This window comes from Actinoplanes sp. NPDC051861, assembly GCF_040681145.1.
Lineage (GTDB): Bacteria > Actinomycetota > Actinomycetes > Mycobacteriales > Micromonosporaceae > Actinoplanes.
Genome location: NZ_JBFAYE010000008.1, coordinates 1 through 57,671, shown reverse-complemented (window position 1 = coordinate 57,671; position 57,671 = coordinate 1). Strand labels below are relative to the sequence as shown.

Genomic DNA, 57,671 nt, shown 5'->3' with positions numbered 1-57,671 from the left:
TCCTTCAGTCCGTCCCCACGGTGCCGATACTCGCGGCATCACGGATGAACTGCCGGAAAGGACTCCATGTCATGACCAGTGCCTCGGAGCGTGGCGTGCCAGTCCGCGCCGATCTATGGCGGCCGGACGACGAAGTGCTCAACAGCGTCATCGCCAAATGCCTGGCGGAGGCGCAGACCAAGGCGGGCGGCGAGGGCGGCAGCCCGGTCCTGATCGCCGGCGGCCTGATCCTGTCCGCCCTGGGGCTGACCGTCGCGCTCGGCACCGGCAAACCGCTGCTGGCCTTCGCGGTCGTAGCCGCACTCGCCGTCGTCGGCATCGCGTACGTAGCGATGAAGTCGGCACCCGTCACCGTCGACCGCACCCAGGTGCTCACCCTCACCGGCGGCCCGGGCTTCCTGCCCGCCGGCTACCTGGTCTACCCACCGGCCTGGCAGGCCGGCATGGAGGAGTACGTCTCCACGGTCTCGGACAGGCACCTCCGGATCGCGGTCCGCCTGTGCCGGGAGTACCCGGGCTCGGTCTGCGACCTGCTGCGGATGGTCCGGCGCACGGAGAGGTACGTCGACGCCCACGCCCACGGCAAGGCGGTGACGGAGAACGAGGTCGTCCGGGCGGCCACCCGCATCATCAAGGAACAGATGGCGCAGTCCCCGACCCGCGTCCTGACAAAGGCGAAATAATACGGTACGGCGGCTCCGCTTCTCAACGGAGCCGCCGTTCCAAGTAGATTTCCGTCAGTTTCCCGAATCGACTACCAACTCATAGTCGGGCACTTTCTCCTCACCTCGGATAATCCTCAAACCGCCATCAGGAACCAAAGCGTTCAGTGGCATGAGCCCTTGTAAGCAGGATGAACACCAGAAAACGGCGGTTCCACGATCGCTACCGTCTGCATCAACGAGGAAGATGAGACTCAGAGCTGCCACGCCGCACGACGGGCAGGCAGTGTTCGCGACACCGGCGGGGTGACGCCACACCTCCTCGTACAAGGACAGCCACGCCTCGTAGGCACTAGACCCAGTGCTCACTTGAGGTTCCTTCCAACCGTATCCCACCAGGTGTTTTCATACGCTATCGCAGTGCTCTCCCACACATTACCTTCGTCGTATGTCTTCGGATATCCCATGCCCGCCCGCAACTGATCGACGTGATAACGCTCATGAGCCAACGTCCTGGCCAACTGTTCCTCGTCGCGGAACGCAGCCCGAGTGAGAGTCACCTTCTGATCAGGCGCGGTCGAGCCGGCATACCCGTCCCGACCCTTGTCGATCTTGATCTTCACGTCTGATATGTCGATTCCGTATTTCTCCGCTATCTGACATACACATTCCATCGTCATGGGTAGCCGACTGCCCTTTGCGCCAGCGGATGAGGTTCTCAGTAGAGAGTCATCCGCGCCACGGCGGCCGAGATACTGGACGCGTGCCAGAACGTCGTCAGCCCATTTGATGTCATCTACCCAGCGCAGGATCGCCCCGGCCGCCCGGGCGATTACCGGGATGGTCTCCAGCGCTTTCCAGGCTCTGCCCAGGGGCAGGGCGCCGGCTAGCGACATCGCGCAGGCCTTGAGGTTGCCGCGGGTGACGCAGTCGAGGATGTCGGTGATGCCGAAGAACTCCATGAGGATCTTGCCGCCGGCGGCGACGATGACGTCGATGACGTTCTTCTTCTTGATTTCCTGGGCTCGCTGGACCTCTTCGTCGGAGAGGCCGTTTTCGGCGGTGGTGTTCTGGCCTCCGTTGTTGCCGCCGCTGTCGTCGTCGGGGTCCTCGGTCAGCTCGAACTTGCCGTCGTCGCCGATGGTCCACTGTTCGTCGTTCTCGTCGAGCAGTTCGCCCTCGTCTGTGCCGGTGTTGCCGATCATCGGCCGGGCGCCCGTCGGGTCGCTGTAGGTGATCGGGCTGTTGTTGGCGTAGCCGTACGCGTTCCACTGGCGCGGATCGGCGAGGTCCTGCAACGGGTCGACCGAGATGAAGCGGCCGAGCACCGGGTCGTACTCGCGGGCGCCCAGATGCACCAGTCCGGTCGGGCTGTTGTCGCCGCCCACGAAGCCCTTGTTGTTCGGCCACTGCGCCGGCGTCCCGCGCGTTCCCCCGTACGGTGTCTGCCGCCGGATCGTGACCGCCTGGCTGTAGGCGTTGACCGCGATCTGCTGCGTGCCCTGGTGGTCGCTGAACAGCCAGGTCAGCGCTTGGGTGCCGGTGGTGCGGGAGGCGACCGCCCGGCCGCCGAAGCTGTAGTAGCGGGTGGCGGCGAAGGTGGCTGTGCTCCCGCTGACGTTGCGCCGGATCTCCATGCCCGGCAGGTAGAGGGTCTGGCCGCCCGCGTCCCGCCGGACGATCCGGTTGCCGTCGGCGTCGTAGACGTTCTCCTCGACCAGCGTGCCACCCCTGGTCACCCTGGCCAGGTGGCCCTCGGCGTCCCAGGTCAGCGATTGGTCGTCGCCGGGCCGGGTGGTCATGTTGCCGATGGCGTCGTAGCCGTAGGAGACCGTCGTGCCGGTGGTCTGGCCGGGCAGTGTGGTCGTCATCGCCGCGACGGAGTGCGGCCGCACCGAGCCGGCGCCGGATGGCGGCACCGCGTACGCGCGGACCGTGTCGCCGGCCGCCGCGTGCGAGACCTCCTTCGTACGGTTGCCGATCTTGTCGTAGGTCCAGTCGATCCAGTACGGCGCGGGGCCGCCCAGGCCGGCGAGGCTCGGTGTGGCGGTTGAACAGTCGACCGCACCCGACGGCGTCCAGGCGGTGGTCAGCTGACCCAGTTCGTCCTGGCGGAAGCACTGCCGGTCGGCCGCGCCCACGGCGGGCGTGTCGGCGACACCGATGATGTTGCCGGCGTCGTCGTAGTCGTATCTGCGTTGTGACACCGTTCCGGCCGCGGTTTCCGGCTTGACCTGCACGGTGTCGACCCGGCGGGTGTACGTGTCATACGAGATCGCCTGCTGCGCGTACACCCCGCCGGTGAACATCATCGTGGTGACGGTGGGTTCGCCGTACGAGCTGTACTCCTGCTTGGAGACGTACGAGTCGACTCCCGACCAGGCCGTCCTCAGGCGCACCGGCAGTGCCGTCGTGTCGTCGTAGACCGTGGTCACCTGCTCGCTGGCGAGGTTGCCGCCCGCCGGATAGGTCACCGAGGTAGCCGCCCCGTTGGTCTCCGCGTAGCCGTACCCATACGTGTAGGTGCCCGCCAGGCCCGTCTCGTTCGCGGGGATCACGTAGTGAGCGCCGGTCGGCTGGTACCGGCTGGTGAAGCCGAGCGCCCGCCACCGGTAGGCGTTGCCCGCGGCGTCGTACCGTGCCGTCTCGGTGAGCTGGCCACGGACCAGGCCGCCGGTCGTCCACAGCTTGTCGTAGATCCACTCGGCGCGTTTCGCCGAGCCCTCCAGGACCGCGGTCTTGCGGCCGAGGCTGTCGTAGGTGAACTGCAGCGTCTTGCCGAGGGCGTCGGTGGTCGACGTCTGCTCGTTGAACTCGTTGTACGCGCTGGTGGTCCGCCCGCGGTCCGGGTCGACGGCCTCGGTCCGGCGCCCCTTGACGTCGTACGCGTACGTCCACTCGTTCCCGGCCGTGTCGGCGACCTTGGTCAGCTGCCCCTTGCCGTTGTACGTGTACTTCGTGTTCGAGGCCGAACCTTGCCGGAGTTCGACCGTCCGGCCCTGCGCGTCCACGATCGTCGTCGTCGTGGTGCCGCCGTCCGGGGGTACGACCGTGGTCCGGTCACCCTCGTAGGCCGTCGTCGTACGCCACCGCTCGGCGATGTTGGTCTCGCCGTACCCGGAGAGGAAGATGCTGTTCGTGACCCGGTTCGCCTGGTCGTAGACGTTCCGGTTCTGCGTCGGCACCGACCACTCCGGCTCCCACCAGAGGTTGCCGGAGGGCGCGCCCGGTTCGGCGTGCGCGCCGTACGTCATCTCGATCCGGCCGTGGGTGTCGTACAGCGTGTCGGTGACGACGCGTTCGCCGGCGAGGACCTGGCTCTGGTTCTGCCGTGGCCTCAGGAAGCCGTCGTAGATGGCGATCGAGACGTCGTATCCGCCGACGGCGTTGAGGGTCTCGGTCCGCACGTACGGATAGGTCTTGCGCTCCGCCGACCAGAAGTAGCTGAACTGCGACGACGGCTTGTCGGAGTGGGCCGACCGGGACCAGCCCGTGTTCCACACCTTGCTGACCCGGCCGAGCGGGTCGTAGACGACCTCGGTGACCCGCCCGTTGGGGTCGGTCGTCTTCGTCGGCAGCCCCCAGTACGGGTTCTTCTCGGTGGTCGTGGCCCAGGAGAGGCTGTTGTTGCTGACCTCCTTGGTGACCAGGCCGCCGGCCGGGCTGAGGTCCAGGTCGGTGTAGTTGTTCTTGATGTCGGTGGTGCGGTCGGGACGGCCGAACGCGTCGAAGGTCGCCGTGCCCGTCTTCTGCCACACCGTGCCGCCGGCGGCTGTCCACGACTGCAGCCCTTCGACGCGGGTGGGCAGTCCGCGGGTCGGCGGTCTGTCGAGCGCCGTCGCGTCGTCGTAGAAGGTCCGGGCGTCCGAGACGATGTGATCGGCACTCGACGGGGTGGCGCCACAGGTCTGTGCCCGGGTGGTGACCTGGCTGGGGAGGATGGTCAGGTTGGTGGTGAGGTTGCGGTTGTAGGTGTGGGAGACGCAGGTCTCGTCACCGGTCTTCGCGATGTCCCCGTTGTCCTGGATCCACTTGACGGTTCCGTAGAGGCCGTCGCGTTCCGTGACGCTGCTGGTGGTCCGCCACCCACGGCTGCCGTGGTCGCCGAGCGCGGTGGCCGAGTACGTCACCCGCGTGTTGACGAACCGCGCCTCCGCGACGTCACCGTTGACGGTCCGGGACGCGAGCGGGTCCGACCGCCACGGCACGTTCACTGTCTTCTGGACCGGCCTGCTGGTGCTGCCGTTGTAGACGACCTGCTCGCGGACCATCCCGGCGAACTGGTCCTCGTCGTAGACGGTCTCGTCGCCGAGCGAGGCCGGCACGGTCACCGGCTGGGTCTGGCCGCGGTCGCCGTGCATGCCGCGCAGGTACCTGGTCTCGGTGAGCGTCTTGCTGCTGTCGCCGACCTCGGTGACCACCGTGCCGTACCCGCGGAACTGGTTCCACGTCTTGTACTTCGGTTTGCTGAGGCCGTCGTCGTCGGCGTAGTGCCACGCCGGCGAGCCCACGTACAGGTAGTAGGTGTTCCTGGTCGGCGCCTGGTGGCCGTCGGCCAGCTGCACGTCGGTCTCGGTGACCTGGGTGACCACGTACTTGTGCCACCACTCGGTGAGGTCGCCGCCGGAGGTGGACAGCGGGTCGGGGCCGCGCACCGGGTAGCAGAGCCGGGTGTTGTTCTGCGGTGACGCCGGGAGGCTGGACGACGTGCAGTCCCGGTCGGAGTACGTCACCTTGATGAGGGCGCCGGTCTCGGTCTGCACCGCGGAGAGCCGCTGCCAGTTGCTGGTGGTGTTCGACTGGGTGAGAACCCGGTTCCGCATCGGGATCGGCGTGAACGTCACCGGCGGCATCTGCGCCGTGCCGCCGACGTGACCGGTACGCGTGATCGAGTCCAGCCACAGTCCGGCGTTCTCGCCGTCGCCCGGGGAAGGGAAGCTGTGCCGCAGGGTCCACGAGTCGACGTCCTGCCACCCGGCCGGTGACTTCGTGGTGTCCCACACCCGGGTGGTCACCCCGCTCAGCCGCTTGGTGCTCCAGAACGTCGGCGAGTAGTTGGTGCCGCAGTTCGCGGCGGACGCCGTGCACTCCTGGTCCCACGGGGTGTCCGGCCAGTTGGCGCCGTGCGTGCCGCAGTCGGTGGTGCACCGGTCGGCGGGGGTGAACGACACCTGCGCCAGCGGGGTCACCGACCGGTCGACCGCGCCCGAGGCGGTCAGCCGGTCCCAGGTGCCGTAATCCGCGCGCAGCAGATGGCCGCCGCGCACGTAGCCGGCCTTCTTGTCCGAGGTCACCTCGGCCGCGTAGAAGTTGGTCTCCTTCGCGTACCAGTACGACAGCGTGTTGCCGTGCACGTCGACGACGTAGTCGAGGTTCCACCGCCACACCTGGTCGCAGGCGGACTTGCCGAAGGTGTCGCCGTGACACGGCTCGCCCGAGTGGTTGCCGTACACCGGCACGGTCCACGCCGAGTTGGTGTCCGAGCTCTGTCCCGGCAGCCTGTTGAGGCCGAAGTAGTACCGGGTCCCGTCGGTGGTGGTCACCACCCAGTGCTCGCCGCCGGCGGTCTTCTTCTCGATCTTCGAGCCGTCCTCGGCGCGGGCGTGCCAGCCCTTGGACTCCTGGAAGATCAGCTCACCGCCGCCGCCGTTGAGCGACATCGTGGCGTTGTCCGAGCGCCAGCACAGGTCACCGGTCTGCTCCGGGTTGTTCGGGCTGCCGGCCTTGTCGTCGGCGCATGGCACGTACCGCCGTTCGATGTAGCCGGGCGAGAACTCGAAGCCCTCACCGATCCAGGACGGCTGGTTGTTGGTGGCCGACGAGCGCCCGTCGACGCTCGCCGACGAATAGCTCAGCTCGACCTTGGGCTGCGGCCCGGCGATACCGGGCGGCACCCGCATCGGGTACGACCAGTTGAACGAGCCGGACGAACCGCCGTGGCTCCAGGTCGAGGAGGGTGCCAGCGAGGTGGCCGTGAAGTCACCCGACGGACCGGACGCACCCGCCGCCAGCGCCACCAGACCGGCCGTGGCGACGCTCGTCTCGGCCGTCATCACCCCGGCGGCGGGGTCGTTGCGCGCCGGCAGCGGTGTCGCGGCACAGGCGTCGGCCTCGGGAGTGGTCAGGGCGCACTCGGGGAGGTTCCACATGCGCAGCCGGGAGGACCAGTCCGCGCCGTACGCGTACCGGAATCCGGAGTAGTCGATCGCGACCCGGGCCTTCCCACTGGAGCCCTCCGCCTCGGGGACCCGCGCGACGACGCCGTCGCGCCAGACCTCGGGGAGCCGGCGGCGGTCGAGCACCTCGACCGCCGCGGTGCCCCCGCCGGGGAGGGTCACCCGGGCTGTCCCGGATTTCGGCCACACCGGTTCCGGCAGGTCGGACGGTTTCGGCGCGGGCAGGACGGTGCCGCGCCCCCTGACCTCGCCGCCGTGCGAGTCGAGCTTCTCCGACTGGGCCTTCAGTGGCGTCGAGGGGTTCCGGGGCCCGGCCTGCGCCGGCGGTGTGGTGAGGAGTGTGACGGCCAGCGTGGCCGCACCGGCGGCGGCCAGGAGCCGCCGGCCGAATCCTGATTCGAAGTACATTTCACCCTTTCCGAGCTGGATCAGAGCTGAATCAGAGCGGCGACTGCTCGCTGGTGATCTCGTTGACCTGGCCGCTGGTCAGATGCCCCTGGTAGACCGCGACGTCGTCGATCCCGCCGACCCACTGGTCGTAGTACGCGCCGTTGCCGGCGTCCGCCGACCACCAGCCGCGGCCGACGCTCAGCGACCCCGGTGCGCTCCACAGCACGCCCGGCCCGGTCGCGGCGACCGCGCCGTTGACGTACAGGCGCATCTGGACGGTGCTGTGCGCGACGTAGACGAAGACCAGGTGGTACCACTCGTCCAGGTCGTCCGCGGTCAGCAGCGCCGGCGCGATCAGGTGGCTGTACACCTCGTTCTCGGTCCTGTCGGCGTTGACCGTCATCACCTGGAAGCGGGGCCCGGTGACGCCGTTCACGGTGGACTGCCGGATGCCGACGTAGAACGGCGAGACGAAGGTCCCCCGCTGGGCGAGAGCGGTCATGGTGCCCGCGAGCTGCCGTGGCTGCACCCACACCGAGACCGCGAAGGACTGTTCGGTACGCAGCAGCGGCCCGCTCACCCACTGCTGCGGCTCACCGGCGAGCGCCACGTTCCGTTCGCTCGTCCCGTACTCGATGGTGGTCTTTCCGTAGTTGGGGTCGGCCGGGTCCTCGGTGAAGTGCGTGGTGTCCACGGCCAGGCCCTGACTCCGGTTGCCGGGACCCGACGTGGTGCCCTCGGTCAGCGCGAACCTGCGATTCCACCCGGTGCCCAGGTCGAGGGCCTGGCAGCGTTCCGCATCGCCGGCCTGCGGGCAGGGCAGGATCGTCTCGAAGTCCCACCCGCCGACCTGCACGGGCGCGACGATGCCCGGCTCGTCGACGCCGCCGGAGTCCGGCTCCGACGCCATCTTGCCGCTGAAGTCGTTGAGCACGAGCACCCGGTCGAAGGCCTGCACGTCCGTGACGCTGCCGACCACGTAGTCGAGCCACTGGCTGCCGGTGTACTTGCGGCTGCCGATCCGGAACGGGCCGTTCGCCTTCCACGCCGTGGGCGCGGTGACCTCGGCCTTGAGCCCGGCGTCCACCCATAGGCTGATCCGCTTGGTGGTCTCGTCGTAGACGCCGGCCAGGTGGGTCCATCGGCCGGCCACGGCGAGGCCCGCGGCGCATGCGTACGTGTACGCCCCGGTCGCCGCCGTGTCCGTGTTACGCAGGCCGAAGCACCAGGACTTCTCCGCGACACCGTCCCCGGTCACGTCGTCCGCCCGGTACTGGAGCTGGAAGTTCGCCACGTTCGCGCCGTCCTGCGACACGAAGGTCTGCGCGCCGGTCAGCGAGTCGAGCCGGACCCAGGCCGCCACCGAGTAGCTCTTGGTCGTGTCCAGGAAGGCCGGGGTGGTGACGTTGTTGGCACCGGTGAACGTGAGGTTCTTCGCGTCGATCACCCGGCCCTTGTCGGCCCAGGCGGCGCCGGACACGGTCAGCGCGTTGTCACCGGCGAGCGCCGCCTGCCGGTCCATCAGCGCGCCCGCCTCGTCCTCCACGGGCGTGGTCTCCAGCAGCCACCGGGCAAGCGGCGGCGACGGCCGGGCGACCTCGAACTGGAGGGAGCCGTACCCGGCGTTGGCCGTGGCGTCGACCGCCTTGACGTACAGCACGGTGATGCCGAACTTGGGCGCGGTCAGGGTGACGGTGGCGTGCTTGCCGGTCTTGCCGCTGACCGTCGCCGCGGTCACCGTCGAGGTGTATCCCTCGGTCCAGCCGTACTGGAACTTGGTGACGTCGCTGTAGGTGGAGGAAAAGGTGAACGTACCGGGCTTGCCGGGGCCCACGGGCAGAGCCACCGGTGTGACGACCACGTCCGGTTTCGTGGTGTCGACAGTGAAGTAGCAATAGTCCGAGAGCGGGCTGTCGATGTCGTACGGGTCGGTCGCGAAGACCCGGAACGCGTACCTCGTGTTGGTGACCAGCCCGGTGACCCGGGCGGTCTGGCTGCGGGTGTTCGCGGTCGCCGAGGTCGCCGCCGGGCCGGTGATCTGGGTGAGAGCGCCGTTGGTGGCGACGCGGTACAGGCTCCAGGTCGCGCGGAGGTTCTGCGTGTTGCCGTCCTGGTCGCGCACGTCCGCCGAGAAGTACGGGTTGGTCACGCCGATCGAGATACCGGCGGCCGTGCACGCGACGCCGTTGACCTGCAGGCGCTCCGGTTTGGTCGGCTTGAAGTCGACGTCGGCGATCAGCTTCGCCTCGTTCGGGAGGAACTTCTTCCACCTTTTCCAGTCGCCCTCACCGGCGCCGTCCGCAGCGCCCGCGCGGAAGGCGAACGTCACCGACGCCATGCCCTTCTCGGCACGCTGCCCGATCAGGGCGGTCACCCCGCCGATGAAGTTCACCGTCGCGTCGGGCTGCGGTGAGTCGTCGCAACCGTCGCCCTCGTTAGCGTGCGACGAGACCGTGGTCAGGTGCTTGCCCACCGAGGTGCCCCAGGCGGTCCGCGGCGTGGTGATCGATCCGCCCACAAACATGCTGGTAGGCGTGCCGTCGCAGGACGCGCTGTGGGTCAGTTCCATCCGGACTCGCGCGTCGGCGACGTGTTTGTACCGGATCGCGGTCGTCGGGAACTCGATGAACGAGCGATAGACCTTGCCGCTGTTCGGATCGCTGCCGACCCGCGCCACCGAGGTGTCGGTGTTGTTCGAGTTGTTGTCGGTCGCGTACGCCCAGCGCGATTTCCCCGTGCTCCAGTCCGGGTCGATGTAGACCGGGAACTTCGCCTTCGGGCCGAGCAGCGACGGGTCGGGGCGCAGCCTCAGATCGCCTCCGGCGGTGACCTCCGTGCCGAGCTTCGCGATCTTGGCCGCGTCACCGGGGAGACGATGGCTGGACCGCACCTCGGACGCGGTCTCACCCGCCGGGACGCTGGAGTCCCACATCTGCGGCACGCTGGCCGTGGCCAGAAGCCGGCCGCCGGCGACGGCCTGCAGGGAGCCGTCCGGCAGGCGCTGCGTCACGGCGTCGCCGCCGAGGTCGAACCGGATCTCGCGGATCGCCGGGTTGGCGGCCGCCTCCGCGGTCTTGACGACCAGCACGTGCGTAAATCCGGTGCGGGTGGCCCGCATCACCAGGTCCACATCGGGCAGCACACCCGCGTAGGTGGCCGAGTCGCCGCTGACCTTCGGCTTCGGGAGCCTGCCCAGCGGCCACGACATGGTCAGCTTGCGGCCGGCGCGGACCAGCGTCATCAGCGGCCCGTCGCCGCCGGCCGAGAACCGTACGTCGGCCAGCGTCGCGGCCGGCCGCAGCACACCGTCCTTGCGCGCCAGGGTGGGATCGATGTCGACCCACTTGCCGGACCTGCGTACCCATTGGGGCACCGCCGACGCCTCGTAGGTCAGCCGCCCGGTCGGTTCCGCGAACGTCTGACTGAACTCGGTCCGCTCCGCCAGAGCCTCGACCCGCTTGCCGGACCTCAGCGCCGCCGCCATCGCCGCGTCGGCGGTCGCCTCCACACTCGGGACCGCCGGCGCGGCCGACACCGGGGAACCCGGCACCGCCGCACCCAACGCCATGGCCACCGTGACGGCCACGCCGCCACCAAGAACTGCTCGGAACAACCTCGCACGCCCCTCCCCGTCGTGCAGTCGGCACGATGAGGAGCGCACAGCCTCAGTGCGCCGCCTGCGCCCAGATCACGTATCGAGGAGTGTCATGACACTCACTCTCGATGCGCTCTCACGCGGCTATCGACGGGCTACTGACTGCTGTGGGCCGTACGAGATCTCAGCCGAGAGGTGCTGTCGACTCCCGGGTGACCAGCCGGCCGGCGATCGTCTCCACGCCCGATCCGGGGTTGCCCTCCATGGCCGCCGACAACCGCTGCGCGGCGATCCGCCCCAGCTGTTCCAGGTTCAGGTCGACCGTGGTCAGCGGGGGCCGGGCGTTCACCGCGAGGATGTTCCAGTTGTCGAAGCCGATCACCGCGACCTGGCCGGGCACGTCGATCCGCTCCTCGTGCAGCACGTCCAGCACGCCGCGGGCGATCTCGTCCGAGCCCGCGAAGATCGCGTCCACGTCCGGGGAGCGCTCCAGCAGCATCCGGGTGGCGCCTCGGCCCCACGCCTCCGACCACATCCCGAACCACACCTCGCCGCCGGCCAGCTCGAGGTTCTCCTCGGCGAGCCGGTCGAGGGCTCCGCGCGCCCGGTCGTGCGCCGCGCCGTAGCCCGGGTCGCCGGTGATGTGCGCGATCCTCCGCCGCCCGCAGCGGATCAGGTGGTCGACGGCGAGCCGGCCGCCGCCCACGTTGTCCGTCACGAGCGACAGGTCGGCCGGGTCGTCCGACGGCGCGTACGCGTAAACCACCGGCACCGGCAGATCGCGCCCGAGCGACGGCCGCGTGTCCGGCCGGGCGCCCACCACGATCAGCCCGTCCACCCGGCGGGTCAGCAGCGCCCGCAGGTGGTGTTTCTCCCGGATGCTGTCGCCGCGCGCGTCGCAGAGGAACACCGACGTCTGGTCGGAGCCGAACGCGTCCTCGGCGCCCATCAGGATCGGGATCGAGAACCGGCCCTCCAGGTCGGAGGTGAGCAGCCCGACCGTGCCGCTGCGCTGAGTGATCAGGCTCTGCGCGAACGTGTTCGGCGAGAACGAGAGCTGCTCGGCCGCCTTGACGACGCGCGCCCTGGTCTCGGCCCGCACCTGCGGCTGGCCGTTGAGCGCCTTGGACGCCGTCGCGACCGAGACGCCGGCGAGCCGGGCCACGTCGCGCAGGGTGACAGTACGGTTCGCCGCCACGCCGTTCGTTGCCTCCAAGAGCCCCCGCCTCCGATCTCGACGATTCTCAGCCGGGGCATCCCCGCCTGTCGAACCTCTTGACAAGAAAATCTCCACAGGATTACGTTCCTGAAAACGTTTTCGGCCACCGAAACCCTGGAGTGGCCAGCTCTCGAAATTCTATCTACCTGCCTAATTCCGTGGCTCAGCAGGCAGTAAGCCTAGTACACGCCGCGGCATGTCCGAAACACAAGCCCGAAACGAGGAGAGGCACAGTGAGAGGACGGATAACCCGCGGCATCCGCAGAGCGGTCGCCGCGACCGCGGCTCTCGGACTCGTCGCCGTGATGGCGGCCTGCGGGTCCGACGACGACAAGGCCACCGGCTCGTCCGGCACGGTCACCGCGGAGGGCACCGACGACGGCTCCGAGCTCACCCTGTGGACCCGGGCGCCGCTCGAGTTGCAGGCCAAGGCGCTGGTCGACGCGTACAACAAGTCGCACAAGAACCAGGTCAAGCTGACCATCGTCCCGAACGACGACTACGTGGCGAAGGTGGGCGCGGCGGCCGGCAGCGGCAACCTGCCCGACCTGTTCGCCGCGGACATCGTCTACGTGCCGAACTGGACCAAGGCCGGGCTGTTCAGCGACATGACCGAGCGGATCGGCCTGCTGCCGTACGCCGACAAGATCAACCAGGGGCACATCAAGGCCGGCACGTACGAGGACGCCAAGTACGTCCTGCCGTTCGTGCTCGACCTCTCGGTGATCTTCTACAACAAGGCTCTCTACAAGGAGGCCGGCCTCGATCCGGAGAAGGGCCCGACGACCCTCGACGAGTTCAAGGAGCAGGCCCTCGCCATCCAGAAGCTCGGCAAGAAGGACACCTACGGCACCTACTTCGGCGGCAACTGCGGCGGCTGCGGCGTCTTCACCTGGTTCCCGATGGTCTGGGCCAGCGGCGAGGAGGTCATGGACGCCGAGGGCACCAAGTCGCTGCTCGACGGCCCGGCCGCGCAGAAGGTCTACTCCACCTGGCGTGACCTGCAGGCCGCCGGCGCCATCGCCCCCGGCTCCAAGGACGAGACCGGTGCCACCTGGGTCGCCGCCTTCCAGGAGGGCAAGGTCGGCGTGATGCCGTACCCGGCGACGCTGCTGCCGACCGCCTCCAAGACCGTCGACGTCGGCGTCGTGCCGATCCCCGGCGCGACCGCGGGCGAGGGCTCCACCTTCATCGGCGGTGACGGCATCGGCATCTCGAAGGACTCCAAGAAGAACGACCAGGCCTGGAACTTCCTGGCCTGGCTGACCTCCGAGGCGGCCCAGGTCGACGTGCTCGCCGCCGGCAACAGCACGGTCGCGCGGACCGACCTGGCCGACAACCAGTACTCGGCCAAGGACCCGCGGGTCGTCACGGTGAACAAGGTCGCGGCGTCGCCGCAGAGCAAGACCCCATTCGCGATCAACTTCCAGCAGGCCTTCAACGCACCGGGCAGCCCCTGGGTCACCCTCTTCCGCAACCAGGTCTACGGGGAAGCCGGCTCGCTCGCGAACGACAACGCCGCCATAACCGGCGTTCTCGGCCAGTAGCGCCGATGCGGCGCCGGGGCCAGACCGGCCCCGGCGCCGGGGCCAGACCGGCTCCGGCGCCGCACGACTTGCGGAGGAACCACGCGACATGCCACCACCCACCACGACACTGACCGCACCACCGGAACCGGCGGCGCCCGCGGCCCCACCCGCGCGCAGGCCGGCCCGGCGCTCCCCGGCCCTCGCCGGATGGGCGTACGCCACACCCACCGCGCTCTTCGTACTCATCTTCTTCGTCGTCCCGATCTTCCTGGTCGGCCGGATGTCGATCTCCGACTGGGGCCTGTTCGCCGGCAACCGCGGCATCAACGCCCCGGAGAACTTCACCGACGCGCTCGACCAGCGGCTGTTCTGGCCGGCGGTCTGGTTCACCGTCCAGTACACGGTGATCACCACCGTCATCCTGCTCGCGCTCGCCCTCGGCATCGCGCTGCTGGTGCAGGAGTCGAACCGCTGGACCGGCTTCCTGCGCACCTCGGTCCTGGTGCCCAGCGCCCTCGGCCTGGCCAGCGCGTCCCTGCTGTTCTACGCGCTGTACTCACCGCAGAGCAGCCCGCTCGGCTTCCTCGGCATCTCGTTCCTGGGCACTCCGGCCAGCGCGCTCTGGTCCACGGTCGCGCTGATCGTCTGGCGCTTCGCCGGCTTCTACATGCTCCTGCTGCTGGTCGGGCTGCAGGGCATCTCGGGTGACGTCTACGAGGCGGCCCGCCTCGACGGCGCGAACCGCTGGCAGACGTTCCGTCACGTCACGCTGCCGCTGCTGCGCTCGTCGCTCGCGCTCTGCACGATCCTCTGCGTCACCGGGTCGATGCTGGCGTTCGACCAGTTCTACATCCTCACCAAGGGCGGCCCGGACAACAGCACGCTCACCATCGTGCAGCTGATCTACAACGCGGCGTTCGCCGGAGCGAACAACCTGGGCCTCGCCGCCGCCCTCTCGATCCTCGTGCTCGCCGCCCTGCTGGTGCTGAACCTCGCCCAGTTCCGCGGACTGCGCGGAAAGGAGAGCTGAGCCGATGCGGCGGATGCCCTATTACGTCTTCACCGGCTCGCTGGCCGTGCTCTTCCTCGCCCCGATGATCTGGGCCGCGGTCGCCTCGGTCAGCCCGCAGGCCGGCACCGCGCAGGTCGAGGGCTGGGGCCTGGCCAACTACCAGACCCTGGCGAACTACCAGGCCGGCATCGGGGTCTACCTGGTCAACTCGACGATCGTGTCGCTGCTGACGGTCGGTTTCACGCTGTTCGTCTCGGTGCTCGGCGGGTACGCCTTCGCGATGTTCCGCTTCCCCGGCCGCAACGCCCTGTTCCTGCTCACCCTCGCCATCCTGATGGTCCCGTACGCCACCCTGCTCATCCCGCTCTACGTGCTGCTCAACGAGCTGGGCCTGCAGAACTCCCTGGTCGGGCTCGCGCTCGTGCTGGCCATGTTCCAGCTGCCGTTCGCCACGTTCATGATGCGGATCTCGTTCGAGGCGATCCCGGCCGAGATGCGCGAGGCCGCCCTGATCGACGGCTGCGGCTCGGTACGCGCCCTGCGCCACATCCTGGTCCCGGCCGTGAAACCGGGACTCATCACGGTCGGCCTGTTCGCGTTCCTCGCCGCCTGGAACGACTTCATCACGCCGCTGGTGCTGATCAGCGACTCCGACAAGGCACCTCTCCCGCTCGCCGTCGCCAACATGCGCCAGCAGGTGATGGGCATCGTCGACTACGGCGCGACGGAGGCCGGCGTGGTGGTGCTGGCGCTCCCCTGCGTCCTGCTCTTCCTCGCTCTCCAGCGGTACTACGTCCGCGGATTCATGTCCGGCGCTCTCAAAGGGTGATCCACACGTGACGATCAACGAAGCACAGACCACGGTTCCCGCCATCGACTGGAAGCGGCGTGGCGGCACCCCGGCAGCGCCGAGCAACGGCCGGCTGCGGCCACTGGGCCTGCGCGAGGTGACCCTGCTGCCCGGATTCTGGCAGCGCCGCCAGGACGTCAACCGGTCCGCCTCGCTGGCACACATCGAGCGCTGGCTGGAACGGGCCGGCTGGCTGGGCAACTTCTCGCGTACACCGCAGGAGCGCCGGGGCCGCGAGTTCGCCGACAGCGAGGTCTACAAGCTCCTCGAGGCGATGGCCTGGGAGTTCGGCCGCACGCGTGACCCGCGCCTGGACGCCCGATACCGGTCGATCGTGCGGCGGGTCGCCGCCGCACAGCTGCCCGACGGCTACCTCAACACGAACTTCGGCCGTCCCGGCCAGCAGCCCCGGTACTCCGACCTGGAGTGGGGGCACGAGCTCTACTGCTACGGCCACCTGATCCAGGCCGCCGTCGCCCGGGCGCGCACGTTCGGCGCCGACGAGCTCGTCGAGGTGGCGATCCGCGCCGCCGACCACGTCTGCGAGGTCTTCGGGCCGGACGGCCTCAACGCGGTCTGCGGCCACCCGGAGATCGAACCCGCGCTGGTCGAGCTGTACCGGGTGACCGGCGAGACCCGCTATCTCGAGCAGGCGCGCCTGTTCGTCGAGCGCCGCGGTCACCAGACGCTGCCCGACATCGAGTTCGGTCGCGCGTACTTCCAGGACGACGTTCCGGTCCGTCAGGCCGAAGTGCTGCGCGGGCACGCCGTCCGGGCCACGTACCTGGCCGCCGGTGCCGTCGACGTCGCGGTCGAGACCGGCGACACCGAGCTGCTGGACGTGCTGTCCCGGCAATGGCGGGCCACCGTCGCGCGGCGCACGTACCTGACCGGCGGGATGGGCGCCCGCCACCAGGACGAGGCGTTCGGCGAGGACTTCGTGCTGCCGCCGGACCGCGCGTACTCCGAGACCTGCGCGGGCGTCGGCTCGGTCATGCTCGCCTGGCGGCTGCTGCTCGCCGAGGGCGACGTCCGCTACGCCGACCTGATCGAGCGCACGCTGTTCAACGTCATCGCCACCGCACCGTCCGACGACGGCACCCGGTTCTTCTACACCAACACGCTGCACCAGCGCGTCCTGGGCACCGAGCCGCCCGCCGACGCCCTCATGCCGCGGGCCGCGTCCACCCTGCGCGCGCCCTGGTTCGAGGTGTCCTGCTGCCCCACCAACCTGGCCCGCACCTTCGCCAGCCTCGCCGCCTACGTCGCCACCAGTGACGACGAGGGCGTGCAGGTCCACCAGTACGCGGCCGCCACGATCCGGACCGCGCTTCCCGACGGCCGCGACATCGGCCTGCGCATCGACACGGACTATCCGGCGTCCGGCCGGGTCACGATCCGGGTCACCGACGCGCCGGACACGCCGTGGACGCTCACCCTGCGCATTCCGCGATGGGCCGCGGGGGCGACTCTGGACGGCGTCGCGGTCGCGCCGGGCCACGTCCGCCTGCGGCGGAGATTTCAGACCGGGGAGGCCGTCGTGCTCGATCTGGCGGTCCGGCCCCGGCTCACTGCCGCCGACGCTCGCATTGATTCCGTACGCGGATGCGTCGCGATCGAGCGGGGACCGGTCGTGTTCTGCGTGGAGTCCGTGGACCTTCCGCCCTATGTGCCGGTCGAGGCGCTGCGCCTCAATCCGGGAGTCGCACCGGTCGACGGCGACGGCGGCGTGATCGTCGCCTGCCGGGTCACCTCACTGCCCGATGAGGACTGGCCGTACCCGCCGCCCCCGGGCCGCGGCAGCGACGTCGACTCGGTCAGCGTCACCCTGCGCCCGTACCACGACTGGGCCGGACGTGGCCCGTCCACCATGCGGGTGTGGTTGCCCTCGACCGTCCAATAAAAGTGGTTGGGCCCGGCGGTGCCGGGTATCCCCCAGTACGTAGCAATCTGACTCTGGAGGTGCCCGATGTCGTTCGATGACAAGGTGGACAACAAGGCCGAAGAGGTCGGCGGCAAGGTCAAGGAGGGCGTCGGCCGCGCGACGGACGACGAGCGCCTGGAGGCCGAGGGCCGGGCCGACCAGACCAGCTCCAAGCTCAAGCAGGCCGGCGAGAAGATCAAGGACGCGTTCAAGTCCTGACGCTCTCACGAGGCGGGCCGGGATCAGCTGATCCCGGCCCGTTCCCGTGTCAGCGCAGGCCGCTGAACAGGTCGTCCTCGGGGATCGGCGCCCCGGTGGTGTCCCTGACGCGCACGTAGCACTCCTGCCCCATCACCGCGTCGAAGGTCTTGCGGCCCAGGTTGATGAAGAAGGCGCCGTCGCCCTGGCTGGCGTGCGCGGAGAGCGCGTCGAACTTCTGGTCCAGCACGCCGGACACGTCCACCCAAGCGGTGATCTCCTCGTCCGGCCAGCCCATCGGCTGTTGCTCGTCGGGCTCCGGCCCGTCCAGGCCGAGGCCCATCTCGCGCATCCGGTCGCCGACCTTCTTCATCATCGAGCGGGGCAGCGCGCTCATGTACACCTTGGCCGGGCTGTCCACGAGTTCGAGGGCGGCCATCGTGACGCGGTGGACCTGGATGTGGTCCGGGTGGCCGTACCCGCCGTTCTCGTCGTAGGTGAGCACGACGTCGGGCTGATACTTACGGATCAGCGCGGCCAGCCTCTCGGCGGCCTCGGGCACCGGGGCGGACCAGAACGCCTCCGGCGCGGTGTTGCTGTCCCAGCCGAGCATCCCGGAGTCGTGGTAACCGAGTATCTCCAGGTGGGAGACCTTCAGCGCGGCACACGACGCCTCCAGCTCGCGCCGCCGGGTGGCCACCACCGCCTCCGGGTCGTGCCCCGGCTCACCGGGCTTGACACCGTTAGGTCCGTCACCGCAGCGCCCGTCGGTGCACGTCACGACGACCGTGGTGACGCCCTCGGCGGCATACCGCGCGAGCACACCACCGGTGCTGGTGACCTCGTCGTCCGGGTGCGCGTGAACGGCGAGCAGGGTCAGGGGTCGATCGCTCATGTGATCACCCTATGCCGCGAATCCTGTCGGACCCCGATCGCATAATGCCTCCATGTCGCACGCCGATCTCACCCTCGCCGCCTGGCGCACCCTCTCCGACGAGACCGCACACCAGGTCGCCGCGGCCATTGCCCGTGACACCGGGTCTGAGCTGGTCGACGGGTTCTTTGAGCGCGACGGCCGCCGCTTCGCGCTGGTGCCCGGCGGGGCCGCCCGGGTGGGCTACGACGCGGCGCGCTTCTCGCCCACCGAGCGGCAGGCCGCGCACTTCGCCGCGGAGGCCGCCGAGTGGGGCATCGAGGAGTCCCTCCACGACTTCGTTGACCAGGCCACCTCGCCGGCCCGCGCGGTCGTGCTGCCCGCCCTGCTGGTCGCCGTCCGCTCCGAGCCGGCCGGCAACCTGGTCCTCGACGACGACGGTGATGGCGACGACCACGCCTGGATGACGGCCGGGCTGGCAGGCCGTGGTCTGCGCCCGCCCACGCCCGATGAGTGGGAGTTCGCCTGCGGCGCGGGCGCCACCACACTGTTCCACTGGGGCGACGACTACCCCGACGGTGAGCCCTACGGCGACGTCCCCCTGCTCGCCCAGCCGAACCGTTTCGGCCTCCACATCGCCGACGACCCCTACCGCGCCGAGTTCACCACCGACCCACAGGTGCTCTGCGGCGGCGACGGCGGCTCGGCCGTGTGCGGCGGCTACGGCTCGTTCCTGAGCTGGCTGACCCTGGCCACCGCCTATCGCGACACCAGCCTCCCCGAGGTCGTCGCCGACGGCGGCCTGACCGACGAGACCCCGGTGCGGCCGGTCATCGCCATCCCGTGACGCCGGGACCTTGCACAGCCCTGAGACTTTTGCCGGAACCGATGGAAAGTATGGACACATTCATCGAAAGTCATTAACGTCTGGAACACCGCGAGACCCTCCCTCGGTCCCGCTTCCCCCGCCAGGTCGGTGAGTCGGCGCAGGTCCCCGCTCCTGGTAATCGCCAGAAAAGTGGACCTGCCATGCCCTTGAAACGCGTCCTCGCAACGCTGATCGTCGCTTCATCCGTGGTGCTGGCCGCGCCCCGGCCGGCCCTTGCCCACCCCGTCAATCCGGCCGACTTCCAGCAGGTCACGCTCGCCAAGGGGGTCGCCGAGGTGGGCGAGCCGATGGCCATCGCGGTGCTGCCTGACCGGTCGGTGCTGCACACCGCGCGCAACGGCACGCTGCGCCGCACCGATGCCGCGGGCACCACCACCGTGATCGGCACGCTGCCGGTCTACACCCACGACGAGGAGGGGCTGCAGGGCGTCGGGGTCGATCCGGGCTTCGCCACGAACCGGCAGATCTACCTCTATTACGCTCCACCCCTCTCCACGCCCGCCGGGGACGCGCCCGCGACCGGGACGGACTTCTCCGCGTGGAACGGTGTGAACCGCCTGTCGCGGTACACCCTCAACGCCGACTACACGCTCAACACCGGGAGCGCGGTCACCGTGCTCGACGTGCCGGCCTCCCGGGGGATCTGCTGCCACGTCGGCGGCGACATCGACTTCGACGCGGCCGGCAACCTGTACCTGTCGACCGGTGACGACAGCAACCCGTTCGACTCGGCCGGGTTCTCGCCGCTGGACGAGCGCACCAACCGCAACCCCGCCTACGACGCTCAGCGCAGCGCCGGCAACACCAACGACCTGCGCGGCAAGGTGCTGCGGATCAGGGTGAACGCGAACGGGTCGTACTCGATCCCGGCCGGCAACCTGTTCCCGCAGGGTACGGCGAACACCCGCCCGGAGATCTACGCGATGGGGTTCCGCAACCCGTTCCGGATGAGCGTCGACAAGGCCACCGGCGCCGTCTACCTCGGCGACTACGGGCCGGACTCGGGCTCCACCGATCCGAACCGCGGGCCGAGCGGCCAGGTCGAGTTCAACCGGATCACCAGCCCCGGCAACTACGGCTGGCCGTACTGCACGGGGACCAACACCACGACCGAGACCTACAACGAGTGGAACTTCGCCGCCGGCACGACCGGCGCCAAATACAACTGCGCGGGCGGCGCCACGAACAACTCGTTCCGCAACACCGGGCAGGGGACGCTGCCGCCGGCCCGGCCGGCCTGGATCCGGTACGCCGGTGACGCCGGCAGTCCCGCCGAGTTCGGGGGCGGTTCCGAGTCGCCGATGGCCGGCCCGGTCTACCGGTACGACGCCGCGAACCCGTCGGCCACCAAGTTCCCGCAGTCGCTCGACGGTCACTTCTTCGCCGGTGAGCTCGGGCGCGGCTGGATCAAGCCGATCCACGTCGGCACCGACGGCGCGGTCGGCGCGATCTCCGACTTCGTGTGGGGCGGCAAACAGGTGATGGACATGGCGTTCGGGCCGGACGGCTCGCTGTACGTGCTGGACTACGGCACCGGCTACTTCAACGGCGACGCCAACTCCGCGCTCTACCGCTACGACCACGTCGGTGGCGGCAACCGGGCACCGACCGCGGCCGCCGCGGCTGACAGGACGTCCGGGCAGGCGCCGCTGACCGTCGCGTTCTCCTCCGCCGGGTCGTCCGACCCCGAGGGCGGCGCGCTGACGTACTCGTGGAACTTCGGCGACGGGACCACCTCCACCGCGGCCAACCCCACCAAGACGTACGCGGCGAACGGCACGTACAACGTGACGCTCACGGTCACCGACCCGCAGGGCGCCACCGGTACGGCGAGCGTGCAGATCGGCGTCGGGAACACCGCGCCGTCGATCAGCATCGGGACGCCGGGCAACGGGCAGCTGTTCTCGTACGGCGACTCCGTCCCGTTCTCCTTCACACCCAGTGACCCCGAGGACGGCACGGTCAACTGCACGCGGGCGAAGATGACGTACGTGCTGGGCCACGACAGCCACGGCCACCAGATCACCTCGGTGAACGGCTGCACCGGCGTCATCACGATCCCGGTCGACGGCGAGCACGACGCGGCGGCCAACATCTTCGCGGTCTTCGACGCCGAGTACACCGACGCGGCCGGCCTCACCACCCACCAGCAGCACATCCTGCAGCCGAGGCACCGTCAGGCCGAGCACTTCAAGACGTCGTCCGGGATCAACACGTTCACGAAGACACCCGCCGGGGGCGGCCGGACGGTCGGCGACATCAACAACGGTGACTGGATCGCGTTCGACCCGTACCAATTGGGCAATGTCACGTCGTTCACCGCGCGGGTCTCGTCCGGCGGCGTGGGCGGGACGCTGCAGATCCGGGCCGGCTCACCGACCGGGACCGTGCTCGGCTCGGCCACCGTGCCGGTGACCGGCGGCTGGGAGACGTTCACGAACGTCAGCGGTACGGTGACCGGCGCACCGGCCGGCACGACAACGCTCTACCTCACGTTCGCCGGCGGCGCCGGCGCGCTCTACGACGTGGACGCCTTCACCCTCAACACCGCGGCGTCCGGCCCGGTCAAGGGCCTGGCCGGCAAGTGCCTCGACATCTCCGGAGCGGCGAGCGCCGACGGTACGAAGATCCAGCTCTGGACGTGCAACAACACCGCCGCCCAGCACTGGGCCCGGTCGGGTCAGACCTTCCGGGCTCTGGGTAAGTGTCTCGACGTGGCCGGAGGCGCCACCGCCAACGGCACGAAGGCACAGCTCTGGACGTGCAACGGCTCCGGTGCCCAGAACTGGGCACCGCAGTCCGACGGCACGATCCGCAACCCGCAGTCCGGCCGCTGTCTGGACGTCAGCCAGAACAGCTCCGCCGACGGTCAGCAGATCCACATCTGGGACTGCGTCGCCGGGGCCGCCAACCAGAAGTGGGTGCTGTCTTGAGAAGAGCACTACTGATCCTCGCCATGATCGCCGCGTCGCTGGGCCTGCCCTCGCCGGCACAGGCCGACACTCCCTACGACGTCCTCGTCTTCTCCCGCACGGCCGGATTCCGGCACGACTCGATCGCGGCCGGGACCCAGGCGATCCGGGACCTGGGCGCCGCGAACGGGTTCACCGTGACCGCCACCGAGGACCCGGCCGTGTTCAGCGCCGCGGGCCTGGCGCCGTACGAGGTCGTGGTCTTCCTGAACACCACGGGTGACGTGCTCGACGCCGCGCAGCAGACCGCGTTCGAGAACTTCATCCGCTCCGGCCGCGGGTACGCCGGGGTGCACGCCGCCGCCGACACCGAGTACAGCTGGCCATTCTACGGCGAGCTGGTCGGCGCGTGGTTCGCCTCGCACCCGGCGATCCAGGCCGCGAACGTCAAGGTCGAGGACCGGGCACACGCGGCCACCGCGCACCTGCCGCAGACCTGGAACCGCACCGACGAGTGGTACGACTACCGCACCAACGCCCGCTCCAGCGCGCACATCCTGGCCACGCTGGACGAGTCGTCGTACTCGGGCGGCACGATGGGCGCCGACCACCCGCACGCGTGGTGCAAGACGTACCAGGGTGGCCGCTCGTTCTACACCGGCGGCGGGCACACCCAGGCGTCGTACGCCGACGGTGCCTTCCGGGCGCACCTGCTCGGCGGCATCCGGTACGCGGCCGGGCAGGCCAAGGCGGACTGCCGGCCGGAGACCGGTTACACGGCGCTCTACAACGGCTCGACCACCGGTTGGTCGCAGGCCGGTCCCGGCGCGTTCACCAACTCCGGCGGCACCCTCACCTCGACCGGTGGGATGGGCCTGTTCTGGTACAGCGCGAAGCAGTTCACCAGTTACTCGCTGAAGCTGGACTGGCGGCTCGCCGGCGACGACAACACCGGCGTCTTCATCGGCTTCCCGCCGTCGACGGACCCGTGGTCGGCCGTGAACAACGGGTACGAGGTGCAGATCGACGCCACCGACGCCGCCGACCGCACGACCGGCGCCGTCTACACCTTCAAGTCCGCGGACCTGGCCGCCCGGGACGCCGCGCTGAACCCGCCGGGCGCGTGGAACACGTACGAGCTGCTCGTCGAGGGCGAACGGCTGCGGGTGTACCTGAACGGCGTACAGATCAACGATTTCACCAACACCGACCCGGTGCGCTCGCTCGCCGGCCACATCGGCATCCAGAACCACGGCGCCGACGACGAGGCCTCGTTCCGCAACATCCGGATCAAGGAGCTGGGCGGCCCGCCGCCGGCGACGTCCGGCCCGATCAGGGGCCTGGCGGGCAAGTGCCTGGACGTCTCGGGTTCCGCGACCGCCGACGGTACGAAGATCCAGCTCTGGACGTGCAACAACACCGCCGCGCAGAACTGGTCCCGGTCGGGTCAGACCTTCCGGGCCCTGGGCAAGTGCCTCGACGTGGCCGGCGGCGCCACCGCCAACGGCACGAAGACGCAGCTCTGGACGTGCAACGGCACCGGCGCGCAGAACTGGGCACCGCAGTCCGACGGCACGATCCGCAACCCGCAGTCCGGCCGCTGTCTGGACGTCAGCCAGAACAGCTCCGCCGACGGTCAGCAGATCCACATCTGGGACTGCATCGCCGGAGCGGCCAACCAGAGGTGGGTGCTGCCCGCCTAGCGATCACGACTCGGCGCCCGCCGGCGGGATCGTGATGGCGATCTTGCCGGCGGGTTCGCCGGTCTTGAGGTGGCCGAGGGCATCGGCGGTCCGCTCGAGCGGATACGTCCGGTCGACCACCGGGGTGAGCGCGCCGGAGTCGGCAAGATCGCTCAGAGTGCGCAGGTCGGCGGCGGGCTGGGTGGACATGAGGCCGGTCAGGCGCTGGCCCACGAACGGCGTGAGCAGCATCGCCCGGATCTGACGGTCGGCGCCCTGGAGCACCCGCCCACCGCCCGGCCCGCCGACGATCACGAGCGTGCCCCGTGGGGCGAGGGCCCGGCGCAGCCGGGTCAGGGAGCGGTTGCCGGCCGTGTCGAGGATGAGATCCCACCGGACGCCACCGGCGGTGAAGTCCTCGCGGGTGTGGTCGATGACGTGGTCGGCGCCGAGGGAACGGACCATCTCGGTCTTGGCGGTGCGGCACACACCGGTGACGTGAGCTCCATAAGCCTTGGCGACCTGGACGGCGAAGCTGCCCACGCCGCCGCCGGCACCGGTGATGAGCACCCGCTGCCCAGTGGTGAGCCGGCCGGCGTCGCGCAGACCCTGCAGTGCGGCGCACCCGGAGCCGGGCACCGTGGCGGCCTGGACGAAGCTGAGGGCGGCCGGCTTGGGCGCGAGTTTGTCCTGGCCGGCGCGGGCGAACTGAGCGAAGGCGCCGTCGCAGGTGCCGTAGACCTCGTCGCCGGGACCGAACCGGGTCACGTTGGCGCCGACGGCCTCGACGCGGCCGGCGACATCCATGCCCGGCACCGGATTCCTGGGGCGGCGCAGCCCGAAACCGGCGGCGCGCAGCAGGTAGGGCAGGCCGGTGACCACGTGCCACACGCCCTGGTCGACGCCGGCGGCCTCGACGCGGACGAGGACGTCGTCGGCGCCGAGCGCCGGAACAGCCATGTCCCTCAGCCGGAGCTGATCCGGTTCGCAGTAGGTGTCGCGGGCGATGGCGATCATCCGTGGAACCCCCTTCGGTAGGCGACGATCTTCACGGCTGCGGAGACGAAGGCCGCCAGCACGAACGCCAGATACAGCGTGTTGGCGATCCAGAAGTGGTCGGCCTCCCCCAGGGCCAGGCCGAACGGGACGATCGCGGCGAGGCTCATGACATAGAAGCCGACATGGTCGCCGAGCCGGCTGATCTCCCGGTCCCGCACGTCGCGGCGGTGCCCGCCGCGCGTGGAGAGACCCGCCAGCACGCTCAGGACGATGTTCGCCACGATGCCCGCACCGATCGCCGTCAGCAGGGGACCCACGTAGGCGACGCCGGCGACGCCGGCGCCCGCCGCCCGGCTCAGGACCGTCGCGACGTAGATCGCCGGAACAGCGGCCGCGACCAGGGCGTAGATCCACCAGCGCTTCTCTTCGGGGGTCATCGCCCTCTCCCAATGTATAAAAACTTTGACACCTCGAAGGTAAAGCGATGCCGACATGGTGTCAATAATTTTTGACCTGGCCCCGACCTGGCACCTTTCCGACAGGTGCGGGCCCGGTCGTCCGCTCTAGGATGCTCGTCGAGTCCGGCCCGGGGTGGGAACGAGTTGACCAGCGAGAACGACGGTGCGCCGCTGCGCGACGCGATGCGTGCCGCACTGGGCGGTCTCGTGCGTGGCGGCCGGCTGGTCAAGCAGTCCTCCGGGCCCTATCTGATCGGGCTGCTCTGCGCCACGAGCCTGGTCCCGGTGGCGGCGGCCGCGTGGAGCGTCACCGTCCCGGTCAACCTGGCGATCGCCGCGGGGCTCGGCTCGGTCGGCGCCAACGTGCTGACGAACGTCCTGTCCAAGGGGATCGAGCGCTTGCGGGCGGCGGGTCCCGAACAGCCCACGCCGGCGGCGATCGAGCGCGAGCTGCTCCTTCTGATCGAGGAGGCGCTCGGCGGCGACGAGGACCAGGCCGCCGCCCTGCGCGCCGAGATCGCCGGGCTCCTCCAGCGGATCGACGCGGTCGGCGCCCTGATCGAGGCGGGCGACGCGGATCTGCGGGACACCGTCGCGGAGAGCCTCGCGTCGCTGGCCGGCCAGTTCAGCGAGTTCCAGTTCGTCGTGACCGAGACGCAGGCGGCGCTGTGGCGCATCGAGGTCTCGCTGCGCCGCCAGGAGGAGCAGCAGCGGGCCGGGCTGGAACGGCTCGCCGACCAGCACCTGACGCTGCGGCTCGTGCTGGAGAAGGTCGCCGCGGTGGAGGCCCGCACGAGGACCGATCCGGACGACGCCGTGCCCGGGGCCGCCTGGCAGGGATGCCCCTACCGCGGGCTGGCGCCGTTCGAGGAACGTCACTCGGCCGTGTACTACGGGCGGGCGGAGGCGACCACCAGGCTCGTCCAGCAGCTGGCACTGCGCCTGACACACGGCCGGATGTTGGTGGTCGTCGGCGCCTCCGGCGCCGGCAAGTCGTCGCTGCTGCGAGCCGGACTGCTCCCCCGGCTGGCCGCTGACCTGATGGTCCCCGGCTCCTCGGCCTGGCCCCGCCGCGTGCTGACACCCACCGCCGGCCCGCTGGAGGAACTGGCCGCCCACCTGGCCGACCTCACCGGCACCGACGCGGCCTCGGTGCACGGCTCGCTGATCGCCGACCCCCGCAACGCCCGCCTGACCGCCCGCCAGGCCGCCCGGAGCGTGGGCCCGGACAGCCGGGTGGTGCTGGTCGTGGATCAGTTCGAGGAGTTGTTCACGCTGGTCTCCGGTGATCCGGCGGGACGGCGGCAGCAGCTCGCGTTCGTGGCGGCGCTGAACGCGATGGCCACCGCCGACCGGCCCGGCGACCAGCCGCCCGCTCTGGTCGTCGTCGCGGTGCGCGCCGACTTCCTCGATCGGGCGGCCGCCTTCCCGGAGGTGGGCCAGGCGCTGGCGGCCGGCTCGTTCGTGCTGGGGCCGATGACGGAATCCGAGCTGCGCCTGGCGATCACCGGCCCGGCCGCCGAGGCCGGGGTCCCGCTCGAGCCGGGGCTGGACGAGTCGATCCTGGGTGAGCTGCGCGACCGTACGCTGGTCACCGGGTTCGACGCCGGGGTGCTGCCCCTGCTGTCCCAGGCGATGCTCGCCGTGTGGGAGGCCCGCGACGGTGGCCCGCTGACGACACGCGTGTACTGGCGGATGGGCGGGGTGGGCCAGGCCGTGCAGACGAGCGCCGAGGCGGCCTACCAGGCGCTGCCGGACGCCGGCCGCCAGGTCGCGCGCTCGGTGTTCGTGCAGCTGACGGTCGTGACCGGCAGCGGGCAGCTCGCGTGCCGCCGCGCCTCCCGCTCGGACCTGGCCGCCGCGGCGGGAGTCACGCCGGGCGAGGTCGAGGCGGCGCTGGCACCGTTCGCCGACCGCCGGCTGATCGTTGTGGAGCACGCCGCCGTCCGCATCGCCCACGACGCCCTGCTGCGCGGCTGGGCCCGGCTGCGCGGCTGGCTGGACGCCGAGCAGGCGGATCGCAAGCTCTACCGCGAGCTGGCCGAGGACGCGTCGCTGTGGGACGAGCGCGGGCGCGATTCCTCGTTCCTGTACCGCGGCTCGCAACTCGACGCGGCGGTGCGGGCGACCGGCCGGTGGAATGCTGACGCCGGCCGGTTCCCCGAGCTCGCGCCGCGTACCCGGGAATTCCTCGCCGCCGCCCGGCGGGCCGCCGGCCGCAGTCGAAGGCTGCGCCGCACGGTGACCGCGGTCCTGTCGACGCTGACCGTGGCCGCGCTGGTGGCGGCCGGGCTGGCCATCCGGAGCCAGGCGGACCTGCGCCGGCAGCAGGACGTGGCGCTCTCCCGCCAGCTTGCCGCGCAGAGCCAGGCCGTCCGGCCGGATCACCCGCTGCTGGCCGGCAGGCTGGCCGCCACGTCGTGGCGGATCTCGCCCACCGAGGAGGCCTTCACGAGCATGCGCGCGGCGATCGCCGACCATCGCGCGGTGCTGCGCGGCCACACCAACGTCGTCAACGACGTGACGTTCAGCCCGCGCGGCGACCTGCTGGCCAGCGCCTCCGACGACGGCACGGTCCGGCTGTGGGACCCGCTGACCGGCCTGCCGGCCGGCGGACCGCTCACCGGCCACGAGGGCACCGTGAGCCGCCTGGCCTTCGACCCCGCCGGATCGACGCTCGCCGGCGCCGGCGACGACGGCACCGTCCGGCTCTGGAAGACGACGGCCGCCGGAGCGACCGCAACGGAAGCAGACGGCCGGACACCCGGCACGGAACCGAGCGGGGACGGTGCCGGGCCGGTCGGGAGAACGCTGAGGGGGCACGTCGGGCCGGTGACGGCGGTGGCGTTCGGGCCGCGGGACCATCTGCTCGCCAGTGCGGGTGACGACGGCACGGTGCGGCTGTGGAACGGCGCGGCCGGGACGCCAGTGGGGGCGCCGTTGACCGGGCACGGTGGTGCGGTCACCGCGGTGGCGTTCCGCCGGGACGGGCGGATGCTCGCGGTGGCCTCCAGCACGCCGGCCGGTGGTGTGGTGCACCTGTGGGACCCGGCCACCCGGCGGCGGGTGGGCAAGACGCTCAACGGGCACGCGGACTGGATCTGGAGCCTGGCGTTCAGCCGCGACGGGCGGCTGGCCGGCGCCGGGCTCGACGGGACGGTCCGGGTGTGGGATCCGGTGACCGGGCGCAGGGTGGCGCCGGTGCTCCGCGGCGAGGGCAAGATGACCGGCGTGGCGTTCAGCCCGGACGGCACCCGGCTGGCCGGCTCGGGCAGCGACCGCATGATCCGGCTCTGGAACACCTCCGGCGGCAGGCTCGCCGGGACACCGGTCAGCGGACGGCAGGACTGGGTCTGGAGCGTGGCTTTCAGCCCGGACGGCCGGATGCTGGCCACCGGCGGCGAGGACGGCACCGTCCGGCTGTGGGATCCGGCCACCGGGCAGCCGGTCACCCGGTCGGTGACCACCCGTCGCGGCTACCTGAGCGATCTCGCGTTCAGCCCGGACGGCCGCATGGTGGCCACCGCGACCGGCAACGACCGGAGAGCCGTGCTGTGGGATCCGGCGACCGGCCGCCCGTTCCCGGGCCAGCTCCCCCGGCTGCCGTCACAGGCGATCTCCCTCGACTTCAGCCCGGCCGGTTCCCTGCTCGCCGTCGGCGGTGAGAACGGCGTCGTCACCCTGTGGAATCCGGTCACCCGGCGCGCGGCCGGCCGGCTGACGACCGGCGACCACGGTGTGGTGGACTCTCTGGCCTTCAGCCGGGACGGCACCCGGCTCGCCACGGGCGCCGAGGACGGGACGGTCCAGGTGTGGGACCCGGCCACCGGACGACCGGTCACCGGCCCGATGACCGGCCATCGCGGCACCGCCAACGCGATCACCTTCGCCGCGGGTCTGGTGGTCACCGCCGGCGAGGACGGAACCGTGCGCCGGTGGGACCCCGAGCTCGGCGAGCCGGCCGGTCCGCCGATGACCGGCCACGAAGGCTGGGTGCACACGGTGGTCGCCTCCCCGGACGGGCGTCTGGTGGCCACCAGCGGTGACGACGGGACGATCCGGCTGTGGGACCCGGCCACCGGGCGCGAGACACGACGGCTGACCGCCGGTGAGGCCGTGGCGGACCTCTCCTTCGCACCGGACGGGCGGGTCCTGGCCGGGGGCGGCGGCCGGAACGCGGTGCGGCTGTGGGATCCGGCCACCGGACGGGAGATCGGGCGGCCGGTCGTCCAGAGCACGGAGCCGAACAGCTCCGTCGGTGTCCTCGCCGTGGCGTTCAGCCCGGATGGCAGGATCATCGCGCACATCAGCATGCGCGCGCTGTCGATGACGGACCGCGCGGTCATTGCGGACACGTTCGGTACGGTGTGCGCCCTCTACGGATCCCTGAGCCCCGAGGATTGGCACACATATCTGACCGGTAGACCCGTAACCCCGATCTGCTCGTAGCAGGACGGTCAGCCGATCAACCAATTGATGCCCGTCCCCGGGTGAACAAGCGCGGTGACCGTGGAAGGCCGCGCCGCGGCGCTGCTAACTTCCGCGCCATGGTTTCGCGGTGTCTCACCGGCGTGTGCGCCGCCGGCCTCGTCCTGACGGTGCTGACCGGGTGCGGCAGTGACCGCAATCCCGCCCCCGAAGCGGCCGCCGCGGGCGAGCCCGTCGTCACGTCCGTGCCGTCGCCGATCGAGTCGCCGACCGCCACGCCGTCGTCCCCCTCGCCGTCGCCGTCGCCGAGCGCGACGACATCGGCCACCAAGTCGCCGGACACCTCGAGCGCGAAGACCCCTGACGGGAAGACACCGGGCACGAGCACGAGCCGCCCGAAGCCGGCCACCCTGCGGCAGCTGCGGAAGATCGTCGTACGGCAGGCGGACCTGCCGTCCGGATGGGAGCCCATCGAGTCGATCAGCATGCTCACGCCCGAGGTCAACGCGGCGATGGCCAAGTGCATAGGCGTACGCGACACGACCCCGCACATGGTCGCCGGCGCCGAGTCGAAGGCGTATTTCAGCGGACAGTCACAGATCCAGTCCGTCGCGGCCAGCTACCGCGGCGAGTCCGATCTGGACGTCGACTACGGCATGCTGACCAACCCGCGGATGAAACTCTGCCTGGAGCGCCTCGTCCGGTTCGTGCAGGAGGAGCTGGGGGGAACGGTCGACTCCGTGACCACCAAGGTGACGCTGGACCCGCCGGGATACCCGTCCAACGTGGTGGCGGTCGTGGAGGGCCGGATCGAGGGCGACCTCGCCGGGCTGGCCTCGGTGCAGTACGACCGGACCGTCTACATCCGCGGCCCGCTCCTGCAGGTCCAGGTGGGGATGGCCAGCGTCGACGAACCGGTACCCGGGGACATCCTGGACGCCGTGGTCGACGAGGTCGCCGCCCGCGCGGGCGCCCTGGGTTAGGACTTCAGCGCGACCGGGCGCCTTCCAGCCGGGCCTGTGCCAGCAGTGCCTCCAGGTGCCGCTTCCGGCGGCGCCGCACCGCACGCCAGGCGAGGAGGAGCGCGACCAGGGCCGCGGCCAGGAGCAGTTGGGGCCACGGCACGACCCAGGTGGTGACGCTGACCTCGGGCATGTTGTCGGCGGGTGAGAACGAGACGGTGGTCCTGACCCGGCCCAGGCCCCAGACCCCGTCGACGCGGGCGGACACGGCACGGGTGCCGCCGGGCAGCAACTCGCCGACCGTTGCCTCGGCCGTGGAACCGAGCAGGTCGGCGGACTCGATGCGGGCCCGCGGTTCGAGGCGGACGTTGCCGGTGTTGGCGGCGGTCCAGGCGACCTGGACGGTGCCGGGGTGCAGCGGGTTCCAGGAGCGCTCGAACCGGGCACGCAGATCAGTTACGGTCAGCGCCGGTTGCAGGGTTCCGGAGGCGCGGAGCAGGACGCGGAAGCCGACGCGGCTCTCGACCTGGACGGTACCCTGCCGGCCCAGGACCGTGGCGGCGATGCCGGCCGGGTGGTCTCCGGGGGTGGCCTTCTCCGGCACGGTGATGGTGAACGGCACCACCTTCGCGGTCTGCGGCGGAACCGAGACCGACTCCTGCACGGCGATCCAGGTGCCGCCGTCCACCGACTTCTGGTCGGAGGGAAGCATGTTGAAGCGACCCTTGTCGGTCAGGTAACCGTCGGCGGCCTTGAGCGCGAAGGTGACCGCGCTGTCGCTGAGGTTGCGGACCGCGAGGTGCTCGGTGATCACCTGGCCGGGGTCGAGGGTGTGCTCGATCCAGCGCCGCCCGTCGGGACCGGCTTCGCCGGCGGGCTGCACGGTCCAGGTCACCGGCGCGGGCGCCGGCGCGGACAAAACGGGCGCGGACAAAACGGGCGCCACCGGGATCGCCAGGGCCACGGCGGCCAGGATGCCTGCGACGGGGGTGATCATCGGCGCGCTCCAGGGGTGGCGAGGGGCGAGGGCTGAAGAGGCGTGCGGGACGGGCGGGGGCCGGAGCCCCCGCCCGGAGGATCACTCGAAGAGGGACAGGGTCAGGGTGGCGCGGTAGGAGCCGGCCGCGACGTCCGCCGGCGTGCGCAGGTTCAGGCCCGCGTTCACCGTGTAGGCGCCGCCGGTCACCTCCGCCGAGTCGTAGGTGGACACGAGCAGTTCCTGATCGACCAGACCGACATTGTTGCCGGGTTGGGTCTCGTCGTCGAGAACGGTCACGACCTCCTCGCCCTCGCTGACGAGGCCGGTGTCGCCACCGTCGATCAGGCGCGGCTTCCAGCCGAGGTGGCCGGCGCTGATCGGTGCCTGCCCGGCGGTGCCGGTGAAGTCGCTCGAGCTGCCCAGCACGGCCCAGCCCGACCCGGCCGGAATCTCCTCGAGCGTGCGGGTGTCGGTGACGGTCACCGTCGGCAGCGTGCCGGTGAACTGGCGGACCAGCAGGTCGGAGCCGTTCTCCTGCAGGGCGACGGAGGTGCCGGCGACGGTGAGCGCGAGAACGCCCGGCTCCTTGATCTCGGTGATGTCGACGGTGACCTCGACCTCGGCCTCACCCGGGTCGGCGATCGCGGCGGCCGGGAGGGCGGTCGCGGCCAGGACCGAGCAGGCGAGGACCGAACAGGCGGCGATCGGCAGTCTTCTTCTGATCATTTTCAGGCTCCACAGCTGAGGGCGGGGTAGGTGGTTGCGGTTGAGTTGACGGTCGCGGTGCCGGACGGCACCGATGCGGCACGTGCGGCGAAGGCTTGATAGGCGTTGGCGCCGGGTGCGATCTGGGTGAAGACCTTTTTTCCGTACGCGGTGACGACCTCGATGTCGAGCGGTGCGGTGTGGTCGTTGCGCACCTGGACGGCCACGTATGCCTTCCCGGCGATGCAGCGCGGCTGGACCGTGACGGCCAGCTGCGGCGGAGCGCTCTCGCCGGCGAAGACGCGCCACTCGGTGATCGCCACGGCGGAGTACGTAGTGCCGTTGCCGTTGGCGCTGACCGTGGCCCGCAGCCGCGCCGTGGTGACCGGCTGCTCGAACGTGACGGTGTTGAAGGCGGTGGTGCTGGTCCCGTACGTGCCCGGGATGTCCTGCCACGCCGCGCCGTCCCAGTGCTGGAGCCTCCAGCTGTCCGGCTGGGCGACCCCGTCACCCGTGCCCTGGTTGGAGTCCCGCCAGAACTTGAGTTCGGCACCGGTGAGCCGGATCGGGCGGGTCCAGTCGTACTGCACCCACTGGGTGGCCGGGCGGGTGCCGGACCAGGTTCCCCAGAGCTGCGCCTGCGCCGGGTTGGCCGGGTCGGCGTCGTCGTTGAGCGCTCCGACGCTGTTCCAGCCGGCCGTGTAGGACGCGGTCGGCACCGCGATCGGCGCGACATTGCCGGTGAGCGGGCCGGACAGGTCGGCCGGGATGGTGACCGACTTGGCCGTCTCCAGGTTGCCGGCCCGGTCGAGAGCGCGGAACGTGACGGTGTGCTTGGCCGCGTCCGGTGCGGCGATCGGCCCGGCGTACGCGGTCCACGGCCCGGTGCCGATCGTGTACTCGATCCGGTCGACGCCCGAGGTGACGTCCGTGGCGGTGACCGTGACCCGGCGGTCGGCCACCGTGCCGGCGCTCACCGGGTTGGTGGCGTCGATCTTCACAGCCGCCGTCTGCGTTGCCGAGGTGTTGCCGGCCCGGTCGGTCGCCGTGGCGGTGACCGTGTGCTGGCCGTCGCCGGTGACGGTGGCCTCGGCGGAGCGCGTGTCGGGGGTGACGACCGGATCGGCGCTGTCGGTCCTCAGGGCGATCGACATGCGTCCGCCTCGATCGTCGGACGCGTTTGCGCGTACCCGAACGGAGGAGCGGAACCACCCGGCGGCCCCCGCCGAACCACTCAGGGTGAGCGCAACGGCCGGCGGGGTCTCGTCCCCCTCGGTGTCGCCGGGCGAGATGACCGTGACCGTCGCCGTGATCCTGCCGGCGGCGTAGCCCAGGACGCTGCCCTGCTTGGTGAACGTGCCCGGCGCCGAGACGTCCGCGGCGGTCACCGGGTCCCAGGAGACCGGCACCCGCAGCGTCTCGTCGCCGAACGTCACCGGAACCGTGCCGGGCAGGTCGGTCTCGCCCACCTCGACCGTGATCGCCGGCGCCGTGACCGAGGCCGGCTGTGCGGCGAGGACCTTCCACTCCTCGACCGCGACCGCCGAGTACGTGCTGCCGTTGGTCGACGCGTCGAACACCGCCCGGACCTGCGTGGTCGTGACCGCGTCGAAGGTGGTGTTCTGGAAGCCCTGGGTGCCGGTCGGGTACGCGCTCGGGTTCGGCACGTCCTTCCATTGGCCGTCCCAGTACTGGATCCTCCAGCGCGCCGGTGCGGCCACCCCGACGCCGGTGCCCTGCGGCTGGTCGTTCCAGAACTCGATCTGCGAGCCGGTGATCCGCATCGGCTGGTCCCAGGTGTACTGGACCCACTGCTGCGGCGGGTTGCTGCCGGTCCAGGTGCCCCACATGTCCGGCGGCAGCGGGTTGGCGCGCACGATCTCGTCGTTGAGCGCCTTCACCCAGTACTGGGTGGGTACCGGCTCGTTGGAGACGGTGACCTTGGCGGCCTGGGCGATGTTGGCGCGCGGTGTGCGGTCGGCCTGCTTCGCCGGGGTCTGCACGACCTGCCTCATCCGCGGCGGCGACTGGGTGTCGTCCCACTCGAGCCTGTCGATCGCGACCGACCTGCGGAAATGACCACCGCCGACGGCGTCCGCGGTGTGGTAGACCATCCACCACTGCCCGTTGAACTCGACGATGCCCGGGTGGCTCGTGGTCGACGAGACCGGGGTGAGGACGGTACCCCGGTATGTCCACGGTCCGGTCGGGCTCGTCGCGGTCGCGTACGCGATGCACGCGTGGTAGTTCGCCGGTGTGCAGGCCGAGGTGGGACCGGCGTTGTTACCGGCGTACGCCAGGTAGTAGGTGCCGTTGCGCTTGAACAGCCAGGACGCCTCGAAGAAACCGGTCAGGCCGCTGACCGGCTGCTGGGTGGTGACCGGTGTCCTCATGTCGGCCGCGAGCTCGATCAGCCGCAACTGGCCGAACGTTCCCCAGTAGAGGAAGACCCGCTGGCCCTCGACCAGGATCGTCGGGTCGATGTTCTCGATGGTGTTGGCGGTCGGCACGCGCTGCGAGATCAGCGGACCGCCGATGTGGTCGGTCCACGGGCCGGTCGGCGTATCCGAGACGGCCACGCCGATGGCGAATTTGTTGGCGGCGGTGGAGTCGCGCTCGGAGACCGGGACGTACCAGTAGTAGCGGCCGTCCGGACCCTTCACGACCTGGCCGGCGTAGGCGCGGCCGGGTGTCGCCCAGCTGAAGACGTTCTCCGGGCGCATGAGCGACGGGAAGTGGGTCCAGTCCTTCTGCGACGGATCGGCGGTCCGGAACGCGCCCCACTCGTTCATGATGAAGTCGTTGACCGCGGGCCCGGCCTCGTCGTGCCCGGTGTAGATGTACAGGTTCCCGCCGTCGACCAGCGGCGCCGGGTCGGCGGAGTAGTAGGAGCCGTCGGACAGGATCGGGTTCTTCTCCGACGTGAACGTGTACGAGTCGGCCGCCCGGGCCGGCGCGGCGGGTGCTGTCACCAGCAACCCCACCGCGACCAGGCCCGCGACCGCTCCTCTGAGCAGCCTCAAGGGGAAACTCCTCGTTATCCGCAGCTGACCGCGGCGTAGGGGGCGGTAATCGACTTTCCGTTGACCTTCACCGTTGCCGCACCGGCTGCGATGGACGTCGCGCGGCTGTTGAAGGACTGGTAGGCGGACTTGCCGGGCTGCACAGCGGTGACCGTTCTGCTGCCATATGGCGTGATCAGCTCGATGTCCAGCGGCAGCTGCCCGGTGTTCTTGGCGGTGACCGCCACGTAGGCCTTCCCAGCGGTGCACTGGGACTTGGCCTGGACTTCCACGGGCACTGCCGGGGCAGGGACGTCGTAGACCTCCCACTCCTGGACACCGGGAGCACCCCTGCCCTCCTCGGTGCCGCTCGCGGTGAGCACCGCCCGCAGCCGGGTGGTGGTCACCCGGTCGAAGGTCACCGTGTTCCACGCGGTCGCCGAGTTCCCGTACGCCGACGCGTTCGCGACGTCGGAGAACGCGGTCCCGTCCCAGTACTGGAGCTTCCAGGCACTCGGCGGCGCGACACCCGCACCGGAGTCGTCGATGTCCTGGACGAACCAGATCCGGGTGCGGTCCACGGTCACCGGCGCCGCCCAGTCGAGCTGGATCCACTGCTCGCCGACCTGCGGCCAGGTGTTCCAGACGTCCGTGTTCGGCCCGACCGGCCCGGTCGGCGTGACGCCGTCGACCAGGTTGTCGGCGGTGACCCAGCCGGGGGTGTACGACGCGGACGCCGTGCCGGTCCGCGCCACGTTGACCGGCGCCTGTCCCGCCTCCACGGTCTCGGTCCCCACCGCCGAGGTGTTGCCGGCCCGGTCCTGGGACCGGTACTCGACAGTGGTCGCGGCCGACCCGATCGGAACCGCTCCGTTTGCCGTCGTCCAGTCGCCGCCGGGCAGCCTGTACTGGACAGCGGCGATCCCGGAGAGGGCGTCGGTGCCGGTGATCGTCAGTTCGCGGGTCTGGCTGTTGAAGGTCGCCCTCGCCGTGGGTGCCGTACGGTCGATCCCGACCTTGATCTCCGTGATCTCGGAGACGTTCCCGGCGTCGTCGGTGGCTCGCGCCCGGACCGTCGCCTCGCCCTCCTCGGTGATCGTGATCGACCCGGTGTAGGCGACCCAGTCGTTAGTCCGATTTATCTGGATATCTGGGCTCACATCCCTGTTATCCGTCGCGGTCGCGGTCACCTTGACGTCCGACGTCGTCCAGGGAGCGGACGGGTCAGCGGTCAGAGTCGTGACCGGTGGTGCGGTGTCCTGCGGACCACCCGTGCCCACTGTGACCGTCGCGGTGGCCCGCTTGTCGGTGCCGGCGACCTGCCCGCCCACCTCGAACGTGCCCGCCGCCGCATACTTCGCGGGATCGATCGGGTCCCAGGTGACCGGGATGCCGCTCTGCCGCGACCCGTCGTTGTAGCCGACGGTCACCCCGGCCGGCAGCACCGGCGCGACACCGACCGCGGTGCTGACCGCCACCGGGTCGACGGTGTTGATCTGCACCGGATCGCTGCCGCGCACCCACACGTGGGCGGTGGCGGTCAGCGTCGTGCCCGCGACGAAACCGGAGACGGTGAAGTCACCGACCGACGCGACACGGTCCGGGTCGATCGCGCCCCAGGCCACCGAGACCGGCAGCCGGGCGCCGTCGGCGTACGTGACCTCGACGGTCGCCGGCAGCGTGGGCACCACGCCGACCTGCGTGCGCACGTCCACCGGAGCGATCGACGAAGCCGGCGCGGCGAAGACCCGCCACTCGGAGACGCCGACTGCGGAGTACGCCGTACCGGCCGCGTTCGGCAGCGCGTTGAACGTCGCCCGCAGCCGAGTGGTCGTGACCGCGTCGAACGAGACCGCGTTGGTGCGCCCGCGTACGGCCGGGTCGAACCCGGTCGCACCGGTCACGTCCTGCCACGCCGCGCCGTCCCACCACTGCACCTTCCACGATCTCGGCACCGCGACACCGGAACCGCCGGTGGTGCTGTCCGACCAGAAGTCGATCGAGGCGCGGTCGACGCGTACGGCGGACGGGAAGTCGTACTGCAGCCAGCGGGTGGCGGGCTCGTTGCCGGTCCACGTGCCCCACAGGTCGGTCTGCGCACCGCCGGAGAACAGCGCGGGTTTGCCGTCGTTCACGGCGTTCACGTTGTTCCAGCCCGCGGTGAAGCTGGCCGACGCGGACGCGGTGGAGGCTACGTTGATCTCACCCTCGGCGAGCGCTGTCGCGTTGACCACCACGTCCTTGTGGCTGTCGCCGACGGTCAGCCGCAGTGTGTAACGGCCGGACTTGGTGAACCGGGCGACGGTGCTGGGCGAGGACGCCGGGTCGAAGGCGACGGCGCCGCCCTCGGGAGCGTCCACGACCGACCACGCGGAGGTGACCGCGGTGCCGGGGTTCCCGTCGTCCTGGGCGAGGCCGATCAGGCGTACCGAACCGGCCTGGTTGTAGGTGGAGTCCAGCCAGGCGTCGGCCAGCGGCGGGGCGTTCGACGGGTCGGGTGCGGCGACTCCGGTGTCGTACGCCTGGATCTCCTTGACACCGGTCCTGAAGCCGGGCGCGTGCTGCACGGTGACGCGCAGACGCTCGGCCTCCACCGACGGGAACCGCACACGGTTCAGGTTGCCCTGCGGATAGGCGGGGAACCTGCTCTGGCCGGGGACCCGCTCCCATCCGTCGCCGCTGTCGTACTCGACGAGGAACTGGGCCGGTGGCGCGTATCCCTGGACGGTCGCGGTCGTCGAGGTGTTGTAGAAGTACACCCGGACGTCGTCGACCTTCTTCGCGCCCTCCAGGTCCACGATCAGCGAATCGGTGTTGTTCGGTGATCCTGCCGTACCCCAGAAGGGTTCGTTGATCGTGGTGCCGTCGACCGCGCCCGCGGCACCGCGCCCGGTTGCCGCGAAGGTCGCGGTGACGGGCTTGCCGGCCGCGACGTTGGCCGACCCGGTGCTGGCCGGGGCGATGTCCGCACCCGCCTTGGCGAGCACGTCGACGATCCGCGCGCCGGCAGAGAAAGTGACCTCCTGAGGCGATTTGACGGCTATCTGCTTCTTATTCGTGATCTGCGCGCCAGGCGCCGTCACCTCGCCCGTCGCCGGGTCATAGACGATCTTGGTGAGGCGGTCGGACGTGAACGCCAGCTCACCGTCGAGGTAGACCGAGTAGCCCTCGGGGACGTCGTTGCCGTAGTGGCGCTCGCCGCCGGGCGCGTCCCAGACCACGCTCAGGTCGCGGTCGCGGTAGCGGACGTTGTTGACGGTGAAGTGGTCCCAGCCGATGTCGATCGGGTCCAGCTCGATCTTCGCGTCGTCGCGCGGGCGCAGGCCCATCGCGTCCTCGATGACGGTGAAGTTCGTGGCGCCCAGGATCGTGTGGTGGATCCAGGAGCGGTAGCCGATGCTCTGGTTCGCGGCGGAGCCGTCGGCCCAGAACTCGTTCTGGTCGGGATACCGGTTGTCGCCGTTGTTCTGGTAGTGCGCCCAGGCGTTCCAGTAGAGCAGCTTCTTGTACCACTCGGCGTTGATGTACTGGGTCGGGTAGTTCCGCAGCACCGAGGAGAGCATCCGGAACGTCACCGTCGAGTTGATCACCGAGAAGTTGTTGCTGCCCGGCTCGCCCTGCGCGGCCGCGGCGGCCTTGTCGGCCTGGTTCGCCGTGGTGAACGGGAAGATCGGGTACTGGGCGTCGTCGGCGAACAGCCGCAGCGCCTCCCGGTACTCGGCGGTGTTCGGCATCAGCCCCACCGAGAACGGGTAGTAGTTGTTGATCTCCTTCCACGGGACCAGGGCGTCCGTGGCGACGTGCCGGTGCTTGAGCAGGTTGCCGTAGTGACCCATCTCGTCCGGGGTCTCGCGGGCCGGCTCCCACAGGTACTCGAGGACCGCCGTCTTGATCTGCTCGGCAAAGGCTTCCATTTCAGCCGATTTTTCGGCATTTCCTGCGATTTTGTACGCCTGGGCGGAAGCCTTCGCGTTCGAATAGAGGTACGCGCTCTCGGTCCGGTCCATGTAGCCCGGCCGCCAGTGGAACGACACCGCGTCGGCGTCGTTGCCGGTCATCGCGCCCCAGTTGTACTCGATCAGGCCGTTGCCGTCGAAGTCGTAGGCGTCCTGCACGCCCTTGACGTCGTTCTCGGCGTACTCGGCGAGGTTCTGGGCGATCGCTTTCGGTCCACCGTGGAGCTGGTAGGAGCGCCACGCGGCTTCCGAGATGTACTGTGTGTAGCTGTTCGACCAGTTGGCCGGATCGCCGGGATTGTCCACATATTTACTGCTTTTTGCGGTTTCACCGGCAGAAATCCAGGGACCGTACGAGTAGACCGGGTCCCGGAAGTACTTCAGGTCGTCCACGAACATGCCGACGGTCAGCACGATCGCGTTGTTGTAGCCGAGCACGCCCTCCATCGACGTCGGGAACTGGTAGTCGTTGCCCGGGATGTCGGCGTCGAGGAAGTTGAACCGCATCAGCCACCACCGGTAGAACAACGTCTTGTCGATGTTGTCCTCGGGAGTGTCCAGATAGGGCACGTTCTGCGCCCACCACCGGTTGTACGCCGTGACGTGCTCGGTGTACGCCGCACCCGGAGCCAGGCCGCGGAACCTCTCGTACTCCGCGGTCGACGCCGCGCTCTCCCTGGTCACGAAGCCCAGTTGCACCTTGGTCCGCACCGAGCCGCTCGCCGGCACCTGCAGGGTCTGCCGCAGCGTGCCCTCGACCGGCGTGAACCCGTCACCGGAGAACCGCGGGAACAGGTTCGTCAGCCGGTTGTAGGCGCGTACCGCACCGGTCAGCTCACCGCCGCCGTCCGGCACGGTCCGCGCGAACGGCGAGCTCGCGGTCAGCGTGACGTCCTTGGCCGCCCCGTTCGAGCTGGACACCTCGAGGTTGGTGACCGCCACGTTCGCGTCGGTGATGAACTTCGTCTGCACCACCCGCAGCCCGGCCGCGGTGTTCGCGAACACCGACCGCCAGTAGCTCGGCGTCTGCTTGCGCTGGGCGGCGTCCTCGGTGAGCGCGATGTCCGCGCCACCCACCGAGGCGGTGATCGTGTACGCACCCTGCCCGCCGGCGATCGACTCGATGTACGCGACCTCACCGCCGAACCCGAGCGTGCCCGGCTGGTGCGTCTTCATGAACACGGCCCGGCCGCGGCTGAACAGGTACTGGTTGGCGTCGCCGTTGGAACCGCCCGGCGTGTTGCCGGTGCGGGCCAGCATCCGGTCGAACCAGAAGTCCTGGTCGGAGCTCGACCCGGCGCCGTTGGCCAGATCGGCGTCGAAGATGGCCTGCAGCTGGTTGCGCGCGTGATATCCGGTCCGCTCGTCCGGCACCGGGGAGGCGCTGCCGGTGAACACCGGATACGGCGTGTTCGCGTTGGGAGCGGCGTGCGCCGCGGTGGGGACGGAGAGCAGACCGGCGAGCATCAGCCCGGCGGCCACGACGGCCTTACGGGATATCGGTATCGCTGGCGTTGTCACGAACGGACGCCTTCCTTGGGGTCGATCCGCCGCACGATCGGCACGGCGGACGGTGGATGCCGCGGCCGGTGGACGCCACGACAGGCGTCTCAGGCAGGCACCCCGCGCACCCGTCCTGAGCAATCAACGAAAACCTTTTCGGTGATCCTGACAACGTTTCATGATCGTGTCAACGGGTTGGTTTCCGCAGCGTGCAAGCACATCCACAATGACTGTCCGACGTACTCGGACATCCCGGGCCGAAACGCGAAAGCTTTAGATGTACGCGACACGGGCGCCCCGCCGGAACAGCGAGGCGCCCGTGAGTCAGCGCGACGGTACTGCGGCGCGGCCCCTTGCCGCGCCCGCCGGGGAAGCTGCGACCCGGCCCTCAGCGGCTGTCGCGCCGGGCCTGGCGGCGCGCACCCGCAGCCCGGGTGGAGGCGTGCCGCTTACGCCGGTCCGGAGTGTCCGGCCGCCGGTCGTGCAACTGCGGCGTCAGCTTCTGCACCGGCGGCGTGACCACCGGCCGTACCACCTCGGCGTCGGCCAGCCGCTCGGCCTTCAGCACCTCCGCGCTCTCGTGCGCCACGGCCGCCAGCCGCGCGCTCACCGTCGAGAGCAGCTCCTCGAACACTTCGGCCTTGGCGCGGCGGCGGGCGTTGCGCGCGTACGCCTTACCCCGCCCACCGGTCTCCTCGACGCGCGCCGCGGCCCGGCGCCGATAGTTCTTGACCTGCTTGTTGCGCGCCCGCCGCACCCGCGTGTGCAGGTCGATGAGAGCGTCCTCGTCCAGGTCCGCCAGCCGCTCCGAGTCCGCCTCGCGAACGAGCTCCAGCTCCGCCTCGGTCAGTGATCCCAGAATCGCGTCCATCCCGTCACCCTCACGGACGATCCACACCGGGTCGTCATGCGCAGCGGATGACAGTTCGCCCCGGATCTGCTGCGCTGGCCCGATGCGGATGGTGATCGTGACAGCGGGATCGCGCGGTGACGTGGCTCCCTTCACCGGCCTGGGCCAGCGGTTACGACAGGCGGGCCATCAGGTCACGCTGGCAGCGCACGACCGGTTCGCGTCACTCGTACGCGAAAGTGGTCTTGATCATCGATCGTTGCCCGGCGACCCGGTCGAGATGGTCCGCGCCCGCACCGCCGCCCCGTCCCCGGAGGCCGCCCGGTCGGTGTTCGCCACCTTCCTCGACGAACTCGGCGACGGTGTCGTGGCCGCCGCGACCGGCGCCGACGTCCTGCTGACCGCTTTCGGACCCGCCCCGCTCAGCCGTGCCGTCGCCGCCGCACACGGCATCCCGTGCGTCGGCGTCTATCTCGCACCCGGCGTGCCCACCCGGGAGTTCCCGCTTCCCGGCCGCCCCGCCTCCGACGACAACCTCGCCACCGGCCGGGAGATGCTGGCCGGGACCGACGCGCTCTACGCCGGTGTCCTGCGACGGCTCGGCCTGCCCACCGCCGCGCCGTCCGGTTCACCCGGCGCTCGACAGTCCCGGGCCGGCTCTGCGTCGCCCGTCTGCCACGGATACAGCCCAGCCGTGGTCCCCCGGCCCGCGGACTGGCCCGCCTCGGTCCACGTGACCGGATACTGGTGGCCGGCCACTCCCCCGGACTGGCACCCGCCCGCGCTGCTGAGCGACTTCCTGCAGGCCGGGCCGGCACCGGTGTTTCTCGGCTTCGGCAGCATGACCGACGAACGGATCCACGACGTGGTGACGGCCGCGGTGGCACGAGCCGGCGTGCGGGCCGTCATCCAGTCCGGCTGGGCCGCACTGGAGGCCGCCGGGGACGACACCCTGCTGGTCGGCGACCTGCCGCACGAGTGGCTGTTCCCGCGGACCGCGGCCGTCGTCCACCACGCCGGCGCCGGCACCACCGGCGCCGGCCTGCGCGCGGGCGTCCCCGCGGTGCCCGTTCCCGTGCTGCTGGACCAGCCGTTCTGGGCGGCGCGGCTGCACGCTCTCGGCGTCGCCCCGCAGCCCCTGCCACTCCAGGACCTGACCGCCGAGGCACTGAGCGACGCCCTGCGCACGTGCCTCACCGAGCCGTCCTACCGGGCCCGCGCCACCGAACTGGCCCACCGCCTCCGCGCCGAGGACGGAGCAGCCGGGGTCCTGGCCGCGCTCGGTCAGAGCCGCCCGGCTCGGCTGTCGGAACTCGGCCGGCGACGCCCGGCTTCGGGTCAGTCCAGGAGCTCGATGTAGCCGCCTGCGCCGTGGACGCGGATTCGGTGGCCGTCCTGGATCAGGCGGGTGGCGCCGTCGACGCCGACGACGGCGGGGAGGCCGTACTCGCGGGCGATCACCGCGCCGTGGCTCATCAGGCTGCCCACCTCCGTCACCAGGCCCGCGACGGTGACCAGTGCGGGTGTCCAGCTCGGGTCCGTGTACGCCGTGACCAGGATGTCGCCCGCCTGGAAATCCGCCTCCGCCATGTCCAGTACCACCCGCGCCCGGCCCTCGACCGTGCCGGTGGAGACCGCGAGGCCGACGAGGGCGCCGGCCGGCACGTCGTCGCGCCGGTAGGACCCCGTGATCATCTCGCCGTCCGAGGTGAGCACGCGCGGCGACGGGAGCGTCTCGAAGGTGCGGAACTCCTCCCTGCGGCGGCGGACGAGCTCGCCGTCGACCCGGCCGGTGCGCACGGCGTCGTGGAACTCCGGGAACGTCAGGTAGAAGACGTCCTCGGGGTCGGCGAGCCCGAGATTTCCGGCTTCGCGCTTCAGAGCCTGCTTGTAAACGAAATAACGGCTGATAATGATGTATTTCGGATACTCCCGGTACCCGATGAACGTTCGGAGGCGGTGGATCATCCGCTCGGCCTCGGCGGCCTTCGACTCGCCGTCGGGCAGCTCACGTAGGCGTACAAGATATTCTTGAGCCTTGTTCTCCGCCTGCCGGCGCCCGAGCTCGAAGCGACGCCGCGCCTCGCCCGGCTCGAAGTTCCGGACGCTGTCGAGAATGACCGGCAGCAGGGTGGCCGGCCGCTCGCTCCACCGTGGCCGGGTGATGTCGATCTCGCCGACGCAGCGCATGCCGTAACTGTCCAGGTAGGCCTCGATGGCCTCATGCGCCTCGGCACCGCCCGCCACCTTGGGCAATTCGTCGAGCGGACCACCGCTCGCCAGGAACGCCACCACCTCGGGATGCGGGCGGATCACGTCGGCGACGTCGAGCAGCGCCAGGCCCATCTCCGAGGTGATGTTGCCGGGTGCGGACAGCGTGAGGGTGTCGGCCGCGTTCGTTTCGCCCAGCCACTCCCGCAGCCTGTCGTTGAGCCACCACGTGGCTCCCATCCCGGCCATGATCGCCTGCATGCTCAGCGGATCACCGAGGTGGCGCTTGTGCTCCTCGAAAGCCTCGAGAAGGAAGTCGAACAGCGCCGGCCCGGACCTGGTCGCGATCTCACGGCGTAGGGCGGCGACGGATGCCTGACCGCGTTCGATCAACTCGGTCACGACGGCCGGATCGGTCTCGATCGGGCTGGGTGCGCCGCCCAGCAGCGGAGCGACGGGTTCGGCGTCCGGCCGCATCGGGACGAAGTCGCCGACGGCCTCCAGCGCGTCCCGGATCGACGGGTCACCCTTGCCCATGACGTCCAGCAGCGCGGCGCGGCCCGTGGGTGAGCTGAGCCGCTTCGTGACGTCGACGAAGAGCCGCCCGCCGGCCTCGACGAACGGCGCCATCGCGGTCATCCGCCACATCGACAGTCCCAGCGGCCTCATCGCGTCGGTCATCATCTGCTGATGGCCGACGGAGACGTACACGTGGTTCTCCCCGTCGCCGGTCTCCGGTACGGGAAACAGCGTCGTGATCGGCCGGCTCTGCACGATCGCGAACTCGTCGCCGGTCAGGCACCACTCGATGTCCTGGGGACGGCCGAAGTGCGCCTCGATCCGCCGGCCGAGCGCGGCGAGCCGCACGGCCTGCTCGTCGGTGAGGGCCGGCTGCTCCTGCCGCGCCGGATCGACCGTCTCCTCCCGGGTCCCGCCGCCCGGCACGGCGCTGACCACACGCTGTTTCGCCGCGATCGTCCGGCCGACGACCTCGCCGTCGCGCACCGTGAACACGTCGGCGTTCACCAGGCCGGAGACGAGCGCCTCGCCGAGACCGAACCCGGCGTCGATCGAGGTGACCCGGCGGTTGCCGGTGATCGGGTCGGCCGTGAACAGCACGCCGGCCGACTGCGGGAAGACCATCCGCTGCACCACGACGGCCATCCGGACCGACTCGTGGTCGAAGCCGTTGCGCAGCCGGTACGTGACCGCGCGCTCGGTGAACAGCGACGCCCAGCACCGGCTCACGTGCTCCAGGATCGCGTCCGCACCGACCACGTTGAGATACGTGTCCTGCTGACCCGCGAAGGAGGCCGTCGGCAGGTCCTCCGCGGTGGCGCTGGACCGCACGGCGTAGGGGCCGTCCTCGAGGGCCGCCCGGATCTCCGCCGCGATCTCGTCCGGAACGCCGACCGCCTCGATCATCCGGCGGATCTCGCCCGGACTCAGCCGCTCATCGATCGGCGGCACCAGCTCCATGACCTGCCGGAAAGCCTCCGTCGTCACGCAGAACCCGGCCGGCACCCGGACGCCCTCGATCCGGGACAGCTCGCCCAGATGCGCGCCCTTGCCGCCGACAGCCCCGACCCGCGTGCTGTCCACCTCGTCAAAGCCCAGTACGAACATTCGTCCGTTATACGTCAGTCGGGGCAGTCGTATCCGCCGACGAAATAGACGCACTCGGTGCGGTCGTCGCGGCGGGCGTCCTGGAGGTCGTTCCGCGCCTCACGGACCACGGCGACCTCGGGCAGCAACAGCAGCACCGCCAGCACCACCAGCGTGACGGCCAGGCCACGGGCCTCACTGCGACGGGCCAGGCCGGCGGCCACGAGCGGCACGGCGACCAGGGTGAGCCCGGTCAGCATCATGGTCAGGTCGATGGCGGCCGGGCCGGCGAGAAGAGGCAGCAGCGTGTCGCGGGTCAGCTCGGCGTTCTTGGAGCCGACGACGGCCAGCGCCGCCGCGGACAGCCAGATCACGACGAGGACCGACGAGGGGATCCACGACAGCACGGCACGCCGGGTCGGCAGGCGTCCGGCGGCATGCAGGGCGGACAGCCGGCGCCGGGTCCGGACGGCCACAGCGACACCGGCCAGGACGGCCACGAGGATCGCAACGCCGCCGGCGACCCGCATCGCGGCCCGCGCGGCGACCGGGTCGGTGAACCACTCCGGTGCCAGGCCGACCAGTGTGGCCGGGTTCGCCACGGCCAGCGCGGCCGCGACCAGTAGCCCACCGGTCAGGCCGATCGTTATCAGTCGGGCCAGTGCCCGTCCGGTCCCCCGCTGCTCAGTCACGCAGAGACATTAGTCATTGCCCGGGAGGTCGTTTGACCCGGGCGGCGATACTTGCCGCGGCACCTGGACAGGCCGGGGCCGGAGGGAGCGGGTCGATGACGCAGGCGCCGATGCCGGACGGCGCGGGGAACAACAACGCCCCGCAAGCCCGCGGCAGCGCGGCCGTCGGCGCCGCCAGGGTTCCCGCGCCCGCGCCCGCTGCCGGCACTGTTTACGGCGGCGGCCCCACCCCCACGCCGAAACCCCGCCGCACCCTGCTGGCCGTCCTCATCCCCACCCTCGTCCTGGCCGGCCTCCTCGGCAGCGGAGCCGCCGTCCAGCTGACCCGCGACCTGCCCCGGCCGACGCTGACCAGCGACATCACCGCCACCCTGCGGATTCCCGGCAAGCCGGCCTCGATGCCCTGGCCCGGCACCGGCTCCGCCGAGCTGATGATCGAGGGCCTCGGCCGCCTCGGCGGCTCCGGGTCCGGCCCGGCCCAGCCGATCGGCAGCGTCGCCAAGGTGATGACCGCTTACGTGATCCTGCAGAACCACCCGCTCGACGGCGACCAGGAGGGGCCCACCCTCACCGTCACCGCCGACGACGTTGAGGACTACGAAGGCCGCAAGGTGACCGGCCAGTCCCTGGTCCACGTCGAGGAGGGCGAGAAGCTCACCGAACGCGACGCCCTCGAGGCGCTCATGCTGCCCTCGGCCAACAACATCGCCCACCAGCTGGCGATCTGGGACGCCGGGAGCGAGGACGCGTTCGTCGACAGGATGAATGCGGCCGCCGACGAGCTGGGCATGGCCAACACGGAGTACAGCGATCCGAGCGGTTTCCTCCCGACCACCATCAGCACCGCCGCCGACCAGGTCATTCTCGGTCGCGCCGCACTGAAACTGCCCGCCTTCGCCGAGATCGTCGAGCTGCCGGACGCCACGATCCCGGTCGCTGGAAAGATCAATAACTACAACGACCTGCTCGGTGAGAACGGTGTCTTCGGCATCAAGACCGGCTCCACCGACCAGGCGGGCGGCTGCCTGCTCTTCGCGGCCCGCCTCAAGGTCGGCGCGAAGACGCTGATCATCATCGGCGCGGTCTTCAACCAGCCCGGTGCGAACACTCCCGAGCAGCTCGCCGCGGTCAACAAGGTGGTGCGCAAGCTGCTGACGTCGGTCCGCAAGACCGTCAAGGAGTACGAGCTGCTGCCCACGGCGCCGGCCGGCCGGGTGGAGACCGCGTGGGGCGAGACCGCCACGATCAGCCCGGCGACGCCGCTCAAGGTGGTGGGCTGGCCGGGCCTGTCGGTCCCGGTCAAGGTCCGGACCACGGCGCCGGCCGAGGGAATCGCCGCCGGCCAGGAGGTGGGAGAGGTCGAAGCTTCAGGGGTACGCGTGAAGCTTCACACCGACACGGCGGCTCCCGAGCCGTCGCTGTGGTGGCGCCTCACCCGCCTCGAATAGCGGCGTTGATCTCGATCAGGTGGCCGTCGGGGTCGCGCAGGAACGCGCGGACCTCGCCGCCCCATTCGGGTTCGACCGGTTCGCCGAGCAGCTCGACGCCCGCCGCCACCAGGTCCGCGCAGGCCGCCCGGCAGTCGTCGACCTGCACCACGACGGCGGCGGCCACCGCGCGGGCCGAGGCGTCCGGTGCCACCAGAGCGACATCCGGCCGGTCCGGCGGCGGCTCACCACCGGCGGCCAGGTGCAGGATCCCCGGCCCGCCGGTGAGCTTCGCGTACCCCGCCCACTCCACCGCCGGCTCGAACCCCAGCCGGCGGTAGAACGACACACTCCGCGCGACATCCCGCACGACCAGCAGCGGCGCTATCCCCGAAATCAGCACGGGGGCACGCTACCGGTTCAGCGAGATCACCTTGCTGATCAGCCCGCTGCCGGGGAAGTCGAGCATCAGCATGCCGGTGCGCACCACGGGCGTGTGCACCTCGGGGCCCTCGTTCAGGTACGTGAGCAGGAACGGGTTGACGCCCTGCACCCCGAACGCCCCGCCGGCCACCTGCTGCGGCTGCGCGAAGACGCTGGAACCGCTGGCGAAGTTGACGTACATCGTGGCCGGGTCACCCGCGCTGGTCACGTCGAGGAACCGGCGGACCTGGTCGCGCTTGGTCGCGATGGCACCCACGTTCGGCACCGTGTACTCGTCCTGCACGTACGTCGACGACCCGTCGTCCCAGCCGGCGAACTGCGCTAGCCCGTACCGCTCGATCGCACCGCCGCGCGGGCCGTGCATCACCGCCAGCACGACCCGGCCACGGATCGCGCCGAGCGTGGGCGTGGCCGCCGCTGCCGAACGGTTCACCGACGGCTGCCAGAAGAGGTTCGGGTGGCGTCCCGCGTACATGTCGAAGATGTCCGCGAAACTCCGCTGGCCGCCCACGTCGGTGCACGACCCGAACTCGCCCGTGCACTCCTGCTTGAGCCGCATCACCACGGTCTCGCGCGGATGCGCCGCCAGGAAGCCGCTCAGCCGCCCGAGCACGTCGTCGAAGTTCGCGTTCTGATAGCTGGCCCCGTGGTGGATCGTGAACGTGTTCCCACTGTTCACCCGCGCCCGGACGTCGATCATCCGAATCCCGGCGGTGAGCTGGCGCGCGAGCGTACCCCCGCTGTCCCCGAAGTTCTCCTGCGTCTGCGTCAGGATGCCGCCGTGGATCGACATGGTCTCGTGCGTGCCGGGGATCGAGAGGGCGGCCAGGCTCGTGGTGTCGGCCAGCGGCCCCATCCAGTCCGGATTGTTCGCGGCCCCGAGAGTCCGGTACGAAGCGTCGGCGGCGAACGCCGGCTGCGGCGCGAGCAGACCGACCACGACAGCACAGACCCCGGCCAGGGCGACATGAAGACGTTTCACATAAAGGAATCTATCGATGCATCGCGCCCCGGCCAAGCCCCCGGATCCCCACAAGGCGGGCGGTCAGGCGGCCAGCCTGTCGCGGCCCCTGTCCCACAGGCGGCGTACGGCGGGGAGGACCTCGGAGACCGCGGGGATGCCGGGTTCGGGGGCTCGTTCGCCGACCGCGAGGGCCGGGGCGGAGCGGGAGAGGGAGCCGGCCATCCGGTCGACGTCGGTCATGATCGAGCCGGTCAGGACCAGGACGCCGGTGTCGTCGAGTTCGGTTCGGACCGTACGCAGGGTGTGTTTGCGCTGTTCGCGCAGGCCCTCCAGGAGGTTCGTGAGGGTGGCTTCGGCATCCGGGTCGGCGACCAGGGTGGCGTGGGCGGTGAAGGCCTCGGCGGCGGTGGTGAGGACCTCGCCGACCTGGCCGGGCACGTCGGCTGCGTGCGGGGTGACGGTCGCGTCGAACATCGAGCGGGCCACCGAGTTCACCTGGTGCACGCCGTGCTCCAGTACGCGCGTCGTCTGCTGCAGGGGCACGACCTGCGCGACCGGGGTGGTCAGCGACCAGCGGGCCTGCTTGGTCAGGTCCTCGACCGCCGCGGTGGCGTCGTCGAGGTCCTCGTCGAGTTCGCGGGAGCGGGCCAGCCAGCCGGCGGCCTGCTCCTGGGAGTAGCCGTCCCGGGCACCGGCGCCCAGGTCGGCGAGCAGGCCGGCGATCTCGGCCGACAGGTGCGCCAGCTTGTGCCGGGCCCGCTCGAGCGGGGTCATGCCGCCGACCAGCGGCGACAGGATCATGCCGACGACGATGCCGAGGGCGGTGGTGGCGACGCGCTGCCAGACGAAGGCCTCGGTGACCGTGCTGCCGGCCACCAGGATGCCGAGCGAGGTCGCCGGCACCGCGACCGAGCCGTCGCCGAGCCGCAGCAGGCGCCCCGCGGCGAGCCCGCAGGCGGCGATCACCGCGATGGACAGCGGGGAGAGCCCGAACGCCTTCCACACGGCGACCGCTCCGGCGATGCCGGCGAGGGTGGCGATCAGGCGCTGCGTACCCTCCCGCAGCGAGGCGTGCGAGCTCATCTGCACCGACAGCACCGCCGAGATGGCCGCTGTCACCGGGCCGATCAGGTCCAGCGTCGTCGCGGCCGACCACGCGATACCCGCCGCGACGCCGGTCACCACGATGGAGCGGGACGCCTCACCGTCGATCCGGTCGCAGCATCGGCGGGCGAGGCGCCGCAACCGCTCCGGCAGGTGCGGCCGGATCCGGGCGACAACGGCGTGGTAGGCGGCGGCGACCGCGGGGCGGACCTTGCGACGGAGCAGCGCCGCGACGGCCGCGCAGAGCGCGAGACCCACCGCGACGATCGTGAGCGGGCTGACGGACTGGAGCAACGGTGGAACTTTCTCTCTCGGTGACGGTTTCCGGGCGCGGGGAGGAGGTTTCCCCGCGTTCAAAAGTTACGGTCGGTCACGCGAGCGAAAAGGTTAAATCGGAAGAATGTGGCGGGCGTCGCTATCGAACGGCTTACCGTACGGCGTGCAGCCGCTCGATCGTCCCGGCCTTCAGCCGCTCCGCCTCGACCACCTCGAAGCCGGCCCGGCGGATCAGCGGCAGTGACCGGCGGGTGAAGTGCTCGCCGGCGGTCGGCACGGTCACGCGTTCCAGCAGCCACTGAGCGGCGCGAACGGGCGGCCAGGTGCTCCCGATGTGATCGAGCAGCAGCAGGCGGCCGCCCGGCACGAGCACCCGCCGCATCTCGGCGACCGCGGCGCGCGAGTCGGGGATCGCGCACAGTGACAGCGCGCAGACGACGGTGTCGAAGCTCTCGCCGGCGAACGGCAGGTGCTCAGCGTCACCCTCGCGCAGGTCGGCGGTCATGCCGAGGTTCGCGGCGCGCTGCCGAGCGTACTCCAGCATCGCGGGACTCAGGTCGATGCCGGTGACGGTCGTCCCGGCCGGATAGTGCGGCAGATTGCGGCCGGTGCCGACGCCCACGTCGAGGACCCGGCCGGCGGCGCGGGCACCGAGCCACTCCCGGCCGCCGGTGAACCAGTGACGCTCCAGGAACGCGATCTGCCGGTCGTAATCGGGCGCGGTCCGGTTCCAGACGCGCCGTGCCTTGGTGGTCCGCGATGACTCCTCCACACCTGAAAGCTAAGACCCCGCGGTCAATCCAGGCGAGCCCGGACCTCGTCGAGGCGGCGGGCCAGGAACGTGCGCTCGGTTTCGTTGGCTGTCAGGTGGAGCGCTTCCGCGTACGCTTGCATCGCCTCGGCAAAGCGCCCCGCCTGCCGCAAGAAATCCGCCCTGGCCGCCGCGAGATAGCCGTAACCCGCCAGGGCAGGCTCGCCCAGCAACGGCTCAAGGGCCGCCAGGCCCGCCTCCGGACCGTCCCGCATGCCCACCGCGACCGCCCGGTTGAGATCCACCACGGGCGACGGCCACAGCTGCCGGAGCACGTCGTAGAGGGCGGCGATCTCGGTCCAGTCGGTGTCCACCCAGGACGCGGCCTCCGCGTGCACGGCCGCGACGGCCGCCTGGACGGCATAGCGGCCCGGCTGCCGGCGCAGGGCCGTGCCGAGCAGCGCGGTCCCCTCCTCGATCAGCTCGGCGTCCCAGCGGCTCCGGTCCTGATCGGCGAGGAGGACGAGCCCACCCTCGGCGTCGACGCGAGCGCGGTGCCGCGCGTCGATCAGCAGCATCAGCGCCAGCAGGCCGGAAACCTCGCTCTCGTCCGGCAGCAACGTGTGCATCACCCGGCAAAGGTGGATCGCGGTCCCGGTGAGATCGCGGCGCATGAGCGTGGTGCCGTCCGGCGCGGTGTGCCCGGTCGTGAAGATCAGGTGCAGCGTGTCGAGGACCGCGCTGACGCGTTCCGGCAGGTCGGCGGCGCCCGGCACCCGATAGGGGATGCGTGCCGCGCTGATCTTCCGTTTGGCTCGGGTGATCCGCGCCGCCATCGTCGGCTCCCGTACCAGGAAGGCGCGGGCCACCTCGGCGGTGGTGAGCCCGCCCAGCAGGCGCAGCGTGAGCGCGACCTGCGCCTCGTGAGCCAGCGCCGGATGACAGCAGGTGAAGATCAGCCGCAGCCGGTCGTCGTCGACGAGCGGCGTCTCCGCGTCCTCCGGGCCCGGCTGCACGTCGTCGACCACCAGCAGCGGCAGCGAGCGCCGCAGCACCGTCTCGCGCCGCAGCAGGTCGCGGGCCCGGTTGCGGGCCACCGTCGTCAGCCACGCACCGGGCCGCTCCGGCACGCCGTCGCGGGACCAGACCAGCAGGGCTTTCGCGTACGCGTCCTGCGCGCACTCCTCGGCGAGGTCCAGACCACGGGCGACGCGCACCGTGGAGGCGAGCACGGCGGCCCACTCCCGCCGGTACGCGTCGGCGACCGCGTCGCTCGTGTTCAGCTGGCGTCCCAGATCGGGCGGATCTCGACGGCGCAGTGGTCCCAGCTCAGCTCGGGCAGCCGGCGGGCCATCGTGATCACCGCGTCGAGATCGGGCGCCTCGACGACGTAGTAGCCGCCGAGCACCTCCTTGGTCTCCAGGAACGCCCCGTCGGTGACGGTCGTGCCGCGCAGCGTCGTGGTCGCGTCGGTGAGCCGCAGCCGGTTGCCGTCCAGGACGGCCTCGCCGGCCGCGGCGTTGAAGTTCCGGTGACCCGCGTCGAGGTGCTCGATCTCCGCCGGGCTCATCGTGTCCCACCGCTGCTCGTTGCCGTGGATGAGGAGCATATACTTGGCCATGTGACTGTCCGTTCGCCGTAGGAACCTTTCCTTTTCTCTCATGCGACGAACGGACCGCGCGCCGATCGACAGCTCGTCCCGTTCTTGTCGCACCCTGTCGCTAGCCTGCTCCGCATGGGTCTGGCGATCAGTGTGGGAGTCCTGGCGGATCTCGGCGAGGAGGAGCGCGACGACGAGCGCGCCTACCTCGACCGGCTCAGCGCGGTGCTGGCGGGTGAGGGCGTCACCTGGCGCGAGCCGGGCACCGAGCCGGTGCGGTCCGAGCGCCCGGTCGCGGGCAGTTTCCGTATTCGTGGTTGCACTACCTCCGCCGGGTCTACGCGCTGGCCAACCAGGGCAAGCCGGTCACGCCGGTCGCCGACCACGCCGAACGCGACCGGGACAACGACGTGGTCGAGGACGAGGCGCTGATGTTCGAGTCGCACCTGCTGTGCCACTCGGACTGCGACGGGTTCTACGTGCCGGTGGCGTTCGACTTCCCGGTCTTCGTGTCGGGCACCGACGACTTCGGCGGCGGGATGATCGGATCCAGTCAGGGCCTTCTCGCCGAGCTGCGGCGCTGCGCCCCGGCGATCGGGATCCGGCTGGAGCCGGACGGCGAGCTGTCCGACGAGGAGGCCGAGCGGATCGGCGGGCTGGAGGACGATGCTCCCTTCCACATCGAGTCGGTGGTGTGGCTGACGCTGCACGAGGCCTGCCGCGAGAGCATCGCGGGCGGGCACGCGATCGCCTTCCAGTGACCTACCCGACCCGGAGGGCCAGCTTGCCGACGTAGTGCTCCGCCAGGGCGCGGTGCGCGGCGGCGGCCTTCTCCAGCGGGAAGGTTCCGCTGAGGTGGACCTCGAACGTGCTCTCCTCGATGATCGCGTTCAGCCGGTCGAGGGCGGCGCGGCTGCGGTCCCCGTCGTAGGCGGAGGCCGCCGCGTCCGAGGGCGTCACGGGCACCGGCTGCACACCGTTCGGCCAGGCGATCTTCTTGATCCCGTGCAGCGACTTCTCGGTGTCCGGCCCGCCGGCGGTGACCAGGGCGGCGTCGATCCCGCCCGGCGCGAACTCGCGCGCCGCGGCCGGCACGTCGTCCCTGCGGCCGTCGACGACGTGGTCGGCGCCGAGCCGCCGGGCCAGGGCGACACCGTCCGCACCGGAGGCCACGGCCAGCACGCGAATGCCCTGATGCCGCGCCAGTTGCACGGCCATGTGCCCGATGCCACCGCTGGCACCGAAGACCATGAGCGTCTGGCCGGGCTGCAGGCCGAGCGTGTCGAGACCGCTCAGCGCGGTCAGGGCGTCCCAGGCCATCGAGCCGGCCTGCTCGGCCGGCAACCGGCCGGGACGGTGGGCCACGAAGTCCGACTCCACCACCGCGTACTCGGCGTAGAAGCCGCCGCGCACGACCGGCATCGTCGCGGCGTAGACGCTGTCGCCCACCGCGAAGCTGGTGACGTCGCGGCCGACCGCGGCCACCGTGCCCGCGGCGTCCCAGCCGAGGACGTAGGGAAAGGTGGTCGCGACGCCGAAGACGCCGTCGTAGTGCCCCTCCCGCTCCTCGGCGTCCCAGGACGCGGCACCGGCGAACTGCACCCGGATCAGGACGTCGCCGTCGCCGACCTCCGGGAGCGGGATCCGGCGGGGCGAGAGCTCGCCGGCTCCGCCGAACCGGTCGAGGACGATCGCGTTCATCTCCGTGCTGTGCATCGGACCCCCTTGATTACTTGATCGAATCAAGGATTATCGAAGCACAGTTGTTTGAGCGAATCAAGTAACTGCTCTAGGCTGGGGCCGTGGCCGTGCCGAACAAACCCGTGACCACCTCGTCCGAGGCCGAAGCCGCCCTGTTCGACATGGTCGACGTCTACGACCGCGCCTACGAGGTGGCCGCGGCCGGGCTGTCACTCAGCCCGGCCCAGGCGTGCGTGCTGGGGCGGCTCGGCGAGCGGCGCGGCATGGGCGCGCTGGCCGAGGAGCTCGGCTGCGACGCCTCCAACATCACCCAGATCGTCACCCGCCTCGAAGCGCTCGGCCTGGTGACCCGCGAACCGGACCCGCGCGACCGCCGCGGACGGCTGGTCGCGCGGACCCCGCGAGGGGACGAGATCAACGACCGGTTCGCCACCGACTTCACCTTCGCCCGCGCGGCCGTCGGACGGCTCTCACCGGCGGAGCAGGACCAGTTGACGGCGCTGCTGCGCAAAGCGCTGGGCTGAGATCAGCCGAAGCTCGGGGTGGTGCCGCACTTCACGCCCTGGTTGATGCAGGTGCGCACCAGCGGGCCCAGGACCTTGGGATCCCAGCCGTTCATCATGTCCATGTGCGCCGACGAGGGCAGGCCGGACGAGAGCTTGAAACCGTCGCCGCCGCGCGTCTCGTACGTGAAAAGCTCTGAGATCGACGGGATCGCGACCGGGAATTTGCCGCTGGCGCAGGTGCCGTCCGGTCCGGTCGGGCCGACGTGCGACTTGTGGTCGGGCGAGTCGACGTGCTTGCCGTCCCAGCAGTCCGGGAACGTGATCGAGATGATCATCCGGCCGCCCTTGGCGCAGAGGGGCCAGTTGCCGTCGGCGCTGCGGCCGATCTCGGCGGTCCCGGCGCACCAGAACTGGTTGATGCCGGAGTTCTTCGGCGTGGGCTCCTGGCGCTTCGCGTCGCCGGCGATCATCACGAGGCCGGGCGGCAGGATCTTGGTGGCCTCGGGGTTCTTCAGCTTGGAGCCGTAGTAGATCCGGAAGCCGTGCAGCGGCACCGGCTTGCCGTTCCTCGTGAGCTGCGGCATCCAGTACGCGGAGTTGTCGCCGTCGGTCTGGCAGCTGGTCTTCTTCGCCCTCAGCAGGTCGTTCGTGGTCGTGCTCGCACCGATGACGCTCGGGCCGAAGAACGTGTGCATGTGGGAGGCTCCGGGCAGGCCGGGGAAGACGATGGCGTCGTCGGGGCCTTCCTTGGCGATGGTGCAGTCGACGTGGAACTCGGGGACCTTGACCGGGTTGTTGGTGATCGGCGCGGGCTTGAGGGCTTCGAACGCGGCCAGTTGTTTCGCCCAGAGGGCTTGATCAACCTTCACCCAGCCGCCCGGCCTCGGCTTCGGCTTCGCCGGCGCCGTTGTCGGATTTATCCGGCTTTTCGTGGTTTTTGGGCTGGGGCTAGCCACCGCGCTGGGCTCGCTCGGCGCGGAGTAGGTCTGCAGCGCCTCCGCCGCCGCGGGCTCCAGTGCCGCGGGCTCGGACCCCTGGCCGGTGACGGCGACGTAGCCGCCGACGGCGAGCGCGGACGCGACAGCGACGGCGAGGACGGCCCGGATGACACGGCGGCGCGTCCGCGAGTTCTCAGTGTGCATTCCGATCCTTCATTCCTCGTCCGGCCTCTTCCGGTTCCGGGAGGAAGTATGACCAGGTCAGACCGCATCATCAAGAATGGAAAAAGTGTTATTGAACAGTGCCGCAGGTGGCCGCGATCTCCACTCTCGATAACACTTTTGTTTTAATTCCGGCTTAAGTTCCGTGATCATCCGCGCCGGCCGCGGCCATGTAACACGTCATTTTGTTCCGGAACCGGCGGCTTATATTGACCAACTTCTGTAAACATTCTTAATCTTTCACGACCCGTAGTCATCCCCCACGAAGGGTCGCGTCCCCATGACCATCAGGAGAAGGAGCAGGTGGGCGTCGGTCGCCGCCGCGCTCACGGTCGCCGCGGCCGGCACCGCCATCGCCCTCGCCAACCAGGGCGTCTCCCAGGCGGCCGTGCTGCCCAACGGTTTCAAGAGCGTCGGCTACATGCCGTCCTGGGCCGGCAGCGTCACCAGCGTCCAGTACAGCAAGCTGACCCACATCAACTACTCGTTCGCGCTGCCCAACGCGAACGGGACGCTGCAGCCCATCGAGAACACCGCCAAGCTGCAGCAGCTTGTCACTCTCGGTCACCAGAACAACGTCAAGATCTCGCTCGCCATCGGCGGCTGGAACGACGGCAACGACTCCGCATTCGAGACGCTGGCCGCCAGCGCCGGCGGCCGCACCACGTTCGTCAACGCGGTCATGAGCACGGTCCGCCAGTACGGCCTGGACGGCGTCGACATCGACTGGGAGTACCCGGACCCGGGCACGTCCGGCAACAACTACACAGCTCTGATGGGCCAGCTCAGCACGGCTCTGCACAACGAGGGCAAGCTGCTGACCGCCGCGGTGGTCAGTGAGGGCGGCACGGCCAACGGGGTCCAGCCCGCCGTGTTCGGCTATGTGGACTGGCTCAACATCATGGCGTACGACGGTGGCAGCCCCCACGCCGGTTACGACTGGTCGATCAACGCGGCGAACTTCTGGAAGAGCCGTGGACTGCCCAAGGCCAAGACCGTGCTCGGGGTGCCCTTCTACAGCCGGCCGGGGTATTACACGTACGCCCAGCTGGTCGCGATGGACCCGGCCAACGCCAACCGGGACTGCACGACGGCCGGTGGCGCCCAGCAGTGCTACAACGGCCTGCCGACCATCCGCCGCAAGACCCAGTGGGCCATGGCCAACGCCGGCGGCATCATGAACTGGGAGCTGTCCCAGGACGCGACCGGGGCGAACTCGCTGGTCAGCGCGATCTACGAAACCGTCATGGGTGGTGGGCCGACCAACCCGCCGACCGGACGGACCGGGCGCATCACCGGCATCGGCGGCAAGTGCGTCGATGTGGCGTCGGCGAGCAGCGCCAACGGTACGGCGGTCCAGCTCTACGACTGCAACGGCACGACCGCGCAGACGTGGACGGTCGGCACCGACGGCACGATCCGGGCCCTCGGCAAGTGCCTCGACGTCGCCGCCGCCGGCACCGCGAACGGCTCACT

At 70.5% G+C, this 57,671-nt stretch carries 37 protein-coding genes; 16 read left to right on the top strand and 21 right to left on the bottom strand.

All coding sequences use genetic code 11. From position 1 onward, the window contains the following. Positions 1-71 precede the first annotated feature (71 nt). Positions 72-683, top strand: a complete 612-nt coding sequence (locus AB0M02_RS22455; protein ID WP_364229618.1) for a hypothetical protein — start codon at positions 72-74, stop codon at positions 681-683. A 344-nt stretch (positions 684-1,027) separates the two neighbouring features. Here AB0M02_RS22455 and AB0M02_RS22450 read toward each other — a convergent pair whose 3' ends face one another. From AB0M02_RS22450 to AB0M02_RS22440, 3 genes are all read right to left on the bottom strand, one after another. Then, on the bottom strand, positions 1,028-7,246 hold the full coding sequence (locus AB0M02_RS22450) for an RHS repeat-associated core domain-containing protein (RefSeq protein WP_364229616.1): 6,219 nt from the start codon (positions 7,244-7,246) through the stop codon (positions 1,028-1,030). Between the two features lie 31 nt (positions 7,247-7,277). Further along, entirely contained in the window at positions 7,278-10,814 is a 3,537-nt protein-coding gene (locus tag AB0M02_RS22445; RefSeq protein ID WP_364229614.1) for a LamG domain-containing protein, read from the bottom strand. 193 nt (positions 10,815-11,007) lie between these two features. Further along, positions 11,008-12,039, bottom strand: coding sequence for a LacI family DNA-binding transcriptional regulator (locus AB0M02_RS22440; protein WP_364229612.1), 1,032 nt, complete (start codon positions 12,037-12,039; stop codon positions 11,008-11,010). Positions 12,040-12,275: 236 nt separating this feature from the next. On the opposite strand from AB0M02_RS22440, the gene AB0M02_RS22435 reads away from it, so the two are divergent. The 5 genes from AB0M02_RS22435 (at position 12,276) to AB0M02_RS22415 (ending at position 17,576) form a co-directional block, all read left to right on the top strand. Beyond that, positions 12,276-13,589, top strand: a complete 1,314-nt coding sequence (locus AB0M02_RS22435) for a sugar ABC transporter substrate-binding protein (protein WP_364229610.1) — start codon at positions 12,276-12,278, stop codon at positions 13,587-13,589. Between the two features lie 88 nt (positions 13,590-13,677). Further along, positions 13,678-14,601, top strand: a complete 924-nt coding sequence (locus AB0M02_RS22430) for a sugar ABC transporter permease (protein WP_364229608.1) — start codon at positions 13,678-13,680, stop codon at positions 14,599-14,601. A gap of 4 nt (positions 14,602-14,605) precedes the next feature. After that, a complete protein-coding gene (locus tag AB0M02_RS22425; protein ID WP_364229606.1) occupies positions 14,606-15,412 on the top strand; it encodes a carbohydrate ABC transporter permease in 807 nt (268 codons plus the stop codon). Positions 15,413-15,419: 7 nt separating this feature from the next. Continuing rightward, positions 15,420-17,336, top strand: coding sequence for a beta-L-arabinofuranosidase domain-containing protein (locus tag AB0M02_RS22420; RefSeq protein WP_364229604.1), 1,917 nt, complete (start codon positions 15,420-15,422; stop codon positions 17,334-17,336). Positions 17,337-17,402: 66 nt separating this feature from the next. Further along, on the top strand, positions 17,403-17,576 hold the full coding sequence (locus AB0M02_RS22415) for a CsbD family protein (protein ID WP_364229602.1): 174 nt from the start codon (positions 17,403-17,405) through the stop codon (positions 17,574-17,576). Positions 17,577-17,625: 49 nt separating this feature from the next. Here the strand turns inward: AB0M02_RS22415 and AB0M02_RS22410 are convergent, their stop codons facing one another. Next, positions 17,626-18,450, bottom strand: coding sequence for a PIG-L family deacetylase (locus AB0M02_RS22410; RefSeq protein ID WP_364229600.1), 825 nt, complete (start codon positions 18,448-18,450; stop codon positions 17,626-17,628). Positions 18,451-18,502: 52 nt separating this feature from the next. Between AB0M02_RS22410 and AB0M02_RS22405 the strand changes: the two genes are divergently transcribed. The 3 genes from AB0M02_RS22405 (at position 18,503) to AB0M02_RS22395 (ending at position 23,933) form a co-directional block, all read left to right on the top strand. Then, complete coding sequence (locus AB0M02_RS22405) at positions 18,503-19,276, top strand: hypothetical protein (RefSeq protein ID WP_364229598.1); 774 nt, start codon at positions 18,503-18,505, stop codon at positions 19,274-19,276. Between the two features lie 182 nt (positions 19,277-19,458). Beyond that, complete coding sequence (locus tag AB0M02_RS22400; RefSeq protein WP_364229596.1) at positions 19,459-22,251, top strand: PQQ-dependent sugar dehydrogenase; 2,793 nt, start codon at positions 19,459-19,461, stop codon at positions 22,249-22,251. A gap of 23 nt (positions 22,252-22,274) precedes the next feature. Further along, positions 22,275-23,933, top strand: a complete 1,659-nt coding sequence (locus AB0M02_RS22395; protein ID WP_364230003.1) for a ThuA domain-containing protein — start codon at positions 22,275-22,277, stop codon at positions 23,931-23,933. A 3-nt stretch (positions 23,934-23,936) separates the two neighbouring features. Here the strand turns inward: AB0M02_RS22395 and AB0M02_RS22390 are convergent, their stop codons facing one another. Together AB0M02_RS22390 and AB0M02_RS22385 are read right to left on the bottom strand one after the other, a co-directional pair. Then, the gene (locus AB0M02_RS22390; RefSeq protein WP_364229594.1) at positions 23,937-24,929 is read right to left on the bottom strand and encodes an NAD(P)-dependent alcohol dehydrogenase; all 993 of its coding nucleotides are present in this window, start codon (positions 24,927-24,929) and stop codon (positions 23,937-23,939) included. Continuing rightward, entirely contained in the window at positions 24,926-25,348 is a 423-nt protein-coding gene (locus tag AB0M02_RS22385; protein WP_364229592.1) for a hypothetical protein, read from the bottom strand. Before AB0M02_RS22385 ends, AB0M02_RS22390 begins: the two co-directional genes overlap by 4 nt. Before the next feature lie 165 nt (positions 25,349-25,513). On the opposite strand from AB0M02_RS22385, the gene AB0M02_RS22380 reads away from it, so the two are divergent. Together AB0M02_RS22380 and AB0M02_RS22375 are read left to right on the top strand one after the other, a co-directional pair. Beyond that, positions 25,514-29,818 (top strand): hypothetical protein, encoded by a 4,305-nt coding sequence (locus AB0M02_RS22380; RefSeq protein WP_364229591.1) that lies wholly within the window; start codon positions 25,514-25,516, stop codon positions 29,816-29,818. A gap of 98 nt (positions 29,819-29,916) precedes the next feature. Next, a complete protein-coding gene (locus AB0M02_RS22375; RefSeq protein ID WP_364229589.1) occupies positions 29,917-30,780 on the top strand; it encodes a hypothetical protein in 864 nt (287 codons plus the stop codon). Between the two features lie 4 nt (positions 30,781-30,784). Here AB0M02_RS22375 and AB0M02_RS22370 read toward each other — a convergent pair whose 3' ends face one another. From AB0M02_RS22370 to AB0M02_RS22350, 5 genes are all read right to left on the bottom strand, one after another. Further along, the gene (locus tag AB0M02_RS22370; RefSeq protein WP_364229587.1) at positions 30,785-31,756 is read right to left on the bottom strand and encodes a DUF916 domain-containing protein; all 972 of its coding nucleotides are present in this window, start codon (positions 31,754-31,756) and stop codon (positions 30,785-30,787) included. Positions 31,757-31,837: 81 nt separating this feature from the next. Then, complete coding sequence (locus tag AB0M02_RS22365; RefSeq protein WP_364229585.1) at positions 31,838-32,464, bottom strand: hypothetical protein; 627 nt, start codon at positions 32,462-32,464, stop codon at positions 31,838-31,840. A 2-nt stretch (positions 32,465-32,466) separates the two neighbouring features. Continuing rightward, positions 32,467-35,466, bottom strand: a complete 3,000-nt coding sequence (locus AB0M02_RS22360) for a family 43 glycosylhydrolase (protein ID WP_364229584.1) — start codon at positions 35,464-35,466, stop codon at positions 32,467-32,469. A 14-nt stretch (positions 35,467-35,480) separates the two neighbouring features. Continuing rightward, entirely contained in the window at positions 35,481-40,922 is a 5,442-nt protein-coding gene (locus AB0M02_RS22355) for an Ig-like domain-containing protein (RefSeq protein ID WP_364229583.1), read from the bottom strand. A 370-nt stretch (positions 40,923-41,292) separates the two neighbouring features. Then, positions 41,293-41,775, bottom strand: a complete 483-nt coding sequence (locus AB0M02_RS22350; RefSeq protein WP_364229581.1) for a hypothetical protein — start codon at positions 41,773-41,775, stop codon at positions 41,293-41,295. A gap of 82 nt (positions 41,776-41,857) precedes the next feature. Here AB0M02_RS22350 and AB0M02_RS22345 point away from each other — a divergent pair, with 82 nt between their 5' ends. Further along, on the top strand, positions 41,858-43,114 hold the full coding sequence (locus AB0M02_RS22345; RefSeq protein WP_364229579.1) for a glycosyltransferase: 1,257 nt from the start codon (positions 41,858-41,860) through the stop codon (positions 43,112-43,114). On the opposite strand, the gene rph is transcribed toward AB0M02_RS22345, so the two are convergent. Next, positions 43,093-45,591: a rifamycin-inactivating phosphotransferase gene (gene rph / locus AB0M02_RS22340; RefSeq protein ID WP_364229577.1), complete on the bottom strand. Its 2,499-nt coding sequence runs from the start codon at positions 45,589-45,591 to the stop codon at positions 43,093-43,095. The genes AB0M02_RS22345 and rph overlap by 22 nt on opposite strands. Positions 45,592-45,605: 14 nt before the next feature. Further along, positions 45,606-46,262, bottom strand: coding sequence for a hypothetical protein (locus AB0M02_RS22335; protein ID WP_364229576.1), 657 nt, complete (start codon positions 46,260-46,262; stop codon positions 45,606-45,608). A gap of 95 nt (positions 46,263-46,357) precedes the next feature. Between AB0M02_RS22335 and AB0M02_RS22330 the strand changes: the two genes are divergently transcribed. Next, positions 46,358-47,710 (top strand): D-alanyl-D-alanine carboxypeptidase, encoded by a 1,353-nt coding sequence (locus tag AB0M02_RS22330; protein WP_364229574.1) that lies wholly within the window; start codon positions 46,358-46,360, stop codon positions 47,708-47,710. Here AB0M02_RS22330 and AB0M02_RS22325 read toward each other — a convergent pair. The 6 genes from AB0M02_RS22325 to AB0M02_RS22300 form a co-directional block, all read right to left on the bottom strand. Beyond that, complete coding sequence (locus AB0M02_RS22325) at positions 47,694-48,092, bottom strand: VOC family protein (RefSeq protein ID WP_364229572.1); 399 nt, start codon at positions 48,090-48,092, stop codon at positions 47,694-47,696. The genes AB0M02_RS22330 and AB0M02_RS22325 overlap by 17 nt on opposite strands. 9 nt (positions 48,093-48,101) lie before the next feature. Further along, positions 48,102-49,115, bottom strand: coding sequence for a phosphatidylinositol-specific phospholipase C (locus AB0M02_RS22320; protein ID WP_364229570.1), 1,014 nt, complete (start codon positions 49,113-49,115; stop codon positions 48,102-48,104). Between the two features lie 63 nt (positions 49,116-49,178). Beyond that, entirely contained in the window at positions 49,179-50,495 is a 1,317-nt protein-coding gene (locus tag AB0M02_RS22315; RefSeq protein ID WP_364229568.1) for an aromatic acid exporter family protein, read from the bottom strand. A 133-nt stretch (positions 50,496-50,628) separates the two neighbouring features. Continuing rightward, positions 50,629-51,249 carry a methyltransferase domain-containing protein gene (locus tag AB0M02_RS22310; protein ID WP_364229566.1) on the bottom strand — a complete coding sequence of 207 codons (621 nt, stop codon included), beginning with the start codon at positions 51,247-51,249 and terminating at the stop codon, positions 50,629-50,631. Between the two features lie 23 nt (positions 51,250-51,272). After that, positions 51,273-52,460: a DUF6596 domain-containing protein gene (locus AB0M02_RS22305; RefSeq protein ID WP_364229564.1), complete on the bottom strand. Its 1,188-nt coding sequence runs from the start codon at positions 52,458-52,460 to the stop codon at positions 51,273-51,275. Positions 52,461-52,507: 47 nt separating this feature from the next. Beyond that, positions 52,508-52,849, bottom strand: a complete 342-nt coding sequence (locus AB0M02_RS22300; RefSeq protein WP_364229562.1) for a YciI family protein — start codon at positions 52,847-52,849, stop codon at positions 52,508-52,510. A 296-nt stretch (positions 52,850-53,145) separates the two neighbouring features. Between AB0M02_RS22300 and AB0M02_RS22295 the strand changes: the two genes are divergently transcribed. Next, positions 53,146-53,589, top strand: coding sequence for a hypothetical protein (locus tag AB0M02_RS22295; RefSeq protein WP_364229560.1), 444 nt, complete (start codon positions 53,146-53,148; stop codon positions 53,587-53,589). Position 53,590: 1 nt separating this feature from the next. Here AB0M02_RS22295 and AB0M02_RS22290 read toward each other — a convergent pair whose 3' ends face one another. Next, entirely contained in the window at positions 53,591-54,544 is a 954-nt protein-coding gene (locus tag AB0M02_RS22290; protein ID WP_364229559.1) for an NADP-dependent oxidoreductase, read from the bottom strand. An 86-nt stretch (positions 54,545-54,630) separates the two neighbouring features. Between AB0M02_RS22290 and AB0M02_RS22285 the strand changes: the two genes are divergently transcribed. Further along, the gene (locus AB0M02_RS22285; protein WP_364229557.1) at positions 54,631-55,053 is read left to right on the top strand and encodes a MarR family transcriptional regulator; all 423 of its coding nucleotides are present in this window, start codon (positions 54,631-54,633) and stop codon (positions 55,051-55,053) included. Between the two features lie 2 nt (positions 55,054-55,055). On the opposite strand, the gene AB0M02_RS22280 is transcribed toward AB0M02_RS22285, so the two are convergent. Next, positions 55,056-56,177 carry a DUF1996 domain-containing protein gene (locus tag AB0M02_RS22280; protein WP_364229555.1) on the bottom strand — a complete coding sequence of 374 codons (1,122 nt, stop codon included), beginning with the start codon at positions 56,175-56,177 and terminating at the stop codon, positions 55,056-55,058. A 298-nt stretch (positions 56,178-56,475) separates the two neighbouring features. Here AB0M02_RS22280 and AB0M02_RS22275 point away from each other — a divergent pair. After that, a partial coding sequence (locus AB0M02_RS22275) for a glycosyl hydrolase family 18 protein (protein WP_364229554.1) occupies positions 56,476-57,671 on the top strand: 1,196 nt, incomplete at its 3' end.

Excerpts from the sequence above, each read along its gene's own strand:
- AB0M02_RS22365 (WP_364229585.1), bottom strand. The coding sequence starts at position 32,464 with ATGATCAGAAGAAGACTGCCGATCGCCGCCTGTTCGGTCCTCGCCTGC.
- AB0M02_RS22425 (WP_364229606.1), top strand. The coding sequence starts at position 14,606 with ATGCGGCGGATGCCCTATTACGTCTTCACCGGCTCGCTGGCCGTGCTC.
- AB0M02_RS22370 (WP_364229587.1), bottom strand. The coding sequence starts at position 31,756 with ATGATCACCCCCGTCGCAGGCATCCTGGCCGCCGTGGCCCTGGCGATC.
- AB0M02_RS22400 (WP_364229596.1), top strand. The coding sequence starts at position 19,459 with ATGCCCTTGAAACGCGTCCTCGCAACGCTGATCGTCGCTTCATCCGTG.
- AB0M02_RS22415 (WP_364229602.1), top strand. The coding sequence starts at position 17,403 with ATGTCGTTCGATGACAAGGTGGACAACAAGGCCGAAGAGGTCGGCGGC.
- AB0M02_RS22345 (WP_364229579.1), top strand. The coding sequence starts at position 41,858 with ATGCGGATGGTGATCGTGACAGCGGGATCGCGCGGTGACGTGGCTCCC.
- AB0M02_RS22330 (WP_364229574.1), top strand. The coding sequence starts at position 46,358 with ATGACGCAGGCGCCGATGCCGGACGGCGCGGGGAACAACAACGCCCCG.
- AB0M02_RS22280 (WP_364229555.1), bottom strand. The coding sequence starts at position 56,177 with ATGCACACTGAGAACTCGCGGACGCGCCGCCGTGTCATCCGGGCCGTC.
- AB0M02_RS22405 (WP_364229598.1), top strand. The coding sequence starts at position 18,503 with ATGTCGCACGCCGATCTCACCCTCGCCGCCTGGCGCACCCTCTCCGAC.
- AB0M02_RS22350 (WP_364229581.1), bottom strand. The coding sequence starts at position 41,775 with ATGGACGCGATTCTGGGATCACTGACCGAGGCGGAGCTGGAGCTCGTT.
- AB0M02_RS22290 (WP_364229559.1), bottom strand. The coding sequence starts at position 54,544 with ATGCACAGCACGGAGATGAACGCGATCGTCCTCGACCGGTTCGGCGGA.
- AB0M02_RS22390 (WP_364229594.1), bottom strand. The coding sequence starts at position 24,929 with ATGATCGCCATCGCCCGCGACACCTACTGCGAACCGGATCAGCTCCGG.
- AB0M02_RS22455 (WP_364229618.1), top strand. The coding sequence starts at position 72 with ATGACCAGTGCCTCGGAGCGTGGCGTGCCAGTCCGCGCCGATCTATGG.
- AB0M02_RS22395 (WP_364230003.1), top strand. The coding sequence starts at position 22,275 with ATGATCGCCGCGTCGCTGGGCCTGCCCTCGCCGGCACAGGCCGACACT.
- rph (WP_364229577.1), bottom strand. The coding sequence starts at position 45,591 with ATGTTCGTACTGGGCTTTGACGAGGTGGACAGCACGCGGGTCGGGGCT.
- AB0M02_RS22385 (WP_364229592.1), bottom strand. The coding sequence starts at position 25,348 with ATGACCCCCGAAGAGAAGCGCTGGTGGATCTACGCCCTGGTCGCGGCC.
- AB0M02_RS22375 (WP_364229589.1), top strand. The coding sequence starts at position 29,917 with ATGGTTTCGCGGTGTCTCACCGGCGTGTGCGCCGCCGGCCTCGTCCTG.
- AB0M02_RS22450 (WP_364229616.1), bottom strand. The coding sequence starts at position 7,246 with ATGTACTTCGAATCAGGATTCGGCCGGCGGCTCCTGGCCGCCGCCGGT.
- AB0M02_RS22430 (WP_364229608.1), top strand. The coding sequence starts at position 13,678 with ATGCCACCACCCACCACGACACTGACCGCACCACCGGAACCGGCGGCG.
- AB0M02_RS22300 (WP_364229562.1), bottom strand. The coding sequence starts at position 52,849 with ATGGCCAAGTATATGCTCCTCATCCACGGCAACGAGCAGCGGTGGGAC.
- AB0M02_RS22410 (WP_364229600.1), bottom strand. The coding sequence starts at position 18,450 with ATGAGCGATCGACCCCTGACCCTGCTCGCCGTTCACGCGCACCCGGAC.